Origin of the sequence: Paenibacillus gyeongsangnamensis (assembly GCF_027533625.1) — a bacterium.
GTDB lineage: Bacteria > Bacillota > Bacilli > Paenibacillales > NBRC-103111 > Paenibacillus_G > Paenibacillus_G gyeongsangnamensis.
This window is the reverse complement of sequence record NZ_JAQAGZ010000005.1, coordinates 288,358-345,698: the sequence shown is the minus strand read 5'-3', so window position 1 is coordinate 345,698 and position 57,341 is coordinate 288,358. Positions and strand designations below refer to the sequence as shown.

General features: G+C 53.6%; 57 protein-coding genes and 1 pseudogene (2 of these 58 only partly in view). 23 read left to right on the top strand and 35 right to left on the bottom strand.

Annotation, left to right across the window (positions count from 1 at the left end; translation table 11 throughout):
- On the top strand, positions 1–509 hold the final stretch of the coding sequence (locus O9H85_RS10270) for an ABC transporter permease (RefSeq protein WP_269881243.1). It extends 700 nt beyond the left edge of the window; the window shows 509 of its 1,209 coding nt (coding positions 701–1,209); its start codon lies beyond the left edge, outside the window; the stop codon is at positions 507–509.
- A gap of 92 nt (positions 510–601) precedes the next feature.
- The gene (locus tag O9H85_RS10265; protein WP_269881241.1) at positions 602–1,558 is read left to right on the top strand and encodes an alpha/beta hydrolase; all 957 of its coding nucleotides are present in this window, start codon (positions 602–604) and stop codon (positions 1,556–1,558) included.
- 267 nt (positions 1,559–1,825) lie between these two features.
- On the opposite strand, the gene O9H85_RS10260 is transcribed toward O9H85_RS10265, so the two are convergent.
- The 6 genes from O9H85_RS10260 to O9H85_RS10235 form a co-directional block, all read right to left on the bottom strand.
- Positions 1,826–2,917 carry a GerAB/ArcD/ProY family transporter gene (locus O9H85_RS10260; RefSeq protein ID WP_269881240.1) on the bottom strand — a complete coding sequence of 364 codons (1,092 nt, stop codon included), beginning with the start codon at positions 2,915–2,917 and terminating at the stop codon, positions 1,826–1,828.
- Between the two features lie 29 nt (positions 2,918–2,946).
- Complete coding sequence (locus O9H85_RS10255) at positions 2,947–4,116, bottom strand: Ger(x)C family spore germination protein (protein ID WP_269881239.1); 1,170 nt, start codon at positions 4,114–4,116, stop codon at positions 2,947–2,949.
- Entirely contained in the window at positions 4,113–5,525 is a 1,413-nt protein-coding gene (locus tag O9H85_RS10250) for a spore germination protein (RefSeq protein ID WP_269881238.1), read from the bottom strand. The genes O9H85_RS10255 and O9H85_RS10250 overlap by 4 nt, the downstream gene beginning before the upstream one ends.
- A 437-nt stretch (positions 5,526–5,962) precedes the next feature.
- Positions 5,963–7,669, bottom strand: a complete 1,707-nt coding sequence (locus O9H85_RS10245; protein WP_269881237.1) for a GMC family oxidoreductase N-terminal domain-containing protein — start codon at positions 7,667–7,669, stop codon at positions 5,963–5,965.
- Positions 7,662–8,321, bottom strand: coding sequence for a hypothetical protein (locus tag O9H85_RS10240; RefSeq protein WP_269881235.1), 660 nt, complete (start codon positions 8,319–8,321; stop codon positions 7,662–7,664). The genes O9H85_RS10245 and O9H85_RS10240 overlap by 8 nt, the downstream gene beginning before the upstream one ends.
- 125 nt (positions 8,322–8,446) lie before the next feature.
- Positions 8,447–9,481: a Gfo/Idh/MocA family protein gene (locus O9H85_RS10235; protein WP_269881234.1), complete on the bottom strand. Its 1,035-nt coding sequence runs from the start codon at positions 9,479–9,481 to the stop codon at positions 8,447–8,449.
- Between the two features lie 134 nt (positions 9,482–9,615).
- Between O9H85_RS10235 and O9H85_RS10230 the strand changes: the two genes are divergently transcribed.
- Positions 9,616–10,440, top strand: a complete 825-nt coding sequence (locus O9H85_RS10230; RefSeq protein WP_269881233.1) for an AraC family transcriptional regulator — start codon at positions 9,616–9,618, stop codon at positions 10,438–10,440.
- 100 nt (positions 10,441–10,540) lie between these two features.
- Positions 10,541–11,026, top strand: coding sequence for an HPP family protein (locus O9H85_RS10225; protein ID WP_269881232.1), 486 nt, complete (start codon positions 10,541–10,543; stop codon positions 11,024–11,026).
- Here the strand turns inward: O9H85_RS10225 and O9H85_RS10220 are convergent.
- From O9H85_RS10220 to O9H85_RS10205, 4 genes are all read right to left on the bottom strand, one after another.
- Positions 11,023–11,466 (bottom strand): thiol-disulfide oxidoreductase DCC family protein, encoded by a 444-nt coding sequence (locus O9H85_RS10220; RefSeq protein ID WP_269881231.1) that lies wholly within the window; start codon positions 11,464–11,466, stop codon positions 11,023–11,025. The genes O9H85_RS10225 and O9H85_RS10220 overlap by 4 nt on opposite strands.
- A gap of 64 nt (positions 11,467–11,530) precedes the next feature.
- Positions 11,531–12,751 carry an FAD-dependent monooxygenase gene (locus O9H85_RS10215; RefSeq protein WP_269881230.1) on the bottom strand — a complete coding sequence of 407 codons (1,221 nt, stop codon included), beginning with the start codon at positions 12,749–12,751 and terminating at the stop codon, positions 11,531–11,533.
- 155 nt (positions 12,752–12,906) lie between these two features.
- Positions 12,907–13,299, bottom strand: a complete 393-nt coding sequence (locus tag O9H85_RS10210; RefSeq protein ID WP_269881229.1) for an alpha/beta fold hydrolase — start codon at positions 13,297–13,299, stop codon at positions 12,907–12,909.
- Positions 13,300–13,377: 78 nt separating this feature from the next.
- Positions 13,378–14,298, bottom strand: coding sequence for a protease complex subunit PrcB family protein (locus tag O9H85_RS10205; protein WP_269881228.1), 921 nt, complete (start codon positions 14,296–14,298; stop codon positions 13,378–13,380).
- Between the two features lie 171 nt (positions 14,299–14,469).
- Between O9H85_RS10205 and O9H85_RS10200 the strand changes: the two genes are divergently transcribed.
- From O9H85_RS10200 to O9H85_RS10185, 4 genes are all read left to right on the top strand, one after another.
- Entirely contained in the window at positions 14,470–14,625 is a 156-nt protein-coding gene (locus O9H85_RS10200; protein ID WP_269881227.1) for a hypothetical protein, read from the top strand.
- Positions 14,626–15,004: 379 nt separating this feature from the next.
- Positions 15,005–16,108, top strand: a complete 1,104-nt coding sequence (locus O9H85_RS10195) for a sugar ABC transporter substrate-binding protein (RefSeq protein WP_269881226.1) — start codon at positions 15,005–15,007, stop codon at positions 16,106–16,108.
- Between the two features lie 77 nt (positions 16,109–16,185).
- Positions 16,186–17,691 (top strand): sugar ABC transporter ATP-binding protein, encoded by a 1,506-nt coding sequence (locus tag O9H85_RS10190; protein WP_269881225.1) that lies wholly within the window; start codon positions 16,186–16,188, stop codon positions 17,689–17,691.
- 6 nt (positions 17,692–17,697) lie between these two features.
- Positions 17,698–18,684, top strand: a complete 987-nt coding sequence (locus O9H85_RS10185; RefSeq protein WP_269881224.1) for an ABC transporter permease — start codon at positions 17,698–17,700, stop codon at positions 18,682–18,684.
- Positions 18,685–18,821: 137 nt separating this feature from the next.
- Here the strand turns inward: O9H85_RS10185 and O9H85_RS10180 are convergent, their stop codons facing one another.
- The 3 genes from O9H85_RS10180 to O9H85_RS10170 are packed head-to-tail and all read right to left on the bottom strand — an operon-like array spanning position 18,822 to position 20,003.
- Positions 18,822–19,118: an aminotransferase-like domain-containing protein gene (locus tag O9H85_RS10180; protein WP_269881223.1), complete on the bottom strand. Its 297-nt coding sequence runs from the start codon at positions 19,116–19,118 to the stop codon at positions 18,822–18,824.
- 1 nt (position 19,119) lies between these two features.
- The gene (locus O9H85_RS10175; protein ID WP_269881222.1) at positions 19,120–19,782 is read right to left on the bottom strand and encodes an aminotransferase class I/II-fold pyridoxal phosphate-dependent enzyme; all 663 of its coding nucleotides are present in this window, start codon (positions 19,780–19,782) and stop codon (positions 19,120–19,122) included.
- Positions 19,783–19,823: 41 nt separating this feature from the next.
- Positions 19,824–20,003, bottom strand: a complete 180-nt coding sequence (locus O9H85_RS10170) for a hypothetical protein (protein WP_269881221.1) — start codon at positions 20,001–20,003, stop codon at positions 19,824–19,826.
- Between the two features lie 96 nt (positions 20,004–20,099).
- On the opposite strand from O9H85_RS10170, the gene O9H85_RS10165 reads away from it, so the two are divergent.
- Positions 20,100–21,014: a DMT family transporter gene (locus O9H85_RS10165; RefSeq protein WP_269881220.1), complete on the top strand. Its 915-nt coding sequence runs from the start codon at positions 20,100–20,102 to the stop codon at positions 21,012–21,014.
- 124 nt (positions 21,015–21,138) lie between these two features.
- Positions 21,139–21,282: a hypothetical protein gene (locus tag O9H85_RS10160; protein ID WP_269881219.1), complete on the top strand. Its 144-nt coding sequence runs from the start codon at positions 21,139–21,141 to the stop codon at positions 21,280–21,282.
- Between the two features lie 87 nt (positions 21,283–21,369).
- On the opposite strand, the gene O9H85_RS10155 is transcribed toward O9H85_RS10160, so the two are convergent.
- The 4 genes from O9H85_RS10155 to O9H85_RS10140 form a co-directional block, all read right to left on the bottom strand.
- Complete coding sequence (locus O9H85_RS10155) at positions 21,370–22,026, bottom strand: amino acid ABC transporter permease (protein ID WP_269881218.1); 657 nt, start codon at positions 22,024–22,026, stop codon at positions 21,370–21,372.
- Between the two features lie 21 nt (positions 22,027–22,047).
- The gene (locus O9H85_RS10150) at positions 22,048–22,701 is read right to left on the bottom strand and encodes an amino acid ABC transporter permease (RefSeq protein WP_269881217.1); all 654 of its coding nucleotides are present in this window, start codon (positions 22,699–22,701) and stop codon (positions 22,048–22,050) included.
- A 96-nt stretch (positions 22,702–22,797) separates the two neighbouring features.
- Positions 22,798–23,652, bottom strand: a complete 855-nt coding sequence (locus tag O9H85_RS10145; RefSeq protein ID WP_269881216.1) for a glutamate ABC transporter substrate-binding protein — start codon at positions 23,650–23,652, stop codon at positions 22,798–22,800.
- Between the two features lie 30 nt (positions 23,653–23,682).
- Positions 23,683–24,411: an amino acid ABC transporter ATP-binding protein gene (locus O9H85_RS10140; protein WP_269881215.1), complete on the bottom strand. Its 729-nt coding sequence runs from the start codon at positions 24,409–24,411 to the stop codon at positions 23,683–23,685.
- Between the two features lie 336 nt (positions 24,412–24,747).
- On the opposite strand from O9H85_RS10140, the gene O9H85_RS10135 reads away from it, so the two are divergent.
- Complete coding sequence (locus tag O9H85_RS10135) at positions 24,748–26,301, top strand: CAP-associated domain-containing protein (protein WP_269881214.1); 1,554 nt, start codon at positions 24,748–24,750, stop codon at positions 26,299–26,301.
- A gap of 141 nt (positions 26,302–26,442) precedes the next feature.
- On the opposite strand, the gene O9H85_RS10130 is transcribed toward O9H85_RS10135, so the two are convergent.
- The gene (locus O9H85_RS10130; RefSeq protein WP_269881213.1) at positions 26,443–28,326 is read right to left on the bottom strand and encodes an MHYT domain-containing protein; all 1,884 of its coding nucleotides are present in this window, start codon (positions 28,324–28,326) and stop codon (positions 26,443–26,445) included.
- A gap of 518 nt (positions 28,327–28,844) precedes the next feature.
- Entirely contained in the window at positions 28,845–28,976 is a 132-nt protein-coding gene (locus tag O9H85_RS10125; protein WP_269881212.1) for a hypothetical protein, read from the bottom strand.
- A gap of 385 nt (positions 28,977–29,361) precedes the next feature.
- Here O9H85_RS10125 and O9H85_RS10120 point away from each other — a divergent pair, with 385 nt between their 5' ends.
- Positions 29,362–30,378, top strand: a complete 1,017-nt coding sequence (locus tag O9H85_RS10120; protein WP_269881211.1) for an acyltransferase family protein — start codon at positions 29,362–29,364, stop codon at positions 30,376–30,378.
- A 103-nt stretch (positions 30,379–30,481) separates the two neighbouring features.
- Positions 30,482–30,955: a ribonuclease H-like YkuK family protein gene (locus O9H85_RS10115; protein WP_269881210.1), complete on the top strand. Its 474-nt coding sequence runs from the start codon at positions 30,482–30,484 to the stop codon at positions 30,953–30,955.
- A gap of 166 nt (positions 30,956–31,121) precedes the next feature.
- On the opposite strand, the gene O9H85_RS10110 is transcribed toward O9H85_RS10115, so the two are convergent.
- Positions 31,122–31,919 carry a phosphotransferase family protein gene (locus tag O9H85_RS10110; protein ID WP_269881209.1) on the bottom strand — a complete coding sequence of 266 codons (798 nt, stop codon included), beginning with the start codon at positions 31,917–31,919 and terminating at the stop codon, positions 31,122–31,124.
- Positions 31,920–32,128: 209 nt separating this feature from the next.
- Between O9H85_RS10110 and O9H85_RS10105 the strand changes: the two genes are divergently transcribed.
- Together O9H85_RS10105 and O9H85_RS10100 are read left to right on the top strand one after the other, a co-directional pair.
- Complete coding sequence (locus tag O9H85_RS10105) at positions 32,129–32,506, top strand: potassium transporter TrkG (protein ID WP_269881208.1); 378 nt, start codon at positions 32,129–32,131, stop codon at positions 32,504–32,506.
- Entirely contained in the window at positions 32,458–33,477 is a 1,020-nt protein-coding gene (locus O9H85_RS10100) for a TrkH family potassium uptake protein (RefSeq protein ID WP_269881207.1), read from the top strand. The genes O9H85_RS10105 and O9H85_RS10100 overlap by 49 nt, the downstream gene beginning before the upstream one ends.
- Positions 33,478–33,614: 137 nt before the next feature.
- Here O9H85_RS10100 and queF read toward each other — a convergent pair whose 3' ends face one another.
- Complete coding sequence (gene queF / locus O9H85_RS10095; protein ID WP_269881206.1) at positions 33,615–34,109, bottom strand: preQ(1) synthase; 495 nt, start codon at positions 34,107–34,109, stop codon at positions 33,615–33,617.
- Between the two features lie 224 nt (positions 34,110–34,333).
- Between queF and nfsA the strand changes: the two genes are divergently transcribed.
- The 3 genes from nfsA to O9H85_RS10080 all read left to right on the top strand — a co-directional run bounded on the left by nfsA (position 34,334) and on the right by O9H85_RS10080 (position 36,939).
- The gene (gene nfsA, locus O9H85_RS10090; RefSeq protein ID WP_269881205.1) at positions 34,334–35,068 is read left to right on the top strand and encodes an oxygen-insensitive NADPH nitroreductase; all 735 of its coding nucleotides are present in this window, start codon (positions 34,334–34,336) and stop codon (positions 35,066–35,068) included.
- Between the two features lie 164 nt (positions 35,069–35,232).
- The gene (locus O9H85_RS10085; RefSeq protein WP_269881204.1) at positions 35,233–36,405 is read left to right on the top strand and encodes an NAD(P)/FAD-dependent oxidoreductase; all 1,173 of its coding nucleotides are present in this window, start codon (positions 35,233–35,235) and stop codon (positions 36,403–36,405) included.
- Between the two features lie 174 nt (positions 36,406–36,579).
- Positions 36,580–36,939: a gamma-glutamylcyclotransferase family protein gene (locus O9H85_RS10080; RefSeq protein WP_269881203.1), complete on the top strand. Its 360-nt coding sequence runs from the start codon at positions 36,580–36,582 to the stop codon at positions 36,937–36,939.
- Between the two features lie 187 nt (positions 36,940–37,126).
- Here the strand turns inward: O9H85_RS10080 and O9H85_RS10075 are convergent, their stop codons facing one another.
- The 8 genes from O9H85_RS10075 to O9H85_RS37445 all read right to left on the bottom strand — a co-directional run bounded on the left by O9H85_RS10075 (position 37,127) and on the right by O9H85_RS37445 (position 43,057).
- Positions 37,127–37,360, bottom strand: coding sequence for a cold-shock protein (locus tag O9H85_RS10075; protein ID WP_269881202.1), 234 nt, complete (start codon positions 37,358–37,360; stop codon positions 37,127–37,129).
- 142 nt (positions 37,361–37,502) lie between these two features.
- Entirely contained in the window at positions 37,503–37,703 is a 201-nt protein-coding gene (gene cspD, locus O9H85_RS10070; protein WP_269881201.1) for a cold-shock protein CspD, read from the bottom strand.
- Positions 37,704–38,002: 299 nt separating this feature from the next.
- A complete protein-coding gene (gene mglC, locus O9H85_RS10065; protein WP_269881200.1) occupies positions 38,003–39,019 on the bottom strand; it encodes a galactose/methyl galactoside ABC transporter permease MglC in 1,017 nt (338 codons plus the stop codon).
- Positions 39,020–39,087: 68 nt separating this feature from the next.
- The gene (locus tag O9H85_RS10060) at positions 39,088–40,596 is read right to left on the bottom strand and encodes a sugar ABC transporter ATP-binding protein (protein WP_269881199.1); all 1,509 of its coding nucleotides are present in this window, start codon (positions 40,594–40,596) and stop codon (positions 39,088–39,090) included.
- A gap of 92 nt (positions 40,597–40,688) precedes the next feature.
- On the bottom strand, positions 40,689–41,750 hold the full coding sequence (locus tag O9H85_RS10055; protein ID WP_269881198.1) for a galactose ABC transporter substrate-binding protein: 1,062 nt from the start codon (positions 41,748–41,750) through the stop codon (positions 40,689–40,691).
- Positions 41,751–42,353: 603 nt separating this feature from the next.
- The gene (locus O9H85_RS37455; protein WP_333474186.1) at positions 42,354–42,656 is read right to left on the bottom strand and encodes a LysR family transcriptional regulator substrate-binding protein; all 303 of its coding nucleotides are present in this window, start codon (positions 42,654–42,656) and stop codon (positions 42,354–42,356) included.
- 18 nt (positions 42,657–42,674) lie between these two features.
- The gene (locus O9H85_RS37450; RefSeq protein ID WP_333474185.1) at positions 42,675–42,863 is read right to left on the bottom strand and encodes a LysR substrate-binding domain-containing protein; all 189 of its coding nucleotides are present in this window, start codon (positions 42,861–42,863) and stop codon (positions 42,675–42,677) included.
- A gap of 17 nt (positions 42,864–42,880) precedes the next feature.
- The gene (locus O9H85_RS37445; RefSeq protein ID WP_333474184.1) at positions 42,881–43,057 is read right to left on the bottom strand and encodes a helix-turn-helix domain-containing protein; all 177 of its coding nucleotides are present in this window, start codon (positions 43,055–43,057) and stop codon (positions 42,881–42,883) included.
- Between the two features lie 302 nt (positions 43,058–43,359).
- Here O9H85_RS37445 and O9H85_RS10045 point away from each other — a divergent pair, with 302 nt between their 5' ends.
- From O9H85_RS10045 to O9H85_RS10025, 5 genes and pseudogenes are all read left to right on the top strand, one after another.
- Positions 43,360–43,626: an SDR family NAD(P)-dependent oxidoreductase gene (locus tag O9H85_RS10045; RefSeq protein ID WP_269881197.1), complete on the top strand. Its 267-nt coding sequence runs from the start codon at positions 43,360–43,362 to the stop codon at positions 43,624–43,626.
- Between the two features lie 132 nt (positions 43,627–43,758).
- Positions 43,759–43,914: pseudogene (locus O9H85_RS10040) on the top strand (pyruvate kinase); the annotation flags it as partial.
- Positions 43,915–44,454: 540 nt separating this feature from the next.
- Positions 44,455–45,927, top strand: coding sequence for a spore germination protein (locus O9H85_RS10035; protein WP_409348123.1), 1,473 nt, complete (start codon positions 44,455–44,457; stop codon positions 45,925–45,927).
- Positions 45,928–45,954: 27 nt separating this feature from the next.
- Positions 45,955–47,028 (top strand): Ger(x)C family spore germination protein, encoded by a 1,074-nt coding sequence (locus O9H85_RS10030; RefSeq protein ID WP_269881195.1) that lies wholly within the window; start codon positions 45,955–45,957, stop codon positions 47,026–47,028.
- Positions 47,012–48,115: a GerAB/ArcD/ProY family transporter gene (locus O9H85_RS10025; protein ID WP_269881194.1), complete on the top strand. Its 1,104-nt coding sequence runs from the start codon at positions 47,012–47,014 to the stop codon at positions 48,113–48,115. Before O9H85_RS10030 ends, O9H85_RS10025 begins: the two co-directional genes overlap by 17 nt.
- A gap of 1,562 nt (positions 48,116–49,677) precedes the next feature.
- On the opposite strand, the gene O9H85_RS10020 is transcribed toward O9H85_RS10025, so the two are convergent.
- The 6 genes from O9H85_RS10020 to O9H85_RS09995 form a co-directional block, all read right to left on the bottom strand.
- Positions 49,678–50,775, bottom strand: a complete 1,098-nt coding sequence (locus tag O9H85_RS10020; protein ID WP_269881193.1) for a tartrate dehydrogenase — start codon at positions 50,773–50,775, stop codon at positions 49,678–49,680.
- Positions 50,776–51,043: 268 nt separating this feature from the next.
- Positions 51,044–52,087: a type I glyceraldehyde-3-phosphate dehydrogenase gene (gene gap / locus O9H85_RS10015; RefSeq protein ID WP_269881192.1), complete on the bottom strand. Its 1,044-nt coding sequence runs from the start codon at positions 52,085–52,087 to the stop codon at positions 51,044–51,046.
- A gap of 572 nt (positions 52,088–52,659) precedes the next feature.
- Positions 52,660–53,646 carry a substrate-binding domain-containing protein gene (locus tag O9H85_RS10010; RefSeq protein WP_269881191.1) on the bottom strand — a complete coding sequence of 329 codons (987 nt, stop codon included), beginning with the start codon at positions 53,644–53,646 and terminating at the stop codon, positions 52,660–52,662.
- Entirely contained in the window at positions 53,643–55,418 is a 1,776-nt protein-coding gene (locus tag O9H85_RS10005; protein ID WP_269881189.1) for a cache domain-containing sensor histidine kinase, read from the bottom strand. Before O9H85_RS10005 ends, O9H85_RS10010 begins: the two co-directional genes overlap by 4 nt.
- 15 nt (positions 55,419–55,433) lie before the next feature.
- Positions 55,434–57,074 carry a response regulator gene (locus O9H85_RS10000; protein WP_269881188.1) on the bottom strand — a complete coding sequence of 547 codons (1,641 nt, stop codon included), beginning with the start codon at positions 57,072–57,074 and terminating at the stop codon, positions 55,434–55,436.
- 200 nt (positions 57,075–57,274) lie between these two features.
- A protein-coding gene (locus O9H85_RS09995) for a hypothetical protein (protein ID WP_269881187.1) crosses the window boundary here: on the bottom strand, positions 57,275–57,341 show its 3' end. Its footprint extends 977 nt past the window's final position; the window shows 67 of its 1,044 coding nt (coding positions 978–1,044); its start codon lies off the right edge, out of view; the stop codon is at positions 57,275–57,277.

Here is a 57,341-nt window from a genome sequence, read left to right as displayed (position 1 = left end):
ATATTTTCCGGCTGCTGAACTTTTTCGTCGATGTGCCCGACAGTCAAGGAAGAGCCCGCTCCATCCATGCGCCCGAGCCGATTCTTCGCTGGATCAGCGGATACCGGTTCCGTTCATCCGATACGTATCGGTTCTTGTACACCAGAGTGTGGCTGCGCTCCGAATGGTTCGGCATGACGGTCCGGTTAACCGCAGCGGGTTTCGTGGTTCTGTCCGTTGTTCCAGGCAGATGGCCGGCAGCCGGCTTGTTCGTTCTCTTCTCGTTCTTGATTCTGATCCAATTGAAGGAGCTTCAGAAAGCGTACCGCCATTCGGATTGGTCGTACGTTTATCCGCTTCCCGAAAGTCTCAGATCCCGATCGGCAGCCAATGTCAGGTACCGCCTGCATGCGGCGGCCAGCCTGGTTCTTCTCGTACCAGCAGCCGCCCGGCTGCATTCGATTGTGTGGACGGGAGCGCTGCTGGCGTTAACCGCAATCATCTCCTACGGGCTGCATAGACCGAAATAAAACGCTGTTGCGGCATCCGGAGGATATCGTATAATGGGGATTGCCATTAGAAAAAGGCGCATTTCGTAAACAGAAAGGAACGTTGCGTACTTATGAGAGCAACCCCTGCGATTACAAGAGCTCCGCGGCGCCGCAGTTCATGGGCCAGGTGGATTTGGCCGCTCGGCAGTCTCATCGTATTCCTGCTGGCATCTTCCATCGGGATCTCGATCTATGTCGGGTGGAAGCTGACTCACCCCGTACCGAAGCCGTTGGACGATTCGCCGGACCATTACGGCATGTCGTTTGAATCCATACAGTTCCAAAGCCGCCAAGGAGGCATTCTCCTGAAAGGCTGGTACATTCCGGGCAAGCCGCCTGCGGAAGGAACCGAAGCGCCGGCGAAGCCAAACCTGATCCTCGCTCACGGCTATGACAACAACCGCCTCCAAAAATCATCCGAGCTCCTTCGTCTCGCCAAAGACATGACGGACCTCGGCTACAATGTGATGATGTTCGATTTTCGCAACGCAGGAGAATCCGGAGGAAATCTCACTTCCGTCGGTTACTACGAGAAATTCGACCTGCTCGCCGCCGTCGATTGGATGATGGCTCAGCATCCCGGCAAGCTTGCGCTTGTCGGCTATTCCATGGGCGCGTCCACTGCGTTGCTGACCGCAGCAGAGGACCCTGCGGTCACCGGGGTTATAGCGGACAGTCCGTTCAATCATTTGACGCATTACCTCCAGGATAATTTGCCGGTTTGGTCGCATTTGCCGAACATTCCGTTTACCCCGTTGATTCTGGAAATCCTGCCCAGGCTGACCGGATTCGATCCCGACCAGGTGGATGCGTTATCCGCGGTAGACCGCATTTATCCGCGGCCGGTGCTGTTCATTCACAGCACGGACGACACATCAATGCCGTACATGAACAGCGAGTCGATGTGGGAGAAGCACAAGGACCGTTTTGAGTTCTGGAAAACATCCGGCGCCGGCCACGCCAAGAGCTATCCGAAGATGCCGAAGGAATATGTAGAGCATCTGAATGATTTTTTACAGAAATTATAATCCCCCGCCGTACCGGAAGTCCCTGCTGCTGAACGCAGTCGGGGCCTTTCTTGTCTGCCTGTAAATCTGGCCTGGCATCAATTCCGTACTGGGGAAATTGGGGTGATTCGGAGAGTCCGGGTAATGCTGGGTCTCTATTTATGCAGTCTCGGTCAATCATCCGTTTTGGGCCACGTTCGCTTATTTGCTTCCTTTGCTGGTCGTTACTGCGGCTGCTGCAATAAGGAAATAAACATCTGAAATGAAGCCGCCTTAGTCCTTTATTTTTCAGTATCCGCTGTTCTTCTGCCGAATTTTCCCGACGATCAGCAGCAACAGGGGCAGCCCGATCATATTGACAGGAAGTACGAATGGAACCCAGTAATTATTTAAATAATTGCCGGTCGCCTCGGAAACATTTTGGGGGAAAAACGCAAATGCCGTAACCACCGGGGCAATGAACCAGATCATATTCTTCCAGTTTTGGACTTGCAAAAATTGAGCCGTACCGTAACTGGCAATAAATAAATAAATAGACAATTTAACGAATACGCTGGCAATCCAAATGACAACGGCTAGTGCATCCAAATTTTCAATAAACCCGAAAATAGAGATCTTTTTTGTCATTTCAAAAAATGGATACCACATTTTGGAGGAGAGATTGACGCCTACCGTTAAAATGACCATGATTATCGATAAAAGTACAAAAAAACTGGCAATTGCCACAGCCCAAATCACATAGGGGGATCCCTTCCGGGGCGTAAAAAGAAACGGTGAAATCATGAAGAATTCAACCGCATGTCCAAGATAAGATGCGGAAGGAAGCGAACCCTTGACAATAGCCGCCATTCCGCTATCCGCATAAAAGGGCATCAGACGCTTCCATTGTATGTTAGGGACGCTTGAGATCAGAACCAGCAATACCATCAAAAAAATCAGGGGGCCTAATATTTCGCTGACCCGTCCGATTCCATCAATCCCTCCGGAATAGGTCACATATATAACGATTAGGACCATAACCAATATGATATATATGCTCGGAGTTTTAGGAAGGAGCAGAACCTGAAGCAGATCAGTGAGTTGGCGCAGAACAATAGGAATGATGGTATACCACTGGACGAAATAGACAACGACGACGATCTTGCCGAGCCATTTTCCCATAATCGTTTGACTGAATTGGATGAAGGTCTGCTCCGGATGAAGAAGCACGAGCTTTGTTGTTATCACAGCGATCAGCAATGCGATGCCTCCCGCAACAAGAAGGGAGACCCAAGCATCCTGCTTCGCAGCCTGCAAACCGGGAGTGAACGTCATCAGCAACGTCATGCCAATATCCATGATGGTGATCATCCAGAACGCTTGAATTCCGCTCACTTTCATTTTTATCATCCTTTTTGGGTTGATTGGCTCTACTTTTTCGGGTATACAGGCGATTGGATTCGGCCGGTACGTTGAATTTTGACATCAATCTGGACAGTTACCGGAACCCCGGGGTAGATGTCTTTCCATTGATCCTTATTTTGCTTCCAATAAGAGGCGTGCTGGATATGAAGCTCTTCCCCAATACCGAAAATGTCTGCCTTTAACTGCTTTTGAGCGTGTTTTAGCGTACTTTTTATCAGTCCTTCTATCTCACCCGCAAATTTGCTTTGAACGAGTTTTAAATTTTTACCTTTGCTCAAATCCAGCCTCGTATCGTTTTCCAATACTTTTGCCTTGGCTTTGAAGACAATCGTCACTTCGGGCATTCCATTATTTATCTTTGTGCGCAAGTCCGCTTTAGCTTTCATGATTTCAATGCCGACAGTTCCCTTAAAGCCTTTCACTTTTGGTTCAACCTGCGCGGTCATTTTGCTTCTTTCGAGTTTCCCTCTCCGCCAGATTAATATCTTCTTTTCATTAGGCGTTAGAAATCCGACCAGCTTATTTTCTTGGTACACGGCCACTTCATCAATATTGAGTACCCCGTCTTCACTCTTGCTGTTGTACGCTTTTAAGGCTCCAGTTACCGGTGACCTCCCGGAAGAGGACAGCTCATCCAAAAATTCATCCATTTTGACGGACAAACCGAGACCGGTTAATTGCATTTTTTTTAGAGCAATGGCCGGTATGGCTTCCAGCATGTACTGCGTTTGCAGCGCTTGTTTGGCGGTTGTTCCATTTGCAGTTAGAAAATAACTGTTATATCGGCTGCCGGGCGCACGCAGCAATGTATCTAAAAACTGATCAATACCATGTCTGGCATATTTTTCACCGATGATGACCACAGCCCTATGGCCAAAAAAGATTTGCCGGGACAGACGCTTCTGCAATTTGTGCAAGATATCCGCACCGTCCCTTCCTTTTTCCGAGACGACCAAAACCGTTCTTTTCCCCCCCCTACCACCCTGCATAGTACTGGGCATTTCTGTAGGAAGAGCGATTTGCAGCGTAACCTCTGCCTGTCCATTCTCGGCAAGATCGATACCTGCGGCGAGTACAAACGCAATATCGTTAAGCTCTGACCGGTCCCAACAGCCTGTAATTAAACTGAGACAGAGGACAGAAGCTATTAATTTACACCATTTCATCCGGATCATTGCTTCTCCAGCTCCCGATTCGGGCGAACACGATTTTGACGCTTATGGATAACCCACCACGGAGCTCTTACGAATACGTCCAATATTCCGGATGGTTGAAACGGAGCGAGCGGCGACATATAATACACGCCGAAGGAACGCAGGTTTACGAGATGAATCAGCAGAGCAATCATAGCGACGCCAATACCGTATAAGCCGAAAACGCCTGCAGACAGCATGAGCGGAAATCGCAAAATACGAATCGCTTGACTCATATTGTTACTGGGAACCAGGAAGGATGCGATTCCCGTCAAAGATACGACAATGACGATGGGCGCCGATACGATGCCGGCCTGAACGGCAGCTTGTCCGATCACAAGCACCCCTACGATGCTGATGGTCTGTCCGATTTGTTTGGGAAGGCGTATTCCCGCCTCGCGTATCGCCTCGAAAGCAATCTCCATCATTACGATTTCAACCAATGCCGGAAAAGGAACCGGTTCCCTTGCCGCCGCAAGAGACAAAACCAAACTGGTGGGAATCAATTCCGGATGATACGTATTCACAGCAATAAATAGGGATGGCAGGGTTAAGGCTATGACTGTAAAAAGATACCGAAGCCACCGCAAAAATGTAGAAACAATAAAGTTCGCATAATAATCCTCCACCGTTTGAAATGCATGCCAAAAAGTAATGGGAGCGACGAGCACCATCGGAGTTCCGTCCACCAGAATGGCAACTTTCCCTTCAAGCAGCGAAGCCGACACGGAGTCAGGACGTTCGGTCATTTGGATGACGGGAAAAGGCGAGTAAGGCGCGTCACGGATCATTTCTTCAATGTAACCCGATTCCAGGACGGTATCCATATCGATTCGCGATAAACGATTTCTTACCTCCATGATCACCTCGGGCGCAGCCACATTCTCTAAATATGCGACAACGACCACGGTTTGGGAAATCTCCCCGATCAGCAACTGCTCCATCTTCAACCGAGGCGTTCTGATTTGCTGGCGGATTAATGCCATATTGATGTCGATATCCTCAATAAACCCGACTTTCGGACCGCGAATGACCGACTCCATATTGGGTTCCTGCAGCTCACGATGCAATTGTTCTTTCATGCTTATGGAAAGAGCATGGTTCGAAGATTCAACAAACAGAACCACTTCTCCCCTAATGATTTGTTTAACCGTTTCTTTCTTATTACTAACGATTTTTGTCCGCGCGATTGGAAGCAGTTCACTTTTCATCTGTTCAATAATCCGGGTGGTGACATTTGATTCTATCGTCTTATTTATCAATAATGTTTTCAATAATTCCTCATCCAATTGTTTGCTGTCGACCAATTCCCGGAAGAATACCAGCATGCAAGGAATCGACCCGAACAGATGTACCCTTCTTACAATCAGATCGGAACAATTGGAAAACATCTGTTTTATCCAGGCTTCATTTTGATCAAGATCCTCGGATAGTTCCCCTTCATTTGTATCTTCCGTTATAACCTCGGTAAAAACTTTAAGCTTATCCCGTTTTTGTTCTATTCGTTGTATAGGGAATATTTTTTTAAAAATCATAATTTTCACCCCCTTTCCTTCTTTGTCAATTAAATTTTCCAATTTCTGATCAATTCATACTGAAATGGTGCATATTTCTATGGTATATAATCCCAGTGGCTGTGGGATTATAACAGCTATGAATATCAATATAAGAGTAGGACGTTCGGAAAGATGAGCAGCAGGATGGCGTGGAAAATCATCGGTTTTTTATTCATTGTCGGCTTATCGGGTTTAGTGCTTTACTATTCCGTTTCAAAAGGCTAACAAAAAAAGGCAGGAAGGGTATTCACTCCCAACCTGCCTTACCTTTTTTAACTAAAATAAGTATTGGCCAACTTCTCCGCCGTGCGTGTTGCCAATGCCTGGGTCGTAAGAGTCGGATTGGGGCCTCCGATTCCGTTAAAGTGCACGCTGTTGTCGGCGATATATAAACGCTTGACTTGAAATGCCTCGCAATTCGTATCTACAACGTATCCCATACGCATCGTGCTTTCGATATGGAGCAGCCAGCCGGCAGGAGTATCCGATCGGATGATTGTTTTGGCACCGGCATGCTTCAGAATGTCAGCTGAATGTTTGGCTAATTGGTCGCGCCGCTGCAACGTTTTCTTACTTGGGGAGTAATGAATGACCGGAACCGGTCCGTGTTCGTCTTTCAGCAGCGGATCGACCGTCACCCTGTTGTGATAAAGCGTTTCATCATCCGCAAGTATCAGCATGCTCATCGTTCGGCGATAGTTCATCATCAGTTCTTTTAGCTCGGGACCGACGACCCGCCCGCGAATATCCCAGGGCGCCCCCGGCTCCGGCGGGTTCAGGGCGTTGTAGCCCGCATCGCTGAAACCGTAAGTAATAAAAGCATGCAAGCCCGGGCTCAGACCGGAAACCTGAGTGGAGCCAAGCCCCGGGATATCGACTCTCCCCCCGGACGTGGGGCCTACGAACGGATCTACTGTCGGAATGCCCAGTATGTCGATCAGGTCCTTTTCTTCGAATACGCCCGATACCCAGTCGAAATAATGAATCGTCAGCCCTCTCCCCACCCATTCGTTGTAGGGCAGCCCGGAATTCATCCAAAGACGCGGCGATTCGACGCAGCCGGCCGACATGACTACAGCCTTGGCGTTCAGTTCTCCGATCTCCCCCGTCCACGTATCCCGGAACTGCACTCCGGTTGCGCGGAGTCCTTCTTTCGGATCGTGCCCCGTCAAAATTTTGATCGCAAAGGAATTGGGACGGATCGCGACGTTTCCGGTTTTGAGCGCGAGGGGGACGTAACTGACAAGCGTACTCCGTTTGGCGATTTTGTCTACGGAGGGACCCGTTGTACAACCGTTGACGCAATGTCCCCTCATCGTGCATCCTTCCATCTCATGCAATTGATCCATCGTATAATTCGGATCCATTAGATGCTCGTTAGGCGGCAGAATCGCATTGGGATGCGGGCGATATCCTGGAGTTACGACATCAAGCGTCGGGATGAGCGACCACCCGGCTTTCTTGGCCCCGTAGAAAAACAGCTCTTCTTTCGGAGCCATTGGCGCAAACTGAACGGGTAACGTAGCCTCGGCCTTCTCATAGTAGGGGATCAGCTCCCGATAACTGATTGGCCAAACGTTGTCAACGGCTATGGGAAAAGCGCGCGGCGACTGCGACCAGTAATGCTGTGTCGTTCCTCCGACTCCGGCGAGCTGCCAAATATCGCCCCTCTGCCGCATAACCCGATGCCAAGGCGGGCGCCGACGGTCGGCCGGTCCGAAGCGGAAGGCGCCCGATCCCACATCGTTTATATTATTTTCATAGGAGTTGTAGATTTTTTTGTAGATTCCCACATCCAGATCGGCGTGGGAGGAGCTCCACTCCGCGCCGCGATCGGCGTTAGGGTTCGGCCATTTGCTGTTCCCATACCACGGGCCTGCCTCCAGAACCAAAACTTTAAGACCCAGCTCTCCGAGTTCCTTGGCCGCAACAGCTCCGCCGCCGCCGGACCCGATTACGATCACATCCGCATCATCCATTGGAAGCCCCCCCATCTTTGCGATCAATCTTCAACAAAAAACCCCGGAGGGCGCGGTAACCCTTGGACACTCCCGGATAGCCCGCCTGCTTCCAGCTTATTGGAAAATATTCCAATCTTCGTTCCGTGGGCGTTTTCAGTCGTGTCGACCCGTATGCGGACCATTCCGAATAAAAACCGAACATGGGCCCCCGGTTCAGAAAATCGACTATAAATGTAATGAGTCCGCCGTCGTTCCGGTACGGAGGAGGAAGGGTACCAAGATCAACATCAAGCTGCTCCAACATCGCCAATACCCGAATTCGGTCGCGGGGCGAGAGACTCGCGAACGAGCTTCCCCTCCAGACTGCAAAAAATTGAGGATCCTGCGCTTTGCCTGATGCGATATACTGAGCTGCGCCGTCATTGAGCAGCATTGCGGTTGAAGCGGCCAAAGGAATTTCGGCCAGATAGTATCCCACAAAAAGCGAAAGACTGTGATTCAATTCCCAGATCATATACTCGTGAACGCCCAGTTCCAAAGCTCCTGCGGATTGCTCTGGCCCATATGAGGCGGATATCGGCGTATTCGGGATTATCGCTTCGACTAATGCCCTAAAAGTTGTGATGGTTTGCGAATCTGAGCTTGCATGGTATCCATCCGTCAGATTCATTTGAGGTTCCCCCGCTCCAAGATTTTATCCAATCCATATATCTTTATATTTAATTTAGATAACAGTTATTCGTATTTAGTTACGAAAAAGAAAAAAGCACCCGAAGGTGCTTCCATAGATTAGCCTTATTTCGCAGGCACCGCCTCTTGGTATACGATGCGCTCGCCCTTCCGGGACGATTCGTAAATATCCATGACGAGCCGGAACGCTTTGTAGCCTTCGGGACCGTTCAGCCAGAACGGCTTTCCGGCTTGAATATGATCGTAGAAATCTGCGATCTGAGCACCGTGGCTGACGCCCCAGTACGATTTCTCCCCGAGGTCGTTCACTACCGGTTCACTCAGCACCGTCTGCGCCCCGTTCTGTTCCAGCACGAGAATGTCCCCGCGGAGGTACAGCTTGCCCTTCTCGAATATCATCTCCACCTCAACCGGCGAATTCGTCCGGTAAGCGTTCGTTGCGTAGAAGATGGCCGTTGTCCCGTTCTCAAACACGAGGTGCGCATGCGCCGTATCCTCCACTTCAATTACGCCTTCCAGCGAGTCCGTCGAGATGGTGCCCTTCACGCTAGCCACCTCGCCGCCAAGCCAGCTCAGCAGATCCAGCGTATGTATCGCCTGGTTGATCAGCACGCCGCCGCCTTCCGTGGCCCACTTGCCTTTCCACTCGGTAGCGTAATAGCCGGCACCGCGGAACCAGGTAACAAGGCCCTTCATACAGATCAGCTTGCCGAGTTCCTCCGACTCCGCATACTTCTTCATGATGACGGAGGCCGGATTGTACCGGTTCTGGAAAATGACGCCGAGCTGCACGTCCGGATGCGCCTCAGCCGCATCCAGTATCGTCTGCGCGGCCGCTTTATTCTCCGCCATCGGCTTCTCCGTGAGCACATGCTTGCCTGCCCGGAGCGCATCTACGGCCATCGGAGCATGCAGATAGTGCCCGGTGCAAATATGAACGACATCGATGTCGTCCCGTTTCAGCATTTCGTGATGATCCGTATAATACGAAGAGCCGTACTGCTGTGCCGTCTTCTCCGCCAAAGCGGCGTCAATGTCGACGACGGCAAGCAGCTGCGCCGAAGGATTAGCCGAGATGGCCTTCAAATGAACGCCCGAAATCGCACCGCAGCCAATAACCGCAACGCCTAATGGTTTCATAAAGCTCACCTAGTTTCCTATAGAGATTACCTTCATCATGCCTTATAATAAAAACGCATTCATTGCGTTATTTGATTAATTTATTGCTTTTTTTGACTTTGTATTCAAAGGGGGCGGACAGGGTGCACATCTCCGTGAAAAACCGCTATTTTCATTACTCCCATCGCCGGATGGAGAAGCCCAGAAAAATGGAGTTTCATCTGCACGATCAATACGAGATTTATTTTTTCATCTCCGGGGACGTGCATTATTTGATAGAGAAAAAGGTATACCCGCTCGAGTATGGAGATCTGCTCATTATGAACAACCGGGAGCTCCATAAAGCGACGTTCCGGTCCGACGCCCCATACGAGAATATCGTCATCCATTTCGATCCCGCCGTTGCGGCAGCGCTCGCCGCCGTCTCCCCTTACCCGCTGCTGGACTGCTTTGTACGCCGGCCTCTCGGCGAGCACAACAAAATCGCCTTCAACCACCAGCAGCTGGATGAGGCGACGACGTTATTCCACCGGATCGAGCAGCTTGCGAAAAATGAGGAGGACGGCTCGGAGCTGCTGCTCACGGCCTATATGACGGAGCTGCTCGTCCTGATCAACCGAGTGCACCGCCAAAGCCTGTCTCCCACCGCTTCCTGCCAGCCGGAGCTCGACCATAAGCTCGCGCCGGTGCTCGATTATATCGATCACCATCTGGATCAGGATTTATCGCTCGAAACGCTCGAACGGCTGTTCTATGTAAACCGTTATTACTTGAGCCGTCTGTTCAAAAGAACGACCGGCAGCACCATTCACGAGTATATCGTACTGAAACGCATTGCCGAAGCCAAGCGGCTCCTGAAGGAAGATTATAACGTTACCGACGCATGCCAGCTGTCGGGCTTCAACGATTATTCCAACTTCATCCGCATGTTCAAAAGGTACGTCGGCATTTCTCCGGGCCAATACCGCAAACGGGATTAACGCAGTATTGACGCTGCGCAGTCCGCATAGTAGAATAATGCAGGCTGTTAACGATTCAGTTCCCGACTAAATAGATAAAAAAAGAGGGGTAACCAGGACAATGATGGATATCCGAACGGCAGCGATTGTATTATACCTGTTGCTGATTTATTGGCTGTCGTTAAGCGTACCTGCCTTAAAGACGCTGTTTTTCCCCACACTGGGTGCTTTCTCCTATTTGTTCTTAAGCCGTACCTTCAAGCTGAAGGAGCTTCTGAAGCTGGTGACCGGCGCGGGAGCCGCCTCGCTGATCGGATCGTTGTTCTTCCTGTCGCACACCGGAGTCCTTGCGTTCCTCCTGACGGCAGCCTGTACGATTACGATGATTCGCCGGTATCATTTGAACGCTCCGCCGATCCTCGCCGTAGCGCTCATCCCTTACTTCTCGCATCCGGCCGGATGGTGGAATTTGACCTTGGCCGTGCTCAGCTCCCTGATCGGACTGGTCGTTATTCTCGGATTATTCGAAATGCTTGCTTCGGCTATGCAGCGCCGGAAAGCCAAATACGATCCCGTACAGACTACGGATTCCGCAGCCGCCGGCTAATCTTCGATAAAACGCTGCCGGACGCTCCGGTCCGGCAGCATGCAGGCGTCGCTCCGGCCGAACCAGCGGTACCGGCTGCGCGCAATCAAGTTATACATACCGTCGCGGAAAGGTCTTGGTACGAGAATCAAGGCGTAAGTCAGCGGCCACGCGCCGCCGAGACGGCGGAGAACATGAAGCCCGGCGGTCGAGCGCGTATACAGACGATCCCCCTCCAGCAGAACGAACGTATCCGGCGCTTCCGGATCCATCCCCCGCTCCCGCAGCATCTTCTTTCCGATCTCCGACTGCAGCGCAGCGAAGCGGAACCGGCCTCTCGGATCCCGGGGAATAATGAACTGTACAACCCGGTTGCACAAGCCGCACGTCCCGTCATAAAATACGATCGCAGCCTCTTCTGCAGTTGCATCCCGAAGTATATTCTTATCGTCCGACGTCATCCGCCCGCACCCGCCTTCCACTCCCGTTATCCATCCTTAGGTTAATTGTACCTCTTCAGCCGATCTACTTAAAGGTGAACCGTTCATGGATCGGCAGCGGATGAGCCATCAGCAGCGTTCTGCGCTGAATGGCGGGGAGCAGCTTCGTCTTGGCGGCGAGTGAGAGAAGGATCGGAGCGATCGTACGGATAAACGGCGTCGAAGTAAACACCATCTTCGCTCCGCGGACCTGGATTTTGTGAATGGCCCGAATCTCTTCCTCTCTCTGCTCCTGAACCCGGTCCAATCTTTCCGCCGAAACGTCGCCTGCCTCCAGCGCATCGTAAATGACGTCCGCTGCCATAACCGCCGTGGTGACGGACAGCGAAACTCCAACCGCGCCTACGGGAGATGCGCAGTGAGCCGCGTCCCCGATCAGCAGACATCCGTCCTTCGCCCAGCGCTTCACCAGAAAATCCTTCACCTGGAGCAGCACGAACGGCTTGAAATCCTTGAGCTCTTCGGCGAACGCGCGAAACGCCGGATTGGCCGCCAGCAGCTCCTCGCGGAATGGCTGAATGCCGTGCTCGCGGATCTCTTTCCATTCCTCTACGGGAACGGCCACTCCCACTTGGAGGTGATTCGGGTATTTCGGCAAAATAATGTAGCCATGACCGTCGGAAATCTGTATCCGCAGCTCGTCGCCCCAATGCTCCGGCTTCGGTACGGTAAACCAAATCAAGTCCCCGGCATGATGCTCGTATTCGAACTCGAAGCCCCCCAGCCGGCGCACCGCCGAGAACCGGCCGTCGGCCCCCACCGTGACCTTGGCCTTGACGTGAACGGGTCCCTGCGCGCCTTCGGCCGTTACGCCCGCGATCCGATCGCCGTCGTGAAGCAGCTCTTTGACCTGGGCATGAAACCGCATGGAGAACCCGGGAAGCTCCGCAGCTTTGTCGTACAGCGCCTGAAGCAGGATCGGCTGGGGCATCCACAGGGCATAAGGAATATCTTTCGAGAATCCGCTGAAGCTGAACTCGCCTTTTCGCTTGTCGTTATAATAGAGCGCGCCGCATGTCAACTTCGAGCTAGGGAACGATTCAAGGTACGCCCTCAGACCGATTTGTTCCATCAATTGAAGAAAACGGGGCTGAAGCACCTCTCCCCGGTACTCCCGGTCGAAATTATCGTGGCTCTCCAGTACGATGACCTCTTTCCCCGCCTTCGCGAGCAGCATGCCGAGAATCATGCCGGCCGGCCCGCCTCCGACGATGCAGACGTCTTTCTCAATCGTTTCAATGGACATGGGAATCCCTCCTTCGAGGAATAAGCTCGAGTCGGTAGTGAGTGATTACTCACTTTTGAATTCAGTATACGCCTCCCTTCATCCCCCGTCAATGGGCCGCAGAAGAAAAAAACGAGCGCAGACCCGCTAGTCTGCGCACGTGGAAATGGGCCGGATTACACTCCTTGCACGAAGTCCCGGATCACCGCCGACAGCTGCTCGGGAGCCTCCATCATGCTCATGTGACCGCTGTCCTTCAGCGTATGCCGCTTCACGTCCGGCCCTTGAGCCGTGAACGTCTTGTCCGCGGGGATGATCTGATCGTGCTCCCCAGCCGCCAGCAGCAGCGGAATGCGGGCTTCCTCCAGCACCCTCCTCCGGTCGGGCCGCGCACGCATCGCCTCCAGCGTTCGCATTGCGCCTTCCGGACTGGTGCCGTAGCCGATTTCTTTGGCCCGCTTGACCTGCTCCGGCATGCTCTCCAGGTGAGCCGGAGCGAACAGCTTCGGAATCAGGCCGTCGATAAAGACCGGAAGCCCTTGTCCGCGGATCGTTTCGATGGAATTCAAGCGGCCCTGCTTCCCTTTCTCGTCAGCACCCTGACCGGACTCCTTCTTTTCAAGGAAACCCGGTTCAGTCAGTTTCCTTCATTTGTCCTTGGCCTGCTCCAGCACCGGCTTGTATTTGGAGCTGACATAAGTTTCCGCCTTCGGCTCCGTAATCATCTGGCCGTTTATGCTGCCGGGAGCCGGGTCGGACGTGCGGTACGAGATCACGGCCGTGCCGTCGGTCTCGAAGCGGATGCTTTGCACATCAATGCCGTAACCCGTCGTCGGCTTCTGACCGCGCGAGAGAATGATTTTATTCACATCGTCGTTCACCCGCTCTACGGTCATCGTCACGTTCTCCTGCGAATCGGGGTTCGCCAGGGCGTTATGCGATTCCAGAAACCGGATCGTGTTGTACACCCAAACCGCCGCTTCTCCCCGCGTCAGCTCTCGCTTCGGATAAATCTTGCGATCCTCCCCGAGCTTCTCGATTTGATGAAGGATCAGCGCCTGCACGCTTCCGTTCAGATTCGGATCGATCTCATCCTTATCCGCAAGAAGCACGAGCATCTTGACGATCGGGAACGTGCCTTTCGTATTCAAGGCGTGAATGAGCAAATCCGCGAACTGCTCCCGCGTAATCGTCCCGTTCGGATCGACATCCTTCGGTATCGGGAGGCCGTTCAGTTGGGCGATCACGAACGCTTGGGCGTACCAGGCGTCATTAGATATCCGCGTGAAATAATCGGAAGCCTCGGGTTTCTTGAAAAACTGCAGGCTGTCGATATTAAGCTGCAGCCCCTTCACAAGCATGACCATGCTCTGGGCGTAGGTTATTTTTTCTCTGGGCATAAAATGCAGGCTGTCCATTCCGCTGACGACGCCGCGGTCCTGCAGCGCCTGAATCGGCTGCTTCTGGTCGGCCTGATCCACATCCTCGAACGCAAATGCCGAGCCTGCGGTCAAACTGCTTACAATCGCCGCTGTCGCCATCAGCGTTACGATTCGTTGCTTTTTCATTATCTAACCACCTTTCAACTCATCATGTGCTGCTCCTTCCTGAGTTACCCTCTAGACGCAGTATTCCCCGTAAGGTTGCACCTGCCTCCGCCCATTTGCGATTTTAATGCATGATTCACTAAACCGCTCATATGCTGATAGAGCACGTATTTCATCTATGGAGGGATTGTCATGCCGGTTGCCATAGTGCAGATCGCCCTGATTCTCATTATCGTCCGCTCGGTCTATATGACCTTTCTCGTTTCCCAACGCCCCAAGAAGCCTTGGCTCGATTTGCTTCATTATGTATCGGTTGCGGTTGTCGCGATGTCGTTCCTCCTCCATTAACCCCTGTTCCTCCGGACAGGACAAGTACGCCCCCGGTCGGTACGGCTTGCCGATGCGGGGCTCTTTTGCGCGTTGCGATTCTATAAGAAAAAACAATAGGCAGCCCCCTGTTAATCTGGTAACGATGAGGTATTGCGAAAGATTCGTAAGCCGGCGGATTTCGCGAGGATGGCGGAACCGGGAGCAGCGAAATCCCTGGCATTACACGCCGGCGCGGTCGTACAATGGCGGCTTAGTCATAAATTGTCGAAACTTATCGTTTTCCTTCCATAAAATTGCCCTCTCCCTATTGACCAAACGTTCTAGTCGGTGCTAAACTATGGATCACCGAGTAATTCCATTGGAATTATACACAATCATATTGGGGGAGGATTACTTTATGCGTCATTGGAAAAAAAGCTTGATGGCCGTGCTCGTCTTCGTCTTGTCGATCTCCTTGATCGCTTGCGGAAGTACGAAGCCCGCCTCGCAAACGCCTGACAACGGCAAACCTGCCGATAACGCCGCAGCCGGTGCGAACTCGCTGGCCGGCAAGAAAATCGCACTCATCATGCAGATCAACCTGGGCACCTTTTCCGCTCAATACATAGACGGCGTAAAAGAGCAGGTCGAGAAGCTCGGCGGTAAAGTGACCGTATTCCCGACAGACGGAGACCTCGCCAAGATGTCCTCCAACCTCGATGCGGCGATCAACCAGAAGTTCGACGGCATTCTGATCGACCACGGCAACGCGGAAGCGCTCGAAGCCGGCGTGAAGAAGGCGCTTGAGAAGAAAATCCCGGTCGTCGCGTTCGACGCCGACATCAAAGTGCCTGGCGTGCCGGTATTGCAGCAAGGCGACCAGAAGATGGCCGAAATGACGCTGGACAAGCTCGCGAAGGACAGCGGGGGCAAAGGCAACATCGTCAAAATCTGGGTAGCGGGCTTCGCTCCGATGGAGCGCCGCCAAATCGCCTACAAGGCGTTCCAGGACAAGAATAAGGACATTAAAGAAATCGCCGCATTCGGCGCTGCGTCGCAGAACACGGCGCTCGATACGCAATCGCAAATGGAAGCCATCCTGAAGAAGTACCCGAACAAGGGCGACATCACCGCGGTCTGGGCCGCATGGGACGAATTCGCCAAAGGCGCCGCCCGCGCGATTCAGCAAGCGGGACGTACGGAAATCAAAGTATACGGCATCGATATGAGCGACGAGGACCTGCAGATGATTCAGGATCCGAAGAATCCATGGGTTGCCTCCGCAGCCGTCGATCCGAAGGACATCGGACGCATCCAAGTGCGTTACCTGTACCAGAAGCTGCACGGCGACCAAACGCCTGACACGGTCGTACTCGATCCGGTCTTCGTGGACCGCGACCAGCTGCCTAAGGAACAAGTCTCCACGGCACAGCTTTCTCAGCATGTCAAAGGCTGGGGCGGAAGCCAGCAAGGCTACACCGACTGGCTCAAGCAGGCTGAGCAAGCTGCAGCCAAGAAGTAAGGACGATTATCCCGGATCCCACCTAACGCTTATGCGGCCGGTGGGATTTTCCCTTTAAGGAGCGTGAGACCGCGATCATGACGACCGCTGCTTCCCTTTTGCAAATGAAAGAGATATCCAAATCGTTTCCAGGCGTTCGTGCGCTGCAGCAGGTGGATCTGCAGGTACGCGGGGGCGAAATCCATGCGCTGCTCGGAGCGAACGGCGCCGGGAAAAGCACGCTGATGAAGATTCTCTCCGGCGCCTACCTCGCCGACGAAGGGTCGATCGCCATCGATGGGCAGGCCTTATCGATCGCGCGACCGCTTGATGCGATCAGCCAAGGCATCCAGTGCGTGTACCAGGAGGTCGACACGGCCCTCGTTCCTACCCTCACGGTTGCGGAGAACATCATGCTGGACAAGCTTACGGCCGGCAAGAGCTGGATCAGCCTCGGCCGGATGAAGAAGGAAGCCTCAGCCGTGCTGCAGAGCCTCGGGATGACGGGCATCGACGTCCGGCGTCCGGCGGGGGAGCTGTCCATCGCACAGAAGCAGCTCGTGCTGATTGCGAGAGCGCTGGCCCAGAAGGCGAAGTTCATTATCTTCGACGAGCCGACCGCCCCGCTCAGCAATGAGGAAGCGGAGCAGCTGTTCGGCATCATGGAGCGGCTGCGCAGCGACGGCGTCGGCTGCATCTTCATCTCGCATCGGCTCGGCGAGGTGTTTCGCATCAGCGACACGGTGACCGTCATGCGCGACGGGCGCCGTGTCTCTACGAAGCATGCGCGGGAAACAAGCGCGCAGGCCGTCGTCGAGGAGATGCTCGGGCGCACCTTCGAGGAAGAATTCCCGAAGGCGCCCGCCTCCATCGGTGAGACGCTGCTGGAAGCCCGCGGATTGACCGCGGGCACGAAGGTGCGCGGCGTGGACCTGACGGTCCGCCGCGGCGAGATCGTCGGCGTCGTCGGCCTCGTCGGCGCCGGCAAGACCGAGCTGTCGCGCCTCTTGTTCGGCGCCGACCCGCTCGATTCGGGCGAACTGCGCCTCGGGGGGCGGAAGCTCGCGCTGGCCAGCCCCGCGGACGCCGTCCGCGCGGGACTCGCGCTGGTGCCCGAGGAGCGGCGCAAGCAGGGCATCCTCGTCGAGCAATCAGTCAAGGCGAACCTGGCCCTCCCGCTGCTGCAGCGGCTCAGCCGGTTCGGATTCGTCAGCCGCCGAAGCGAAGCGGCCAACGCCAGGGCGCGCATCGACGAGCTCGGCATCCAGCCGGCGCTTCCCGAGCGGCTCGTCAAGTTCTTGAGCGGCGGCAACCAACAAAAGGTCGCTGTCGGCAAGTGGCTGCCAACGGATGCGCAGGTCTACCTGTTCGACGAGCCGACGAAGGGCGTCGATATCGGTGCGAAGAGCGATATTTTCCGGCTGATCGGCCGTCTCGCTCAGGAAGGCAAGGGAATTGTGTATTTATCCTGCGAAATCGCGGAAATTCTGGGCATCGCGGACCGCATCCTCGTGATGAGCTACGGCCGGATCGTCAAGGAATTGACGCGGGAGGAAGCGACGCAGGAGAAGATTTTGTACTACGCCAGCAGCGGGGAGGCTTAAGAAGCAGTGAAAGACAAGCTATTGGACTATTCTTATAAATACGGAGCACTGATCATTATCGCGGCCGTCATCGTCGTCTTCTCGATCGTGAACGAGAATTTCCTGTCCTATGACAATATGGCGGACATTCTCCGCTCCATCTCGATCGTCACGTTCGTCGCCATCGGTGTTACGTTCTCGCAAATCGTAGACGGCTTCGACTTATCCGTCGGCTCGACGGTTTCGCTTACGACCGTCGTCACCGCCACCTTGATGGTCTGGTTTCAGCAGCCGCTGATCGTGGTGCTCCTCGTACCGCTTGCGATCGGCGCGGTGATCGGACTCTTGAACGCGTTCCTGATCGTCCGTGTCCGGATACCGGACCTGCTCGCCACGCTGGCGGTCATGTACATTATCGGCGGCGTGCACAAGACGTACACCAAAGGCTTCTCGATCTACAACAACATGCAGATGACGGACGGGACGAAGGCGCCGGGCAAATTCACGCCGGAGTTTCTCTGGATCGGCCAAGGCAAGCTGCTCGGCGTACCAGTGCCGGTCGTTCTGATGATCATCGCCGTCGTGCTGGTTCACGTCTTCCTGACGTACACCCGCTGGGGCCGCCAGCTTTACGTGACCGGAGGCAACCAGGAAGCGGCCCGCCTCTCCGGCATCTCGGTCAACCGCGTGCGGCTGTTCGCGTATCTTCTGTCCGGCATCTTCGCCGCCATCGGCGGCATCCTGTTCGCCGCCCGCGTAGGCTCGGGCCAAATCGACGCCGGCTCGCCGCTGCTGATGGAAGCCGTGGCCGCCGTCTTCGTCGGCTTCTCGGTGCTTGGCGCAGGAAAGCCGAACGTCATCGGAACCTTCTTCGGCGCCGTGCTCATCGGCGTGCTGCTGAACGGACTGACGATGCTGAATTTGCCTTACTATGCATTTGACATCATCAAAGGGATTGTGCTGGTGTGCGCGCTGGCCATCACGTTCATCCATTTGAACCGCAGGCGGGCATAACCCCGAAGCTCATAGCGAGACCCCGTTCGATACCCGAACGGGGTCTCGCCAGGCTGTAGAGAAACCTATGAAATAGAGAAATCTGCTTTGGTACTCCGGTAGGGTATCCTCTTTCGGCCTCTGTTGTTATCGGAAAATTATACGTCTTCCATCTTCTCTTTGCGAAGCTGAAGGGCGATTCTCAGCTTGGCGATATGCTCTTGTATCCGTTTGGAGAAAAAATAATGCATGAATATTTTCTGGTTCAAGAGAGGCGTTCCATTGTCCGACAGCGCCTTGATCGGCGTAATGCCGCTCATCAGCGACGGCCGTGCCGCCAGAACCGAGATCCGCAGCCCTGGAGCCACGTATTTGCTAAAGCTGCGGATATAGATGACAAACCCTTCGGTATCGTAGAAAAATAGAGGCGGCGGCGGCGGATTCCAAAAGTACATATCATGGATACACGTCATCTTCAACGAGGATGCATTGATACCGCTCCGCCAGTTCAACGAGCAGCTTGCGCTGAGAAGCCGGTACCGTGAAGCCGGTAGGGTTATGGAATGTGGGATTCATGTAAAACAGACGCGGCTTCTCCTGCTTCATGAATTGCTCCACTTGCGCAAGGTCATAGCCCTCCGAGGTAATCTCTATGGGAATCAGACGAATATTTTGATTCAAAAAGACGTCGATCGCCGGACTGTATGTCGGCCGTTCGATCAGTACCGTATCGCCGGGCTTGAGGAGAGACCGGGATACCAGATCAATGGCTTGCTGGGAGCCGGTTGTAATCATCAATTCCTCCGCGCTGACGGCAATTCCCTGCTGCCGCGTAAAAAACCGGGCCATCGCTTCCCTTAGCTCGGGGTCCCCCATGACGGTCGAATAGGTGCTGAGCACCCGGGGGTACAGGTCAAATATTTGTTTAACATGGTTTGACAAATACATATTAGGCAGCAGGTCGGGGTCGATCAATGCTTCCGACATTCGATACCGGACAGGCAGACGCTGAATTTCCGATAATCGGCTGCGGTTGGCATAAACCTTCTTGGCCGCGGTAATCCCAAGGCTGGTCCCCGAACGTACCGGCTTCTCCCCTGCCGGTCGCGCCGCTGACATAATAACCGGCTTTGTATTTTACTTCGACGATCCCTTCGTCCCTAAGCATTTGGTAGGCCTTCAATACCGTGCACCTTTAAACGCTCAGCCATCGAACGCACGGACGGCAGCTTGTCTTGTCCCGTCCATTCCCCCCTGTTAATCCCTTCCAACACGAACCGGTACACTAGCTGCGCCCGCTGCCCCGATCTTGCCGCATCCGTCTTGCTGGTTTCGTTCATGATTTTCTCCTTTGGCAGGCTACCGGATTTATTCTGTTCTATTCTCAAAAATCTGTTCTATTGTCTATGTATTATAGTATACAAGGAGGATAATCTATGGTTCTATTCAATTATTTGCTCATGTGCGCCATCTTCGGCACAACGTTTCTGTCCATCAAAATCGGCGTGGATGCAGGTCTGCCGCCGTTTTTTTCAGCAGGCACGAGGTTCTTTTCGGCCGGAATGCTGCTATTCCTATGGATGCTGTGGAGTAAGAAAATCCGATTCTCCTTGCATTGGCAAAAAGAGTTTCTGCTGATTGGACTCGGAAGCACCTTTTCCAATTTTGCAACGCTTTATTGGGCGGAGCAGCACATCGATTCCGGGATCGCCGCCATTCTGTCCGCAACCGGCCCCATGATGATTTTGACGATGCAGATGGCAGGCAAAGGGATGAAAGCGAGATGCAGCGACGTTATCGGATGCCTGATCGGTTTCTCCGGCGTATTTCTGCTTATTCTTCCAAAGCTTGTGGTCGGGAGCAGCCCGATTTGGCTCCTGAGCTGTCTTCTGGTTTTAGTCGGAGAATGCGGCTATGCGGCAGGCAGTTTATATACCCGGAAGGTGATGCTCCGGACTCACGACATCTCGCCGATTGTCATTAATTCGATGCAGATGATGTACGGCGGGGCGGCGCTCTTCCTTTTATCCCTATTCACCGAGGATATCCATGCCGTCCCGATAACCTCTCTCCCTGCTCTCGGATCGCTATTGTATCTAATGATCGTCGGCTCCATGCTTGGTCACAGCCTGTATGCCTGGCTGCTAAAGGCGACGAATGCGGTATTTCCCTCGACCTGGCTTTATATTTCACCCGTGATCGCCATGGGACTGGGCGTGCTGTTGTATAAGGAAACGGTATCGCTCCTCTCCATTCTCGGCAGCGCCTTGGTCTTGTCCGGCATTATCGTAACGAACCTGCCTGAGCTGCGCGCGTTAAAGACCCGCAGGCGTTCTCAAGCAGCCGTATGAAGATCACGTAAATGCTTCCATGAATCGGTTATCAGTCTCCGCTTCCGGGCCGAGGCATTTTCTTCCGGCTGCCCACGGATACATTCCGCTTGTTCAAGCCATGCTAACCGGGGAGGTGATTCGCATGACGGGAAGAAACAACAAACCGGACAATGACGGACCGGCAAGCAGCCCGGGCCGTTTGGATCAGTTCGGCGACAAGCTGGCGGAGGAAACGGTATCGAATGATGTCTCCGAGGCCTGCGACAGCGACAGAGAGCCGGAATAAAAGGCAGCGGCGATAGCAAAGGCACCGGGCGATTAACGCTGCGGTGCCTTTTTGCACGTTTTCCCTGCTAAGTTCCCTTTGCTCTCCTCATACATGCCGCGCTTCCATTCGTTTCGCGACAAGCGAGAGGACGAAATTCACCGCAAAATAGACCAGGGCCGCCATCCCCAAAATCGGGATCGCCCAGTTGCTGTTCTTGCCGGCGATGATCTGGGCGTTGTGCATCATTTCGGCCAGTACGATAACCGTGGCCAGCGAGGTATCCTTCAACAGCGAGATGAACTGGCTGACCATCGGCGGAACCATCCGGCGCAGCGCCTGCGGCAGGATGACGTAACGCAGCGCCTGTGTGTAGGTCAGGCCGGACGAGCGCGCCGCTTCCATTTGGCCTTTATCGATCGACTGCAGCCCACTGCGGACAATTTCGGAAATCATCGCCGCCTCGAACACCGTCAGCGCCACGATCGCTGCATATTCCGGATTTTGGAACACCTTCAGCCCCACCTCCGGCAGCGCGAAGCGGGTGAAGAAAATAATCAAGAGCAGCGGCAGGTTGCGGATGATTTCCACAACGATGACCAGCACTCCAGCAAGCACGGGAATCCGGGCGAACCGCAGAATGCCGACGAAAGCGCCGAATATAAAACTGAAAATAATGGAAATAAAGGCGACCTTCAGCGTTACCGCAAGCCCCTGCATCAAGAACCGGAGATTCTCCGGCGAATAAGCTCCCGCGAAATCCACGATCTTTCTCCTCCCTTCGCCTCACCGGCCGTGTGCCAGACGCTTCTCCAAATAACGGACCCCGAAGCTGATCGGAATCGTCAGAACCAAATAAAACAGCGCCACGAAAATATACACATCGAAGGTGACGAACGTCTTCGTCGATACCAGGTCGGCGTAATACATCAGATCGAGTCCCGCGATCACGCCGAGCACCGACGAATTTTTAACCAGATTGAGGAACTGATTGCCGAGCGGCGGGATCACGATCTTCATCGCCTGGGGCAAAACGACGTAGCGCATGGTCTGCATGTACGTAAGCCCCGACGAACGAGCCGCCTCCGTCTGTCCTCGCGGTACCGCCTGAATGCCCGCCCGGATCGCTTCGGCGATAAACGACGCCGTATAAATGGACAGACCGATCGTCCCCGCCTCGAACCCATCCAGCGGAAGCCCCATTGCCGGCGAACCAAGGAAAAAAAGCAGCGCGATAAGCAGCAGCGGAATGTTACGGATAAACTCGACATAGACCGCTCCGATCCAGTTCAGCGGCCGCCACGGCGCGATCCGGAAGACGGCGACGATCGTGCCGAGGATGAAGCTGGCGACGAGGGCGATCAGACTTACCTTGACGGTGTTCCCGAAGCCCAGCATGTACATATCCCAATGCTTGAACAATATATCGAAACGAAGCATGCGAAGCGAGCCCCCTCCCTATCCGACTGTAAAAGCGAAAAGGATGAGCGGCGGCGTACCGCGGCCCATCCTGCCCGTGCAGGTCCGGCTAAAGCCTTAAGGCGCAGGCTTCTCCCCGATCCATTTCTCATAGGTTTTGTCGTACTCGCCGCTCGACTTCATATCCTTCAGGAAGGTATTCACGTAGTTCACGAATTCCGTGTCCCCCTTCTTGATGGCGATGCCGTAAGGCTCATCGGTGAACGTGCCGCCGACCACCTGGAAGTTCGGATCCTGCTTCACCATGCCGTACAGAATGGCGTTATCCGTCGTCAGCGCGTCGCCTTGGCCGGCCTTCAGCGCCGTGAACGCATCCTGGTAATTCTCGAACTCAAGCACCGTCGCATCCTTGGCCTTGGCGCGGATATTGTCCGCCGAGGTGGAGCCCTTGGCCACCAGTACCTTAGTGCCCTTCTTCAGGTCGGCGATCGACTTGATGGCGCTGCCCTTCTTAACCAGCAGCGATTGCCCCGCCTTGAAATAAACGTCGGTGAAGTCGACTTCCTTCTTCCGATCCTCGGTAATCGTCATCGTGGCGATAATGAGATCGATCTCGCCGTTCTGCAGCATCGGAATGCGCGTCTTGGACGTCACTTCCTTCAGTTCGACCTTGTTCTCGTCGCCGAGAATTTTCTTGGCCAGCGCTTTGGCGATGTCGATATCGAAGCCTTCCACCTTGCCCGAAGCCGGATCCTTCAAGCCGAACAGCTTCGTATCGTACTTCACGCCGGCCACCAGCTTGCCGCGCTGCTTAATGGCCGCAAGCGTCCCTGCCGCCGCCTTCGAGTCCGCCGGCTTGGCTCCGTCCCCCCCTTGCTTGCCGGGCTCGGCCGATTTGGTTCCGCATGCCGCCAGCATCGCCAGCACCAATACCGAAATCGCGCCTGTCGTCATCCATCGTTTCATCTTCATGAAATCTTCCCCTTTCTCTAGGTCCGTTAATTAATGTTGAAGCAAGCGGCTGAGAAACAGCTGCGCCCGCTCTTCCCTGGGCTTCGCGAAAAACTCGGCCGGCTGCGACTCCTCCAGGATCCGGCCTTGATCCATGAATACGACCCGATCGGCCACTTCCCGGGCAAAGCCCATCTCATGTGTGACGACCACCATGGTCATTCCCTGATGAGCCAAATCCCGCATCACGTCCAGCACCTCGCCGATCATCTCCGGATCGAGCGCGGAGGTCGGCTCGTCGAACAGCATGATCCTCGGCTTCATCGCCAGCCCGCGGGCAATGGCGACGCGCTGCTGCTGCCCGCCAGACAATTGGGACGGGTAAGATTTGGCTTTGTCCGGGATGCCGACTTTGTCCAAATAGGACATCGCGGTTTCTTCCGCTTCCCGCTTAGGAACGCCCAGCGCCTTGATCGGGGCCAGCGTGATGTTATCCAGCACCGTCATATGCGGATACAGGTTGAAGTGCTGGAATACCATCCCGATGTTCCTGCGCAGCTTGTTGATGTCGGTGGATTTGTCATGAATCTTGACATTATCCACCGTAAGCTCCCCGTCCGAGATCGTCTCGAGGCGGTTGATGCAGCGCAGCAGCGTGCTCTTGCCTGAGCCGGAAGGGCCGATGACGACGACGACTTCTTTCTCTTCGATGGACAGATCGATGTTTTTGAGCACGTGGAACAGCCCGTAATGCTTGTTCACCCGATGGAATCGAATCACGCTGCATCCCCCTTTTTTGGCTGGATCCATTTCCGTTGGTAGATTCGTGTAAATAACATGTTATTAATATGAACATGTATATTACATAAAAGAATACATGGTGCTTCGTTCCTTGGCAAGGCCCGTATGGGGGTAAATCTAGTTTTGGTCATATTGATCTCTCTCACAGGGGACTTTTGGCATACTTTATATGTATCGCGGCAGCCAGACAAATATTCCATTCGATTCCCGAGCGGAACGGACTTTGTCTTTATCACAATCTACTGGACAAGCCCGACTGCTGACACATATAGTAGAATAGTGTCGAACGTTTTAGGGAGAAGGGGGAATGATGTTTTGAAGTCATCTTGGTTGTTAACCCGCTGTCTATCCGCCGCCTTAGTCCTTTCTTGCACGTTGTCCGTTCACGCTGCCGGCACAGACGCCGCAGCCCCCCGTTTCAGCGATACCGCAAACCACTGGGCCCAAGACTCGATCAACTGGGCCGTCCAGAATAAAGTGATCGACGGCTATGAGGACCATACGTTCCGGCCGGACCAAACGGTCGCGGAGACCGAATTCCTTGCCATGCTGCTCCGCGCCTATCCGGGCGGCGCACTGACTCCGGCGTCGTCAGCCGAGCCTTGGTACGCTCCCTACTACCGGTATGCCGATTCCAAGCATTGGCCGACGCTTCACAGCGCCGATCCGAATCAATATAACCGCGGGCTCGTCGCCCGTTTGATCGCCGCCTCCGCAGGGCAACAAGCTTCCATCAGCGTAATCGACGCCGTCAAGTACCTGCTCGAGCAGAAGCTGTCCCAAGGGAAAACCTCAGCCACCGTCGACGGTTACCAAGCTTCGGACCGCCTGTCCCGGGCGGAAGCGGTCACGTTCATACGCAACCTGAAGAGCAAGCCGCATCAACCCGTTGCAGCCTCCGGGGAACCCGATGTAAACCGTAATGCCGTGCCGACCCCTCCGGCTAACCCTCAACCTCCGGTTCAGGCGGCCTTGACGGCATTCGCCCCTTTACCGGCCGCAGGACTATCGTCCGCGAATACGGACGCCAGCGTCAGCGGCATCGCGATCGGCGACCCGGTCACTTCCGTCATCGCGAAGCTGGGGGATCCGGCACGCAAAGATCCGAGCGAGTACGGCTTCCAGTGGTACATCTACAATCAAAGCTATGCCGATTATGTGCAAATCGGCGTCCGTGACGATCAAGTCGTCGGCTTGTACGCTTCCGGACTTTCCGGATTCGCCGGCAAAGGACTTACCGACCGTTCGACCCGGGAGGAAGTCTTGAAGCTGTACGGCAATCCGCTCGCGGGCCTCGTCAAAGGCAATACCCGCTTCGTGCAAAATTACGGCAAGAACGAATACGGCACCTATGATCTCGGCAAGGCGTACGTCACTTTCTTCTATGATCTGTACAGCAATAACGCCATTAGCGGCATTCAGGTGATCGAGAAATCTACCGAGCAGGCGCTCGCCGCCTTCTACCCCGCCGCCAGCGACGAGCTTGCCCGCGCTTATGAACGTGAGTCGTTCGATCTGGCCAATGCGGGACGAGCCCGGATGGGACTGCCGGCTTTTGCATGGGACGATGCCGCTGCAGGTACGGCCCGCGGACATAGCCAGGATATGGCGGACAATGCCTACTTCGATCATACGGACCGGAGCGGACAAACGCCGTTCGATCGAATGAAGAACGACGGAATCCGGTACCATGCGGCCGCCGAGAATATCGCCGCCGGCCAGACGAGCGCGATCTTCGCCCATCACGGCTGGATGAACTCGGAAGGACACCGCAAGAACCTGCTGAGTCCCTATGCCCGTCTCGGTGTCGGCGTCGCCTTCGGCGGACCGATGCATTTGTATTACACGCAAAATTTCTATACACCTTAATGGGACATTAACCTTCCCATCTGCGATTGAAACAGCAAAAAAAACCTCTCATCTCCTTAGCCGGGAACTGGCGGGATGAAGAGGTTTTTATTTTTGTCGGCAAAAGCCGTTTTCTCCAGCGAACACGCCGCCACGTATTCATTATCTTACGGCGGCCCGAACGTCATGCAATATGCCCATTCGGACAGTGAACGTAAAGGCGGTGCCCTGTCCGGGCACGGATGCCACTCGGATGTCGCCGCCCATCAGCTCCACCAGCTTCTTGCAAATAGCCAGACCGAGTCCCGTTCCTCCTTCCCAGCGCGCGCCTGAGCCGCTAAGCTGATAGAACGGTTGAAACAAGCGGGGAATCGCGTCCTCCGGTATACCGATTCCCGTATCTTCCACCGTGCATTCCATAATTAGCCCCCCTTCGTCTTGAGTTCGTTTCCTGACGGTAACGTCGATCCCCCCGATCTCCGTAAATTTAACCGCATTGCTGACCAGGTTCAGAAGCACCTGCCGCAGCCGGTTCACGTCGCCTTCAACGATCTCGGGCATGCCGGGATCGATGCTCCAATTCATTCGCAGGCCCCGCTGCTGAGCTTGCAGCCCGAACAGGTGAAGCACCTCGCTGACGCATTCCTTCACATCGAAGGGCTCGCTGACCAGCGGCATTTTGCCGGATTCCATCTTGGAGAGATCCAGGACGTCATTGATGACGGATAAGAGCGCCTTACCGCTCTTGTTCATGATGCTCACGTAGTTGCGCTGCTCGTCGCTCAGCTCCGTCTCCAGAAGCAGCTGCCCCATACCGATCACACCGTTCAGCGGGGTGCGGATTTCATGACTCATAATGGCAAGAAACTCACTCTTGACCTTGGCCGCCTCTTCGGCCGCCCGCTTCGCCTGCAGCAGCTCCCGTTCCGCCCGCTTCTGCGTGGTAATGTCTTTGGAAATCGTATAAATGTCCACCACACTCCCCCCGGCGGACAGAGGGACGATCGTTGTACTGAGATGAACGGGCTGTCCGTCCTTGTGGCGGATCGTGCATTCGACCGTCTGGGGCGTCCCTTGCAGCGCCTTTGAGAAGCCGTAGCGAATTCGCAGCGTGTCGCGCCGATTCAGGAAACGGGTGAACGGCTTATTCAGGAACGCTTCGGCTTGGTATCCCGTTATCCGTTCCGTCGCCGGATTAATCCGGATCAACCGTCCCCGGATATCGAACAAACACACCATATCGGGATTATGCTCGAAGATCGAATCATAACGCCGCTTGTTCAATTCGGCCAGACGAAGGGCATATTTCCGTTCCAGCGCCTGGTTAACGACAATCAAAAGCAGCAGCAAAAGTGTTCCCGCCCCGATCCAGGAAGCCATCAGCATCCGATCCGGCCCGATCTCCCCGGGACCCGCCGCTGCCTCACGCCCGTAGAGGCGAAACTCGGCGGCCAGCATTCCCGTATAATGCATCCCGGCCATTGCAGCGCCAAGCAGCACGGAGGCGCAGACCTTGGCCCATAAAGAAGCTCTGATCTGGTGACTTACCGGGTACGAGGAAGCAAGACTGAGTGCCGCAAACGATACGACGAAGGCAATGATCACGGATAGTGTAACCAGCAGCGGATTGTAATGAATCGTGCCGTGAAACCGCAAGGAGGCCATAACTATATAATGCATTCCGGCGATCGCCGTGCCCATGAACAGTCCGACGGGAACAAGACGCAGGGTACTCAGGAGCTTCCCCTTTACCAGACGGAATACCGTCCAGGCCGCCAGCATCGGAAGCATAAGCGATACGATGAGCAGCAGTGGGTCATAGCCTACCTCCGACGGTAAATGAAAGGCCAATAAGCCGATGAAATGCATCGACCAAATGCCGATGCCCATCGCCATGGAGCCGAAGATGCTCCAAGCCGCCCGCGAGCGTCCGGATAGGCCGGGCATCCGATCGTACAGCTCGAGTGCGCAGTAACAAGAAAAGATCGAGATGAGGACTGACAACAATACCAACGGCATGTAATACGTTCCTTGAAGCTGCTCCATTCCATCCTCCCCCTCCCCATCGCCAGTGCCAGAAGGTTCATTGCTATGTAACCTTTTCTATTAAGAACGCGTCAATTCCTGCCTTTCACCCAATTTTTTCCTTTATTTCACCAGTATAAACGGCTACACCGTCCAGGCTGTAGAGAAACCCATGAAGTAGAGAAATCTGCTTTGGTACACCGGTGGGGTATCCCCTTCCGGCCGCTGTTGTTATCGGAAAATATTCAATTTATTCGCTTTTGCAGCGGTAATTTTCCGATAACAAAGGCGGACGCTATCGCTCCTACAGGGGATACCCCACCTATACCTTAGCATTTTTCCAGCATATCCGGGTTTCTCGTCAGTCTGAACGGCTACGCCGTCCTTGTCTTACAAGGACCAGCGCGTTTATCAAGGTTGATGCGAAGCTATAAGCTGCAAAATTTATAAAGTCTTATCAACCAATAAAACCGTACGCTCCTTAGGAAAGTACGGCTGCCTATTCCTTATCTTCTTCTTTCTCGAATCCGCCGTCCTCATCAGGCGAATTGCAGTTGAGCCAGGAAGCCTACGGCAGCGTACACCAGCCGGATCCAACCGATCGCGGATATCCACAATGGAATACTAAGTAATACTCCAAACATCAAACCGACCGGAAAACTACCTTCCATAGCGTCATCCCTTCTTGGTTCGGCAATCGGCAATAAATCGCTTACCATTATCCCTATTATATGATGAAAGCGCTGTATTTGAACAGAATTATCTGAATTTTTTAAATATTTAAGACATTAACCGGTCGGCCCGTAGGTGAAGCCAGGCAAGCCGCCGCCCTCTTGAAAGATGTTCGCCCTTCCACCCTGGTAATGAGGATATCGAAAGCACGGATGACCTTGAAGGAAATCTTCACGGAAGCGCAGCGTTCTTTGGAACGCTCCCCTAAAGAACAGGCGGCGCTCCTCATAAATATACGATTGTGAAAATAATCACTTACCTCCGCACTCCGCGGGATTATAATGATCTCAGCTTCAGATCGACCAAGAAAGCTGGGGAATCCTTATGAACGAGCATCATCCGAACGACATCTTCCTCCTGAATACCCGATTCTGTTTGATTGTCCTCGTCGTGCTGGCGAACGCCCTCTTCCCTGCGTACGGGGCCTCCGCCGGAACAAAAGCCGTAATGTTGACCATCTTCAGCTTTCATATGCCGGTGTTCGTCCTAATCACCGGATATTTCTCCAGAAGCTTTGCCGAGCATCCCCAGCCATGGACGGTCATCGGACGAATCGCGCTGCAATATGCGCTGTTCCAAACGATTTATTCCGCTTCGGATTATTTCTTCTTCCATACGGAGGGCAATGTGTATTCGTTCTGGGCGCCCTATTGGATGCTCTGGTTTCTGTTCAGCCACGCCTGCTGGAAAGGGCTGCTGCTCCTCTTCCGGACCTGGAAGCATCCGATTCTCGCAGCCGTTCTGCTCGGCCTGCTCGCGGGGTATGTACCGGCGGACGGATACTGGCTCAGCTTCAGCCGGACGTTCGTTTATTTCCCCTTCTTTCTCATCGGTTATTACATGCAAGCCGACCGGATTCGGGCCGCCGCCGCGAGGCCCGCGCTTCGCCAGATCGCCGTCGCCGTTCTATTCATGCTGCTGCTCTCGGCCTGGAAAGGCTGGCTGCCGATCCGGATCGACTGGCTCCTCGGCAGCCGCACCTACAGCGAGCTTCACCACAGCGAATGGTACGCCGGCCTGTACCGGCTCGGTGTGTACGGCTTGGAGCTGGCAGCCTCGGGAGCGTTCCTTCTGCTCATGACGGAGCGCCGGAGCCGCATGACCGATTGGGGCACCCGTACGGTGTACGTGTTCCTGCTGCACGGCCTCCTGCTGCGAGTCTTTGCTGAGGCGGGATTGTACCGGCTCACGCCGACGCTTCCGTGGACGGTCGGCGTCGCATGCGGAGCCGCAGCTCTCACGATGCTGCTGTCCCGGGAAGCCGTGATGCGGCATACCCGCTTCTGGATCGAGCCCGATCCGGGAGCGCTCTGGAAATGGGTCCGCATGCGCAAGGCTTGATCTTATGTAAAGCATTTGCTGCCAAACTTAAAACTAAAAGGATGCATTTTGGCGTATAATAGTAAAAAGACACCACAAACGCATTCCGAAGGAGTTGGTACAAATGCTGTTCGTCAGTCCGACTTGGGGCACGATTCCCATCGATACCATGATTGATCACTTGCATGCCATCGTCCGCCAGAATTCCAACGACAAGTACAAGCTAGTCATCGGCACCGACTCCCATACGACCCGGCAGAGCACGACCTTCGTGACCGCCGTCATCATGCATCAAATCGGCAAGGGAGCCCGTTTTTTCTATCGCAAACAGCGAAGCAAGCCGCTGTTTGATTTGCGCACGCGCATCTACCGCGAAACGGAGATGAGCCTCGAGCTTGTGGAGGTTCTAAATAAAAAAGGCATGAACGACCTGCTGTCGACGCTGCCGTTCGAGATCCACATCGACATCGGCCAGCAGGGCGATACGAAGGTATTGATTCAGGAAATCTGCGGCTGGGTCACGTCCGTCGGCTACGAAGCCCGGATCAAGCCGCAGTCGTTCGGCGCAAGCTCCGTAGCCGACCGCTTTGCGGAGTAGCACGGCGCAGGAGCCGGCCGGAACGGCCGATTTGCAGGCACCAGAGACCTTGTATCCCATTTTGCGGGAGAAAAGGCGAGGACAGAGGGGGCGTTCACACCCTTTGGCTCGTCTTTTTTGGCGTGCGTCCCGATTCCTATCAGATCGGCGGCGGGCTGCCCAAGCTTTACCCTAACCGCTCGTCAATCAACTCCAGAAGCCTGACGCACTCGCGTTCCGGTACGCTCTCCCCCAATCGGGCGGCCATCAGCGGAGCCTCCCAGCTCGCAAGCTCCTCCTTCGATACGCCGCTCAAGCGGAGATATTCCGCTTCGTAAGCTCCCAGCAGCCGGGCTCGAAGCGCCTTCACGGCCTGCTGCACGGGCTCCGGCATCTCCTCCGGAAGCTCGGCATGGCGAAGCAGCATCAAGGTCCGCGCGGCGTCCGCCGCAGGCATCCCCCGGGTAGCCGTCATCCAGTCGATGACGACCGGTCCCTGCTGACCGTACATGACGTTGTCGGGGTGAAAATCCCCATGGCACAAGGTCATCCCCTCCGGCAGACTCTCCAGCAAGCGGAGCACGGCACGTTCCCGATGCTCCGTTAGCAGCGCCCGCGAACGCCGGATCCCATGCGCCAGCACCTCTTTATGCGAAGGAAGCCGTCCCGCCCCCGCCTTGTGCAACTCCGCATGAAGCCGGGCGAGCAGTCGGCCGAACGCTTCGACCTCCTCCGGCCGTGCGGCGAGCTGCGCCATCATGGTAGGCCCCTGAATCCGCTCATACACAATCCCCTGCATCCCATCCTGTTCCTGCCTGCCGTATACTCTAGGCCGCGGAACCGAGCTGTCGTCGAGACATTCCGCCACAGTCCATTCAAACTCCAGCAGCTGGGGTTGACGAAATACCTTTACGATGCGGTCCTCCCCCAGCGCGTAGACATCCGCCGTTCGTCCTTGTCCGATCTTCTCACCCCATGCTTCCAACCTTGTCACCTGCTCCACCATATAGAATCAGCTGCCGTTTATCGATCTCATCCATATTTTAGTATATAATAGACAGCAATGCGCTACAATCGCCTGAGGGAGCTTGAATGAACCGGAGTTCGGACAAGCAGTCGCTCGTCGCTTCGGCAAGCCGGCTCCCGTAAGTGCTTTTCGAGAAATACAAGACGTTGGAAACGGAAGGTGCCCCCATGCGTAAAGCTCCGCATAAAATATCCGGCGCAAGGTGGATGATGCTGGCGTACTTGATCGCCATCGTGCTCCTTGGCTGGCTTTTAATGCTGCCGGTCAGCCTGCGCCCCGGCGTCCGGCTGTCGTTCATCGACGCCCTGTTTACCGCCGCAAGCGCCATCAGCGTTACCGGATTGACGACGGTCGGGGCAGCGGACACATTCAACGGTTTCGGCACCGCTCTTCTCATGATCGGCTTCCAGCTCGGCGGAATCGGCATCATGTCGCGGGAAGCTTGTACTGGCTGCTCCTCGGACAGCCGATCGGCTTATCCCAGAGAAAGCTCATCATGTTCGATCAGAACCGCAACAACCTGGCCGGGCTGGTTCATCTTATGAAGCTGATCCTGGGTATGACCCTGCTCTTCGAGGGGGCGGGCACGCTGCTGTTCGGCGTTTATTTCTATGCGGCGGGGTATGCGGACTCATTCTCCCAAGCGTTCCGATACGGACTCTTCCATTCCGTATCGTCCTATACGAACGCCGGCTTCGATCTGTTCGGCAATTCGCTTCAGAATTATGCGGACGATTACTTCGTACAAGGCTTATCCATGGTGCTGATGGTCCTGGGGGCGATCGGGTTTCCTGTGCTGGCGGAGCTGCGGGAATATGTAGGGCGGGGACGGGGAAAATTCCGTTTTTCCCTCTACACCAAGGTGACGACCGCCACTTACGGACTGCTCCTTATCGCGGGGGCCGCCGGCATCTGGCTAACGGAAAACCGCAGCTTCTTCGCCACGCTCGATTGGCAGCACAAGCTGTCCTATGCCCTCTTCGCCTCCGTCACGGCAAGGAGCGCCGGACTCACGACCTTCGATCCTGCCGCCTTATCGGATGCCGGCAAGCTCGTTCTCTCCACCCTCATGTTCATCGGCGCAAGCCCCTCTAGCATGGGAGGCGGGGTCCGCACGACGACGATCGCCGTCATCGTCATGATGCTCGTCACGTTCGTACGCGGAGGCAGCGAGGTGCGCCTGTTCGGCAGATCCCTTCATCAAGAGGATGTGATCAAAAGCTTCGCCTTTTTCAGCACCGCACTCGCACTGCTGCTGGCAGGCGTATGGTTCATCTGTATGGCGGAGCCGCTCGGGACGAGCTTTGCCGCGATTCTTTTCGAGGCCAGCTCCGCCTTCGGCACTTGCGGACTGTCTACCGGGATCACCGGTACGCTTACCCCCGCCAGCAAAATCGCCCTCATCCTCCTGATGTATATCGGAAGGATCGGCATGATGCTCTTTCTTTCGTCTTTCCGCTCGAGCAAGCCGCAACCGGATTTGCGTTACCCGGCGGAGAAGCTCATCATCGGCTGATCCGCTCCAATTCGGCGCATTTTAAAAAAAGACGCCGGGCACCCGCCGTTTTCCCCGGCGGGCGCCCGGCTAAACCAAGCGTCCTCGCAAATCTTCCTTATATAGCCCCGACATGGCAGCCCCAACCCTGCGAAAACCTACCGGTTGTCCACTTTTTCCGGATACAGATCGTGATTCATCAGCCGGTGCTCGGCCATTTGCTCGTACTTCGTCCCCGGCTTGCCGTAATTGCAATACGGGTCGATCGAGATGCCGCCGCGCGGCGTAAATTTGCCCCACACCTCAATATAGCGGGGATCCATCAGCTTGATGAGGTCGTTCATAATAATGTTGACGCAGTCTTCATGGAAATCGCCGTGATTGCGGAAGCTGAACAAATACAGCTTGAGCGATTTGCTCTCCACCATCTTCACTTCAGGAATATAGCTGATATAAATCGTCGCGAAGTCCGGCTGACCCGTGATCGGGCACAGGCTCGTAAATTCGGGGCAATTGAATTTGACAAAATAATCGCGGTACGGATGCTTGTTATCGAACGATTCCAGCATTTCCGGCGCGTAGGTCATCGGATATTTCGTCTTCTCGTTTCCGAGCAGCGTTAAATCGAGCTCGCCTTCTTTTCTTCCTGCCATCAAAACCGCTCCTTTCGGCCAACTAATCCAATATTATAGCCGATTTGAGCCCAAAATAACAGCCTCCGACCGATTTGACTCGCTTCTTAGCGTCGGCTAGAATGAATTTTAGAGCAGGGACGAGGGATATACGCCCGCTTCTCTTAAGATCCGTTGTCGACCATCCGAATAGAGACCCCTGACGCCAGGGGTTTTTATTGTTCATACCAAAGGAGAGCGTATCCATGAATGAAGTCATCGAGCTGCTGTTAAACCATCGGTCCGTCCGCCGGTTCAAGGACATCACCCTCTCCGAGGAACAGACGGAGGCCATTATCTCCGCGGCGCAAGCCGCCTCCACCTCCAGCAATGTTCAAGCTTACACGATCATAGGCGTAACCGATCCCGGCAAGCGGCAGGTGCTGGCCGGCCTCGCAGGCAATCAATCTTACGTCGAGCATACCGGACTGTTCCTTGTTTTCTGTGCGGATCTGAGCCGATTGAAGGAGGCAACCGAGCAGCAAGGCGAGACGTTTCACCAGAATACGGAGAGCTTCGTCGTAGCTACGGTCGATGCCGCCCTTGCCGCGCAAAATGCCGCAATCGCCGCGGAATCCCTCGGACTCGGCATTTGCTACATTGGCGGTATCCGGAACAAGCCGCAGGAGGTCAGCGAGCTGCTGGAGCTTCCCGAGCTCGTCTACCCGGTATTCGGCCTCACCATCGGCGTACCCGATCAAGAGAATGCTCTCCGCCCGCGTCTGCCGCAGCATACGGTCTACCACGAGAACAGCTACAAGCGGGAGCAGTCCCGGCAGGGCGTCGCCGAGTACGACGAGGCTATGGAGCGTTATTACAAAGAGCGGACGCAGGGCCGTACCATTACCAACTGGTCCAAAGGAATCGCGGACAAGTACCGTCAGCCGGGTCGCGCGCATTTGCGGCCCTTTCTCGAAAATCGCGGTTTTCGATTGGAATAGAGCGGCACCATCGCAGCCTGACTAGCCCGTATCACGGGCTGGTCTTTATTTTGCAACACATCTGGTTAACCCCCCGACTGCGGCTGCTCCTGATAATAACCTTTGTCACAATCGTCCCTTCCCCATCGTCGTATTCGTATCACAGCTAATGGAAGATGATCGATATGAAAGCATGGACGGTTGTCGTGGTCGGAGGCGGCTATGCCGGATTGCACGCGGTTGCGAATCTTCGGAAGGAGCTGTGCGGAACGGGCGGGGCGCGGATCGTTTGGATGGATAAGGACGCGCAGCATGTCAAAAAAGTTCGCCTCGTTCAGGCCCGCCGCGATGCGATGCCGCTCGCCGTACCGCTGGGCGACTTCGGCTGGGCCGATGTCGGCATCGTACGCGGGACGCTCACCGGCCTTGATGCCGCGCAGCAGCTGCTCGCGTACACGGACGTATCCGGCACTCCGCAGCGGCTCGCGTACGACCGGCTCGTGCTGGCGCTCGGCAGCGTTCCGCGGGAGCCGGCCCCGGGCAGCGGCGGCCTGACGCTTCGCGGGACGGAGGACGCCGCAGCGTTCCGCGAGGCGGTGGCGCGCTGCGCCGAGCGGGCGAGGATGGACGGCGCTCCGGCGCTGCACGCCGCCGTGGCCGGTGCCGGCATCACCGGCATCGAGCTCGCCGCGGAGCTGGCCGGGCGTCTGCGCCGCGAGGCCGCCGCGCTGGGGCTGACCCCCGCGGAGCCGCTGGTCAGCCTCGTCAGCGCAGGCCCCCGGCTGCTGCCGGACGTGCCGGCGCACGTGGCGCAGCGACTGGAACGGCAGCTGGCGCGGCTCGGCGTTCGCGTGCTGCACGGCGACAAGGCCGTCCGCTATGCGGATGATCGCGGTTGCCTCGAGCTCCGGAGCGGAATCGAGGTTCGCGCAGGCGTATGCGTCTGGGCGCTCGGCACGGTGCCGAATCCGCTCGTGCGGGAGCTCGGTCTCACAGTCCATGAAGACGGCAGACTGGTAGTCGATCCAGGCTACCGCGTCAGCGGAGCGGAAGGCGTCTACGCGCTTGGCGACTGCGCGCGGGTCACGGATTCGCGCACCGGGCGGCCGGACGGAATGACCTGCAAGGAGGCCATCCCGCAGGCGCAGCGCCTTGCCCGGGGATTGGCGGTCGAGCTGGAGGGCCGGACTGGAGGGAAGCACGGACACGAGAGCTATCCACCTCTCTACTGCATCGGACTGGGCGACACCGACGGGTTCTTCTGGATGCGCAGATTTGGATTGGACTTCGTCCTTACCGGCAAACTCGGCCGCAAGGTCCGGGAATATACTTGGAATGCAGCTAGCTTAAACAAATAAAGCTTCTTAGCTGCCGGATGATAGGACGGCATTCCGCCGTCCTTTTCCGTTTTTAATCGTGAAAGCGCTAGCTTCATGCCAAAATTTCTAATACTTTCCTAACATTTATAGCCTATGATGTGGATGAGATTAATACGGCTTCGTCACCTTCCCCCTGTCAAAGGAGAACTTCCCTTGTACTATTTTGCCTACGGCGTGGTCGCTTTGAATTATTCCAAAAATCCGCTCTACCGAAACATGAAGCTGATCAGCAGCGAGGCTTGGGTGTACGGACGATTATATGACACAGGCTTGGGCTTTCCCGCCATGACGGAAGGGGAATCGAAGGTGCACGGCAAACTGCTTCAGATCGACGAGGAGCAACTCTCGGCCCTCGCTTCTCTGGCGGCGAACTTCGACGAATTGAACGAGCCGTTCCGGTTTACTCTGCATTCCCTGCCGGTTTACACGCCGTTGTCTGCGTATGAGGCCCTTGTCTTTGTTTATGAAGATGCGGAAGGTCTGCCGCCCATCGAGGATGGGATTTGGCGTTGAAGGCGGATATCCGCCGATCACACCTTGATAAACGCGCTGGTCCTTGTCTTACAAGGACCAGCGCGTTTATCAAGGTTGATGCGAAGCTATAAGCCCACGAAAACTTATAAATTCTTATCAACATAAAAAACCGCTGACCCGTCGGATGGCCGATGCGGTTCAGCGGTTTTTAGGCTCAGACCGGGCGTTAGTCCGTAAGTGGCACAAAGCTCTTGTTCAGCTTCGAATCACCTTTCGTATTGACGACCTGCGGCAGCAATTTCGTTTCACGGAGCATGGCAGATGAGCACAGGGGGCACGTCGGCTGGTACTCAAAGGCGAAATTATCCCTCATCCACCCGTTGCATTCTTCCTTCGTGCAGGACCAGATTGTCGTATTCTCAAGCGGGGTTTCCTCAATTGATTTCTTACGATAATTCATGGTTTCCCTCCTCAATATAGTATGCCTGAATCCGTACAGGATAAACGGCTGCGCCCTCCTTGTCTTACAAGGACCAGCGCGTTTATCAACCAACGAAAAAACTGCCCTTAACTAGCGTTAAGAGCAGTCTGTTCAGCTGAAATTACAGCTTAACTACGTTCTCAGCTTGCGGTCCGCGGTTGCCTTGAACGACGTTGAATTCAACGCGTTGGCCTTCGTCAAGAGATTTATAGCCGTCGCCTACGATCGCGCTGAAATGCACGAATACGTCGCTTCCGCCTTCAACTTCGATGAATCCGAAACCTTTCTCTGCGTTGAACCATTTAACTGTTCCTGTTTGCATGGGGAGACCTCCAAAAATGTTATTTAACATGATCCTTTTCTAAAAATAAAAAATTCACATATTGAAAAAAGTTCTTCTTTAATAAAATGAACCCTTTTCAATAAGTGAATTACGGTTGCTTTTATCAAGTAACTTCATTGTACCACGGTCTGTACAAAAAAGCAAAGCATGGGAGAAACTCCCGCCCGAAATCACCGTTCCTCCCTCGCGGCAGCAAAAAAGAGGCCCGCCGGGAGCGATCCCTTGCAATCGCACTCCGGCCGCGGCCCCTGCCCTTTTCTTTTTTGCACTCGCCCGGCTTATTTCTTTGCCAAATATTTGCGGATGTCGAAAGCGACCGCGGTCACGATGATCAGCCCTTTGATAATCAATTGCCAGTAAGGGCTCACGCCAATGAAGGTCAAGCCGTAGTTGATTACGCCGAAGATCAGGACCCCGGCCATAATCCCCGGCACCGTTCCGATCCCGCCGGCTGTCGACACCCCACCGACCACGCAGGCCGCAATCGCGTCAAGCTCGTACATATTGCCGTAGTTGTTCGTCGCTCCGCCCGTACGGGAAGCCTCGAGCACCCCTGCCAGTCCGTACAACGCGCCTGCGATGGAGTAGATGTAGATCAGGTTCTTCTTTACGTTGATCCCGGAGACGACGGCAGCCTGCACGTTACCGCCGATCGCGTACATGTTTTTGCCTAGACGGGTTTTATTAAACACGACCCATACGATGAGGGCGACAATGACGGCGATGATGACGATATAAGGTATGGAATAGGAAATATTGGAGCCGAAGCTCAGGAATCCCGAACCGATATTCGTGAAATCCGGCCGCAGACCCGCGATGGGCTGGGATTCGTTCGGCTTCATGTCAAAGTAGATCGAGTTCGCGCCGTAGACGATAACCATGGTGCCCAAAGTCGCGATAAAAGGCGGAACGCTGAATTTGGCCACGATAATGCCGTTGATCAAGCCGACGACAAGCCCCGCCGCAATCGCGATCAGGATCGGCACCCACACCGGAAGGTGCGGCATATCGGGGAAGAAGCGCCGCGGGTAATCCAGAATCTGCAGCATGGAGGCGGAAATGACCGCCGTAAGACCGACGACGCGACCCGCAGACAAGTCCGTTCCTCCCGTGATCAGAACGAAGGCGGCTCCCAATGCGATAATGGCGCGCGTGGACGATTGGAGCAGAATGTCCCGCAGGATGTCGATGGACAGGAAGCGCGGATCCTTCACCGCGATCCCGATGACGAGTACGACGAGCACGATGTAAATCGCGTTCTTCGTCAGAAACCCGCCTATATTTTTATTTGTCATGGTGTTTTGATCCTCCTCCAAGTTTTGCCACTTCGTAAACATAAGCTTTTGTTTTGCGCAGCAAAACCTTAATTGGCGGCAAGCCGCATGATTTCTTCCTCTGTCGCCGTGCTGCCGTCTACGATGCCGGTCAGGCGCCCTTCGGACATGACCATGATCCGGTCGGACATGCCGAGCAGCTCGGGCATTTCCGAGGAGATCATGATGATGCTCTTGCCCTGCTTCGCGAGATCGGCGATGATCGAGTAAATCTCGAACTTCGCGCCAACGTCGATGCCTCGGGTCGGTTCGTCGAGCAGCAAAATTTCCGGCTCGGTCAGCAGCCATCTGGCGAGCAGCACCTTCTGCTGGTTGCCGCCGGAGAGGTTCTTGATCTGCGTGTGTACGTTCGGCGCTTTGACCCGAAGCTTCTCTACGCTGCGGGCGACCTCGGCACGGCCCTTCTTCTCATTGAGCAAGCCGTAAGGCGTCACGTACCGGTCCAGGTTGGCGATCAGCGCATTCTCCTGAATGGACAGTACAGGGAAAATGCCGGTGACGCGGCGTTCTTCCGTTAGCAGCGCCATGCGCTGTTTCTTGGCATCGATCGGTGATTTGATCTTAACGGTCTTGCCGTGAATGGTAATCGTTCCGGCGGATACGGCCCGGAGGCCGAACAACGCTTCAATGAGCTCCGTTCGTTGTGCGCCCACGAGTCCGCCGACGCCGAGCACTTCGCCCTTGCGAAGCTCGAAGGAGACATTCTGGAACGACTTCGGATGCGGCGAGCTGAGGCCTTCGACCTTCATCAGCGTCTCTCCAGGCACGTTGAAGCGGTCCGGGAAGCGCGAGCTGAGGTCCCGGCCGACCATTTTGGCGATGATCATATCGGTTGTCATTTCGGTCGCCGGCCAGGTGCCGATCAGCTTGCCGTCGCGCATGATGGTTACGTCATCGGAAATGCGGAGGATTTCCTCCATTTTGTGAGAAATATAAATGATGGCGACGCCCTGCTTTTTCAAATCATTTATGATTTTAAACAACTGCTCCACTTCGTTGCCGGTCAGTGAAGACGTTGGCTCATCCATAACGATAACTTTCGAATGGAACGAAACCGCCTTGGCGATCTCCAGGGATTGCACCTTCGATACGGACAGCGTACCTACGGTCGTATGCGGATTGATGTCGATTTCGAGCTGCTGGAACAGCTGTTTCGTGTCGTTGTACATCTTGCTATGATCGATAAATTGAAACGGCCCGAAGCCCTTCAGAGGAAACCGGCCAAGCCAGAGGTTCTCCATCACGCTGCGGTGAGGAACCGGATGAAGCTCTTGATGAATCATGGATACGCCGTAGTTCAGCGCGTCTTTGGAGCTGTTGATTTCGACTTTACTGCCGTTCAGGATAATCTCGCCTTCGTCTGGCTTGTAGATGCCGAACAGGCATTTCATCAGCGTCGATTTACCCGCGCCGTTCTCGCCCATCAGGGCATGGACGGTGCCGGGCCGTACTTTGATCGTGACCTTGTCCAGCGCCTTCACGCCGGGAAATTCCTTCGAGATGCCGTTCATTTCGAGCAAAAATGGATTGTCAGTCATGGGTCCACCCCTTTTCCTGCCTTAGAACAAGCCGGGGGAGAGCGTCGATCGCGCCCGCCCCCGAGACTTGCCGTTTGTCTGATAGCCGTGCCTTATTGAGCGTCTTTTGCGTTGTCTTTCGTAATTTTTTTGTAAGGCACCCAAACGTATTTGCCGTCCGTAATATCGAAGCCGACAGTATCTTTGCTAGGCGTTTGGCCTGCAGCCAGCGCGCTCGCGATATTCAGCGTCGCTTTGCCTTGGTTCTTGGCGTCGTTCAGTACCGTTCCGAGCATGGTTCCTTCTTCGAGCGCTTTCACGGCAGGAGCCGTTGCGTCCACACCAACAACCGGAATATATTTACCGTCCTTGAAGTAGCCTTTCGCTTTCAGAGCTTCAATCGCGCCGAGCGCCATGTCGTCGTTATTGGCCAGAACGACGTCGATCTTGTCTCCAAACGATGCCAGGAAGGCAGCCATTTTTTCTTGTCCTTTGACGCGGTCCCACATCGCTGTGTCTTCCGCCAGCTTATCTACTTTAATCCCCGCGTCTTCAATCGCTTTAATGGAGAACTTCGTGCGCAGCTCGGCGTCTTGGTGACCCGGCTCCCCTTTCAGCATGACGTAGTGAAGAACGCCGTCTTTGCTTTTGAACGCTTCCGGATGCTTCTTGAAGTAGTCGGCGACGAGTTCGCCCTCCATTGTGCCGGATTGCTCGGCTTTGGCGCCGACGTAGTATACTTTATCCCACTTCTTCATGTCGTCGGCCAGCGGCTCGCGGTTGAAGAAGACGACCGGGATGTTCGCTTTCTTCGCTTTATCGATGATGACGCCTGCAGCCGTACGGTCAACCGGGTTGATCGCCAGCGCGTTCACTTTCTTGGTGATGAACAGATCGACCTTATCATTCTGGGTCGGCTGGGAGTTTTGGCTGTCAACGATATCTGTCGTCGCTTTGCCGTCCGCCGCCGCGGAGATCGCGTTGCGCACGCCGGTCATGAACGTGTCGTCGAATTTGTAAATCGCTACGCCGATCGTCGGCTTCGCCGCTCCTCCAGCAGGCTGGGTTGTGCCGCCGCCTGGTTTTGTATTCGTTGTCGTTCCGCCGGAGCTGGAGCAGCCTACTACGGTGACCATCGCCGCAGCGACTAGAATGGAAACGATCTTTTTCTTCATGGTTGAAGACCTCCATTTGACATGTTATTTATCTGGCTTATGGCTTACATGCCTTATTATGCACCCAGTCGGAATGAATGCGAATTCAATATTCTGCTCATTTCTATCAAAATTCTCATATGATTTTTTTCAAGGAATCGGGTTGGAGCCGAAAAGCTGTCGGGACCGTACCTGCGGGGATGCGTCTGTGCGGCTCTGTGCGGCAATGCGTGCAGTGAACTGCAGGTAGTGAGGAGGTGTGTGGAGCCGCGGGGAGTAGGGTGGTGAATAGGGCGGAATAGTGACCGGCCTCGGAGAAGCTCGCATCCTATCCGCCATCGTATTCGTTGCGATTCTTGCTACATTGTTGATACAAGCCAGCACCACGCCATGGGTCGCGAAGAAATTGGGACTGTTGGAATCCCGGCAGTGCAACGAACGAACAGCAAACGCTAGTCATTCTATCGGGTTCCTAGTCCACCACTGGTTTTTAACGGAAATTAGATTTACGTGTGATTGTACCGCTTCAGCTTAGAGTAAGAAAAATAACTAAACCGAACGAGATTCAGGGCTTAACGTATATTTTCATTAAAATTGGCGGGACCCCAAATCGGGAGACGCCAATCAGCCCGATGAAGGAGGCAATAACGTTAGGAACGCTTCGGCTGCAAGCGACGGGGACGCCTGCTTCCGAACCGCGATTCCGATCTGCCGATCGGGGAAAGGAACCTCGGTACGAAGCTCGATCAACGAGCCTCCCTCCAACCGGGATTCTACAAATGCCCGCGGCAAAAAGGCCGCTCCGTACCCCCGCTCGGCAAACTCGGCAATCATGTCATGGCTGTTCAGTTCGAAATCGAACTCCGTATCCAACCCCTGATCTTGGAACCACTCTTCGATGAACGAACCTTTCTTCAACTTCTTCAAAATTAAGCTTGTCTTATCCTAAGACAACTGAATCCGGATGCCAGGATACTGGGCATGGAACTGATCGAGCAATGAGAGAAGGCAATCTTTGATGATCGCTCCGTTCGCGCCGATTCGTAGCCGACCTTCCTTGAATTGCTTGAGATCCCTCATGCTGCGCTCGCCCGAATCAAGCTCCTCGAACGCCTGCCTGATATGCCGATACAAGTTCTGCCCTCCCGGCGTCAGCTGAACCCCCTTAGCAACCGGTCAAACAGCCGAACGCCGAGCGTATCTTCGAGCTGCTTGATCGCATTGCTCACGGACGGTTGCGTCATATGGAGGTTTTGGGCGGCCTTCGTCAAATTAGAGGAATCGGCTGCTTGGAGGAATATGCGGTACCACTCGGTGTTGGCAATCACTTACCATCAATCCTCTCTATGACAAACTTCGAATTTTTCGATTTCATTAATTTCAAGTATACCCCTAAAATAAAAGCAACGAAATCCTAATCCATTAGGTTTTCGTTCGCCTACCGTTGCCGGAGTTATGCTCCTTGTTCAGGGCATACTAAAGATTGGATAAGGGAATCGTTACAGACGTGTCGCCATGTTGCTCATTCTGATCAACAATGCCGGTTCGTATACGGGCGCTTCTTTGCTTGACGGTAATCTCGACGATATTAAATTGGAGTTTGACAACGAATGTCTTCGGAACCTTGTCCATGATTCGTGCTTTCGCGCCTTTGATCGCGAAGAATGGGGGAGGAACGATTCTGAATATCTTTTCCGTATTATCGTGGTTTAGCAATGGCACTTTTGGCGCCTATACGGCCGCAAAAGCTGGTGCGTGGGGCATGACGAACGAACTGCGCTTGAACCTGCATCCTCAAAATATCAAAGTCGCAGCCTTGCATGTGGGCCTTCTCGACACCGACATGTCGGCTGGCATAAATACTCCTAAGATCGACCCTGTGGATGTCGCCTCATAGAGCACCTGATCGGATGGAAATCCGGTCAGGTGCTCTTTTTTTTGGGCCGATCGAGAGGATGATCATGCCGAAAAGGGAACGTTATACGAAGCGTAAGCTGGCATCCAAACCAAGGAAAGGAGCGAAAGTCCGATGCGAAAGACGAAAATCGTATGCACGCTTGGACCGGCGTGCGATTCCGCGGCGACGCTAAAACGATTGATCGAAGCTGGCATGGACGTCGCCCGAATCAATATGGCGCACGGCGATTTGGACGAACACCAGGGGCGGATCGCGAATCTTCGGCAAGGCTTCTTTAAAGTCAAGAACATCGCGGACAAGCTCGAGTTGACCGAGAAAAACTTCTACAAGGGGTAATACCAGCGTCGTTGTCACCAAGTGCAACAGAAAATGTCGCAGCTTGTGCGGAGACAGGTTTTGAATAAGACCGGCTTCCTCCGAATATTTGGACAAAATCTTTCGAATTCCTCGATCGATATATTTTTTTGATGATTCGAACAGGAGCTTCTGCCTTTGTTGATCCATGAGGCATTTGCGAATCATGATGTTCAACTTCGAAAGAGGATCGTAAAACTAGAAAAACTCGGGAGTAACACACCTTTTCATGAATCAGGGCACCCTAGCTAATGGGTACCCTATCCGGTATGCAACGCATTTCTTAACGTACGATTATTTCCGTTTCGTGAGGTGACCCCTACGAAACATAAATTGCTGAGAAAACATCGCTTCATGAGCCGTAATCGCTGGTGAAACAATTCATGCATAAAAAGACACGAATGGAAAAAAATAATGCAGTGAATTACGCTATCAAGCAAGGATGGGATCTTCATTTTGAAAAATGTTCACGATGCCTTAAAAGAAGCTTCAAAGTCGGATGATTTTATACAATCTCAAATCACAATAAATAAGACCTCTCTTCATTTGTCTTATTACAATTCTGTAATCAATCATGAACAATTGCACCATGATTTACTTGAATTTATACAACGCTCAACAACTGATTTTCATAATTTACTCGACTTACAATGTCTTATACCAATCGAAGGTGTAAAGTCATCCTCCAATTTGGGAGAAATCTCACTCGGTTTGACAAAAGGCTCCGTCTACATTCAATTGGATTCCAATCTTAACGAGGGATTATTAGTTAACATTGCGGATACGAAAAAGGGCTATCGGAAAAATAATGAGTCCGAAAACGAATACAGTGTCATTGGTCCGAAGGTTGCTTTTGTTGAAGATCTCGATACCAATTTAAATTTATTGCGTAAAGAAATAATTACTGAGAAGCTGTTATTTGAAGAACAAACAAAAGGTTCTCTTTCCAAAACAAGAGTCGTGATCGCCTATATCGACGGGATCGCGAATCCGGAGCACGTAAATACCGTTAGACAAAGGCTCATGGATTTAGATTTTGATGTGATCTTCGACACGGCTACGCTCGACCAGATCATATCCGACAACTCCAATACGCCATTCCCACTATTTATGTCAACTGAGCGTGTCGATCGGATGAAACATTGCCTTCTTTCCGGACAAGTGGCCATTATAAGCAGCGGATCGCCTTATGTCATATCGGGTCCTACAAGAGTTTTTGATTTTTTCTTCTCGCCCGAAGATTACTATTTGCCTTGGGTCTTGGGTTCATTTTTTCGCTTTATTCGTTTCGCAGGCGTCGCCTTTTCCATTTTGGCAACACCCATTTATGTTTCGATAATGACCTTTCATTACTCCGTCGTTCCTAAAAACCTATTAGGTCCGATTATTGAATCCAGAACGAATGTACCCTTCCCGCCTTTCTTGGAGGTACTCTTGATGGAGATGTCCGTTCAGCTGTTAGGCGAAGCTGGAGCCAGGCTGCCGACAAAAGTCGGTCAAACACTCGGGATTGTGGGCGGCGTAGTAATAGGGGAAGCAGCGGTTCAAGCCGGTTTAACGAGCAATATACTCATTATTATTGTTTCTCTTTCCGCACTGGGAGCCTTTGCAACGCCAAGTTTTAAAATGTCCAACACCATTCGCTTCCTGAAATTTCCCATGATCGCCTTGGCAGGTGCTTATGGCGGCTTAGGCATTATGATCGGCGCGGTAATCCTTTTGACGCATCTACTGCGTTTGAAATCTTTAGGCACCCCGTACATTGTTCCGTTATTCCCTTTTCGTTACAAAGATTTTACAGATAGTTTGATACGATTTTCCTTTAGCCATACTTGGAGCCGACCAAGCTTTTTACGTCCGCTATTCAAGAGAAAATACCAAGTTCGAAAGCATAAAGACATCGATGACGATTACAATATCGAATAAAATCTGTTGCAAAGGAATAAGCCGTCAATGAAAATGTATGTTCCGACTCTTTTCTTTTGTTTCCTTATTTCCGGATGCGCAAAAGAACAAATCATCGATCGTATCAAAATTATGGATAGCATCGGCTACGATATGGATGGAGATACATTTAGGAGCAGCTCCTCTTACGCCGCATATGAAAAGAAAACGCGGTTACGGTTATTTACTGCCGAATCAAAAACATTTAAAGGGGTATGGATTCCCTTTGCGGCACAATCGGATGCCCAAGTCGTGGTTGGACAATTGCGGACGTTCGTCATTAGCGAAAAATTTGCAAGAAGAAGCATTCAAGAGCTTGCCAGTAGCCTTCTTCGCGATCCGCTCGTAAGCAATAACGCAACTGTATTAATCACCAAACAAAAGGCAAGTGAGATTGTGTCCGATATCGCACGAAATCCTCCATTCTTTTTATCCGATATGGTCAAACAGAACATGGAGGATGGAAATACTCCCTTTACAAATACGCATCAATTGCTGGATCAATATTATGGAGAAGGTCAAGACGTATTCTTACCCGTGTTGAATAAAAACAAAAACGGCTTATTGCAGATGGATGGCGTCGGTGTCTTCAAGGGAGATAAATTACGTCTCATGTTAACCGATAAAGAAGCATTTTTTCTTAAACTTCTTAAGGACAAACCGGGAACGATGACGGGCTATTATGATTTCATAACAGAACAAAAAGAGAAGATTGCTTTCAAAATATTGCAGGGTAAACGTAACTTATCCCCTAAGCAGCATGACAAAGTAGTCATTTCTCTTATGTTACATATAGAACCAAGGGAAATCCCCAAAACAAAAAGCATCATTGATAAAAGCGATTTTCTCGATCTGAAGAAACAAATTGAACAACATGTTTCCAACGAAATTAACGTACTTTTGAAAACATTCCAAATGAACAACGTTGATCCGGTTGGCTTTGGAGAGCTGTTTAGGAGCAGGGAAAGAACTTGGAACGAGCAGGAGTTCAGCAAAAAGACGTACGCGAACCTCAAATTTGAAGTGAAAACGGAGATTACAATTACGCAATCGGGAGTTGGTATCGGTGCAGAGCAGCATTAAGGAGAATTACTTGATTTCCGGATTTTTCGCGTTTTTTTTAATTCATTCTACTCCAATTGGCGTTGGGCCTATCGGTTCTCAGATTTTCGTATTTAAAGACGCAGGTCATGATGCTTGGATTTCGGTTCTTTTCATGGGGATATCCCTGCATGTGATTCTCTGGATGATGTATAAGATGCTGGATAACCCTGCAAAAGATGTAATAGTTTTGCATCGAATGATTTTCGGTAAATTGTTTGGAAATGCCGTATCGCTTCTCATGATCGGATATTTTTTCATGTTGGCATTGTCCTCCTTGCGGACGTACATAGATGTTCTGCAGGTGTGGGTATTTCCAACTGTAAGAACGTGGGAGTTGTCCTTCATATTCCTTAGCATCATGTATTATATCGTATCCGGAGGGTTCAGGGTTTTAACAGGGGTTGCTTTTTTTGCAGTACTCATCTCATCTTTAATTTTTACTCTCAACTATTTCCCGATTAAATATGGAAATCCGACCTATTTATTACCTGTATGGAACCATTCCCTTCCTGACTTGCTTAAAACGTCTAAAGCTGCTTCCGATTTGTTTATTGGATTTGAATCGCTGCTCGTTTTCTTTCCGTTTATAAGACCTGCTGATAAACATGCAAAATGGGCCCATTTAGGCTTGCTTTTTACTACTCTACAAGTCGCTTTTATAACCGTTTCAGCCTTGTTGTATTATAGTCAGGGGCTATTACAACAAACGCTCTACCCCATTTTAGTGGAAACGAAGATTATTCAGTTTCCCTTTGCCGAAAGGTTCGAATTTCTATTTATTTTTTGTTGGTTTATCATTATTATCCCGTCCATGTGCATTTCCATTTGGAGCTGTACGCGCATTATGAAAAGAGTAATGAATCTCAAACCCAGCACGTCGCTGCCTTGGATACTCATAACCTTCTTTATTGCAGTCCTTCAATTCAACGATCGTATAAAGGTAGATGAGTTAAGCAGGTTCGTTGCAGGGCTTGGTTTTTATTTCCTGTATGGCTACATCCCCTTAATGTTTATACTTTTTTTGATCCGTAGTAAAATGCTCCGTTCCTTCGGTTCGGCTAAATAAGATACCCACTCACTCAATCACCCGGTCCGCTACAATTATGAATAGTTCACTAACTCACTTCGAATGCTGTGGGTAACGTCTATAATTGAGACTGTTTACGGCTTTGAATGAGATATTTGATGTGACATGTTTGAGACAAAATTTCAAGTCTTGAATGCCAATTTTGTTGGTATATCAAGGCTTTTTTTGTTTTTGTTCATAAACTCTTCATGTTTATTTCATCCCACCAATAATTCCTGCATGCGTCATAACTGACTGGTTATAAGGTTTGAAGTACTTACTCGAAAGTCTTCAGGGCTTAGCGTATATTTTCGTTAAAATATGGCGGGACCCCTATAATAAGAAAGTACATGAGTTGGCTACCCGGGGAATTTATATAGATAATCCGGAATTGACCGTAGAGAAATGTCCGATCTGCAAAAAGGATTTAGTTGATAAAGAGTAGTTTTACTGCTGCTCAGGTTATAACGGCAAAGAGGAGGGATGTAAGTTTACACTTCCTAAGTTGTATAGAGGAGTAAAAATTACCTCAAAGGCGGTCCCGGCTCTTTTGAATAAACAGGAACTTGTAGTCAAGATGAAGGGTCAATACGGTATTTATCAAATGATGTTGTATATGAAAGATGATTGGAAACTGGATCTTAAAAAGCCTGAATCACTGGAGAAGATATCCATTGGGCCGTGCATTAAATGTCAATATCCCGTAGTCGAAAAAGATAACTTTTATGGCTGTTCCAATTGTAGGGGCGATGCATATTACCTCAAGACATGAGGCAATGCGTAGAACCGCAGGTAAGGCAAACCGCGGATAGTGGTAGTGCATATAACTGCGGGTAGTAAGGTAGTCCGTAGAACCTTAAGTAGTAAGGTAGTGCGTAGTGAAGCTGTAGGTAATGAACCAATATTCCTTTGTAATGAACCCTGGTCCGCTATTGTCGGCCTTTTCTGCGATTCTGTGCGCGTAGTGAACCACAGTTCGCTACTAGCGAACATGAGTTTGCAAGTCGGGACCGGAGGTTCACTATTCGACTCTTCAGCTGCGTTGAACCGCAGTTAGTGAACCGACGTTCCTTTGTAGTGAGTCTTGGTTCGTTACTATCGGCCTTTTCCGCGATTCTGGTCGCGTAGTGAACCAAAGATCGCTACTAGCGAACCTGCGTTCGCAAGGTGGGACCGGAGGCTCACTATTCGGCTCTTTAGCTGCGTTGAACCGCAGTTAGTGAACCGACGTTCCTTTGTAGTGAGCCTTGGTTCGCTACCGTCGGCCTTTTCCGCGATTCTGTGCGAGTAGTGAACCAAAGATCGCTACTAGCGAACCTGCGTTCGCAAGGTGGGACCGGAGGTTCTCTAATCGACTCTTCAGCTGCGTTGAACCGCAGTTAGTGAACCGGCGTTCCTTTGTAGTGAGCCCTGGTTCGCTACCGCCGGCCTCCTCCCGCGATTGCTGCATATAGCGAAACTGCTCTTACGATTGTAGCGTTTAGCGAACCTGCTCACGCGACCCGATGCGCTCAGTGAATCCCCTGCTCACCATCGTCGGCCCCTCCCCGGGCGGATGCGACTCACTGAACCGGTTTCAACTCATGCCGGCGGACAAGGCCTGTTAAGGCGGCGACGACCCGATCCCCCACTTCCGCGGTAGCGGCCGTTCCGCCGAGATCCGGTGTCAGCGTATCCCGATCGGTCAGCACCTGCTCGATCGCCCTCAGCACGGCCTCGGCCCAATCGGGATACCCGAAGAAATCGAGCATCTGGCTCACCGACCAAATGGCCGCCAGCGGATTCGCGATCCCCCGGCCTGCAATATCGGGGGCGGAGCCGTGGATCGGCTCGAACATGGACGGGTACCGCCGGTCCGGATTCAGATTCGCTCCCGCCGCGAGCCCCAGTCCGCCACTAATGGCCGCGCCCAAATCGGTCAGAATGTCGCCGAACAGATTGGATGTGACGACCACCTCGAACCGCTGAGGCTGCTTGATCATGAACATGCTGGCCGCATCGACCAGGTAGGAGTACGTTTTTACATCCGGATATTCCTTGCCGACCTCTTCAAACACCTGGTCCCAGAACACCATCGAATAGTTTAGCGCATTACCCTTGCTGACGCTGGTAAGCAATTTATTCAAGCTGCGGGCCGTTTCATAAGCGTAACGAATGATCCGCTCCGTCCCCTTCCGGGAGAAGACGCCGGTCTGCAGGACCACTTCTTCCGGCTTCCCGCGGAACAGCCAATCTCCCGCGCCCGCATATTCGCCCTCGCTGTTCTCCCGGATGAAGAGCATGTCGATGTCCTCCTTGGCCGCGTCGCGCAGCGGGCATGGAGCGCCGGACAACAGGCGGATCGGACGAATATTGACATATTGATCGAACTCCTTGCGAATCTTGAGCAGCAGCCCCCATAGCGAAATATGATCGGGCACGCCCGGGTAACCGACGGCGCCGAGATAGATCGCGTCATGGGCGCGCAGCTGCTCCATCCCGTGATCGTCCATCATTTTGCCGTGCTTTGCATAATATTCGCAGCCCCAAGGGAAATACGCGCAGTCAAAAGCAAACGCCGGGTTCAGCTCCGATACGGCCTGAAGTACCTTAATCCCTTCGCTCACCACTTCCGGTCCTATCCCGTCTCCGGGAATGACAGCAATGTTCCATTTCTTCATCTGTCGCCAGCTCCTTTATTCGGTTCTCGTTGTCCATTGCGGACAAGGCAGCTTGGCCGCCTTCGCAATGATGTTTCATGCAAGAAGCGTGCCAATTCGAACGGAGCTCAGCCGTCCCCGGATTCCCCCAGAGCTGTTGCAGCCAAAAAGAAATAACCGTTCGGAAAACCCGAACGGTTAATCAGCTTGCTTAACCTGAGATGGAATACGGCCGACGCCGCTTCTCCATCGCGGAAGAGGACTCTCTTGAGCTATGCCATCCAGCCTGTTACATGGCAAGCGTCGCTTGCCGTTCAGGAGCGTCCGCCCCCACAGCAGCCATTCGTCCCGCCAGCTCCACGACCCGGTTCGCATAGGCCCACTCATTGTCGTACCATGCGAGCGCCTTGATCTGGTCGCCCATGACCATGAGGGAAAGACCGTCAATAACGGCCGATAGCGAGGAGCCGATGTAATCCGATGATACGAGCGGCTCCTCGGCATAACCGACATAAGGAGAGAGCTCGCCTTCGGAGGCTTGGCGGAAGACGCTCCTCACTTCATCCAGCGATGCCGTGCGGGAGACGCGTACCGTCAGGTCGATCAGCGAGACGTCTTGGGTCGGGACTCGGAGGGATAGGCCTTGAATGCGCGGGGCCAAATGCGGCAGCACGTCCCTAAGCGCCTTGCCGACGCCCGTCGAGGTAGGAACAATGGATTCCGTGCAAGCTCTCGCACGGCGCAAATCGCTGTGCGGGTTATCGAGATGATTCTGATCCGCCGTGTACGAATGAACGGTCGTCATCCAGCCCGACTCCACGCCGAACGCCTTGTCCAGAATATGAAGCACCGGCGCCAAGCAATTTGTCGTGCAGGAGGCGGCGGAGACGAGCCGGTGCTCCCCGGGACGGTACATCTCATGGTTCACGCCCATCACTACAGTCAAATCCATATCCTTGCCCGGGGCCGTGATCAGCACGCGGGACGCGCCGGCGGCCAGATGCTTCATCGCCCCCTCGCGATGGTTGAATTTTCCCGTCGCATCGATCACAAGGTCAACGCCATATTCGCCCCACGGCAGGCATTCCGGGTTTCGTTCGGACACGATCCGGATGAGGTGCCCGTTAATTACAAGCGCATCGTCCTGTACGGCTATATCCGCCGGCCATCTACCGTGGACTGTATCATATTTCAATAGATGTGCGATGGTTTGAACCGGATAGGTGCAGTTGATCGCCTTAAGCTGAACCTTAGGTTCGGCCTCCGAAAATATGCTGCGCACAAGCAGGCGTCCGATTCTCCCCATTCCGCTGATGCCAACCGTATTAGACATGCTGCTTCCTCCTTTTTGTCGGTGCAGGGATCGGCCGTCCCTGCTCTTATGTGTTCTCAAGCTGTCCGGAAAAACGCTTTCAGCTCCGCACGGGAAATCATGAATGAGCATGTCCTGGCGAGCGCTGTTCGTTCCAACCTTGCATTTCCGATTAATTATGGAATACTGCTGCTCATTTCGCTTTTATAGTATCACATTATTTTCTTTTTAGCTATATATGTTACATACTATTTAAAAATATGATACAATTTATATTCCCCCGATAACCGTTATCCTGAGATCATCATCCATACGGTCTTGAACAAATAAAAAACCGTCCGGTTGCCCGAACGGTCCTTTAGCGTGCTTATTCAAACGTTTGCGTTACCTCACGAACAACCAGACGATCAACCCCCATAGAGGCGCGGAGAGCAGCAATCCGAACATCATTCCTCTCACGGCAGAGCGGCCTGATTCCATCACGTTGTCCTCCTTTTTCCGGGGGGATGATTCTAATTATATCCGCCTTTGACAACGTTTCAAGGTAGGTAAATTGATTGATTTTGTCTAGTTTTGACGCGCGGTGCGTGGGTTTATTTCACAAAAGGGAACAGCAGCTTCTGGTTGTCCGACCAGAACATGTTCTCCGCGTCGATCACTTTCGTATCCGTCTCTACCCTCGGCGGCACCTTCCTGCCGGCCATGGCGTCGACGGCATGCTTCACGCCGAGATAGCCCATGCTGAACGGATTCTGCATGATCGTCGCCTGGATGACGCCATCCTGCAGCCACTCCAGCTCCTCCGGCGTCGTATCGAAGGTGACGAGCTTCGTCCTGCCGCCGGCTCCCAGCTCCTCGACCTTCTTGGCTACGCCGATCGAGGTGACGGCGTTCAGGGCGACGATGCCGTCGATCTTGTTCTTCAAGAGCGGCATGGTCAGCTCCTCGCACAGCTGAGGACCCTCGCTGCAATCCTCCTTAGTGATCAGCTGCACGCGGGGATTATTGGCGACCGCGGAGAGCAACCCCTGTTCCCGCTCAGCCATGTTCTTGGCGCCTTTTCCCGAGACGAATACGGCGATCCGGGCCTGCGGTCCCGTGAGCGCGATCAGCTTCTCTCCCGCCTGCCGGCCCGCCTCGAAGTTGTTAATGCCGATGAAGCTCTTCACTTTGCCTGAATGGACTTCGGAGTCGATCGTAATTACGGGGATGCGCTGCGATACCGCCCGCTCCACCGGCTCGACCAGCGCTTCATAGTCGTTCGCGGCCAGGACGATGGCGTTCGTTCCTTCCTGTAGCACTTTGTTCAGAAGGGCGAGCTGCCCTGGGACATCCTCCTCCTGCTCCGTGGCCTGGACGTTCAAACTGACATTGAATTCTTTGGCCGCGGCCTCGGCCCCCATCTGTACGGTTTTCCAATACTCGTTATTCTTCATCTTCATGACCAGCATTACGCTCTTCTTCGGCGCTTCCATCGGCAACCCCGGCGGGGAAGCGGGCGAGCAGGCGGCAAGCAGCCCTACCGCCAGCAGCACCGCCGATAAGGCTTTCTTCCGGCTGCATAACCTTACGGCGCTCATTCGTTCGCCTCCTCCCGCACGATCGGCATCCAGATCATGACCGTCGTGCCTTCCTCCCGCTCGCTCTCCACCTGCAGTCCATACTCCTCTCCGTAATAGAGGCGGATTCGATCGTGTACGTTGCGCAGGCCCACTCCGGAGCCTTCGCCCGGCTGGGACGGTCCCGTCAAGAGATGCTCCAGCTTCCCGGGCGGGATGCCCAGCCCGTTATCCTGCACCTGCAGGCGCAGCCTGCCGCCGATGGCCGCCGCCGTAATGCGGATCAGCCCGGTATCCTGCATCATTTCGATGCCGTGATAAATGGCGTTCTCCACGAGCGGCTGCAGGATCAGCTTCAGCGTCCGGCAGACAAGCACTTCCGGCTCCGCTTCGATCTCATACTCGAACTGGTTCTTATACCGGATCTTCTGAATGACCAGGTAATTGCGGACGTGCTCCAGCTCCTCCTGCACGCTGATGATATGCTTGCCGCGGCTGAGGCTGATGCGAAAAAACTTCGACAGCGACGTAATCATCGTCACAACCTCCTCCGTCTTTCCCGTCCCCGCCATCCGCACGACGGAATTCAGCGTATTGTACAGGAAGTGCGGATGGATCTGCGATTGCAGCACTTCCAGCTCGTTCTTCCGTTTGGCCTCCTGCTCCTCGATGATCTGATCCATCAGCTGGCCGATCCGCCCGACCATCAGGTTGAACCGGCGGGACAGCCGGCCGACCTCGTCCTCGCCGCTCACGGGCAGATGAATATCGAACTCGCCCTGCTCCACCTTGCGCATCGACTTCTCGAGGCGCTTGATCGGCAGCGAGATCCGGGCCGACATGTAGGCCGAGATGAACAGCACGAATACGACCACGAACAGCAGGAGCCAGGAGATGAAGCCGCTGATTTCCTTCTGCGTCGTCATAATCTCATCCATATAAGAGACGCCGATGACCTTCCAGCCGACGCTGCTGACCGTCTTGATCGTAATAAGCCGCTTCTCGCCGGTCGACAAATCCTCGTAGCTGCCGTACGTATATTTGAGCGCCTGTTCCACATTTTCGTATTTGAGCCCGATATAAATGAGCTGCTGCTGGGGATGGTAAATGATATTGCCGGCTGATTCGTCGATGATGTAGACGTAGCCCTTCTTCCCCAGGCTGACGCGATGCAGCAGCTCGTCGATCGTCTTGAAGTTGATGTCGACGAGAAGAACGACCGGGAAGGGCGTGCCGCCGCGGTCGATCGTAATCATTTTGCTCATGGAAACGACCCATTTGTACTCGCCTTTATACAGGTTCTGAATATGCGGAACCGAGAAGGCGAGATGATTCGGATTGTCCATGGCCGCACGGAACCAGCTCTGCTCCGTCACCCGGCTCGTCGTCCGCAGCGGTTCATTGGGAAGGCCGGTCAGCGGTGTGCCGTTCGTCGTGAACAAGGCCAGCGACACCAGATCTTCGCGCGTATGCATGATCGTATCGAGCTGCTCCAGCAGGCGGTCGTTCGGTACCGAAGGACTGCGGCGAATATGCTGGTCGAGCTGCTCGAAAATATCTGCCATTCCTTTCAGATAAATCTCCAGGTTGTAATTGACCTGCTCGACGATCTGCTGGTTGCTGAGGTAGGCGTTCTGCTCCGCCGTCCGGGCGAATTTGTTGTACAGCACGAAGGCGACGAACAGCATGACAAGCACGGTCGCCAGCGTGAAGGACACGGTAATGACGAACTGTATGCTCTTCACCCGCTGCCGGTCGTTTGGAACGATCCATCGCTTGAACCAACGATACATGCTTTCACCTGCCTCTTAGCCGTCTCCCGTGCCGCTGCGGTATTCCTTGGGGGAAACCCCGACATGCTTGCGGAAGCTGAAGCTGAAATAGTTCGGATCGGCGTAGCCGACCTTCTCCGCGATCTCGAACGCCTTCATGTCCGTCGTGCGCAGCAGCTCCTTGGCCGCTTCCATCCGAATGTGCAGCAAATAACCGACGAACGTCGTTTTGGCTTCCTTTTTAAATATGCTGCTGAAATAACCGGGGCTGATATGCAAATGGCTGCACACCTTGTTGATCGAAATATCCGTCTCGTGGTAGTGGTTCTTCGTAAATTCCTTGGCCTGATCCACCAGCGTCTTGTAGCTGGACTGCCGTCCGCTCGCGATACTCGTCATCACGGCGGAGCACAGCTTATAAATCCATTCCTTCGCTTCCTGCGAGTTCGTGAACCGGTATATTTCCGTGAACGGGTTGAAATCGCCCCCGAACACCTCTTCCAGCCCGATTCCCGCTTTGGCCGCTTTAAGTATGGCGGTAATGATTTCGAGCAGATAGATTTGGTAATCCTTAAAAGAAACCGGCGTCTCCGAGACGCCGTGGAACAGCTCGTCCACGACGTCCTTCAGCTCCTGGGCGCTGCCTACCTTGATGCATCGGATCAGCGTATGCTCCTTCAGCTCGTCGAAGCGCAGCTTCTCTACGAGCCGGGTCTCCACGTCGTTGATGCAGATAATCCGGTTGTTGTCCAGAATCAAGCGGTAATCGAGCGCCAGAACGGCATCCTTGTACGAGTAACTGACGTGCGTCACTTCAGGGGTAACCGTTCCCACGCCGATCGTAACGGTGAATTTCAAGTACTTGTCGATGCTTTGGCGGATTTCCTCCAGCAGCTGAACGGTTTGGTGCATCACCTCGTCCCGGTCGCCGTTATCCGATACCATGAGCAGAACGACTTGTCCGTTCAGGAGAAAAACAAGACGCTGGCCGGCCTGCTCCGCGATTTCCTGGGCAATATTCAATACCGCAAACAGCTTCAGATCTTTATCTTTGGAATGCTTCAAGGAAACGGATACGGACTTCGCTTCCTCCTCCGCTCCCGACGGATTGTCCAGGCTCAGCACCGCACAGACGTACCCCGCTCCCGTCAGGTCGACGTTGTAATTCTCCGCCTGCTCCATCAGCTGCGCCCGCGGCAGCTTCCGCGTGACGAGCGAGCCGAGAAATACCTCGCGCAGCACCGGCAGACTCTTGCGGTAATGCTCCTCCAGCAAATGAACGTTCTCCATCTGCTCGATCTCCTGATCCAGCTTCGCTTTCACCTTAGCAAGCGCTTCCATCAGCTCCTCTTTGGAAAAAGGCTTCAGCACATACTCGTCGATGTGCAGCTTGATTGCCTTTTGCGCATATTCGAATTCGTCGAAGCCGGTCAGGATCACAATCTTCGTCGCCCGGTACCGTTCCTTGACCGCTTCCGAAAGCTGCAATCCGTCCATGAACGGCATCTTGATGTCCGTCAGGACGACGTCCGGCACCGTCCGCTCCATCAGCTCCAGCGCCTCCCTGCCGTTGTCGGCGTCCCCTACCACCTCGAAGCCGTAGGCGGTCCAATCGATTTCCTGGATGACGCTTTCACGAACGTCCGCTTCATCCTCCACTAAGAGCAGCTTATACATGCTTGTTCTCCCTCTCTATCATTCAAACCGCCTGTAAACGTTTCCAATCGGCAAATCTACTGCCTACACCAAGGTTAACACAAGTGACTTCCTTTGTGTAAGCAGGGAGTTGCTGCCTGCCATGCTTGGGGATTATAAATAAGGCTCCATAGAAAAAGAGCTGCCCGCTTTCGCTTTGGACAGCTCTTTTGGTCGTTCGCTTAGGATTGGGCGGCTGGAGAAGCCGTAGCCGCAGGAGCGGCTGGCGTCGCTGCAGAGTCCGCAGCG

Bases quoted from the DNA above. Each gene is read 5' to 3' on its own strand.
- O9H85_RS10265 (WP_269881241.1), top strand. From the start codon at position 602: ATGAGAGCAACCCCTGCGATTACAAGAGCTCCGCGGCGCCGCAGTTCA.
- O9H85_RS10260 (WP_269881240.1), bottom strand. From the start codon at position 2,917: ATGAAAGTGAGCGGAATTCAAGCGTTCTGGATGATCACCATCATGGAT.
- O9H85_RS10255 (WP_269881239.1), bottom strand. From the start codon at position 4,116: ATGATCCGGATGAAATGGTGTAAATTAATAGCTTCTGTCCTCTGTCTC.
- O9H85_RS10250 (WP_269881238.1), bottom strand. From the start codon at position 5,525: ATGTTTTCCAATTGTTCCGATCTGATTGTAAGAAGGGTACATCTGTTC.
- O9H85_RS10245 (WP_269881237.1), bottom strand. From the start codon at position 7,669: ATGGATGATGCGGATGTGATCGTAATCGGGTCCGGCGGCGGCGGAGCT.
- O9H85_RS10240 (WP_269881235.1), bottom strand. From the start codon at position 8,321: ATGAATCTGACGGATGGATACCATGCAAGCTCAGATTCGCAAACCATC.
- O9H85_RS10235 (WP_269881234.1), bottom strand. From the start codon at position 9,481: ATGAAACCATTAGGCGTTGCGGTTATTGGCTGCGGTGCGATTTCGGGC.
- O9H85_RS10225 (WP_269881232.1), top strand. From the start codon at position 10,541: ATGATGGATATCCGAACGGCAGCGATTGTATTATACCTGTTGCTGATT.
- O9H85_RS10220 (WP_269881231.1), bottom strand. From the start codon at position 11,466: ATGACGTCGGACGATAAGAATATACTTCGGGATGCAACTGCAGAAGAG.
- O9H85_RS10215 (WP_269881230.1), bottom strand. From the start codon at position 12,751: ATGTCCATTGAAACGATTGAGAAAGACGTCTGCATCGTCGGAGGCGGG.
- O9H85_RS10205 (WP_269881228.1), bottom strand. From the start codon at position 14,298: ATGAAAAAGCAACGAATCGTAACGCTGATGGCGACAGCGGCGATTGTA.
- O9H85_RS10200 (WP_269881227.1), top strand. From the start codon at position 14,470: ATGCCGGTTGCCATAGTGCAGATCGCCCTGATTCTCATTATCGTCCGC.
- O9H85_RS10195 (WP_269881226.1), top strand. From the start codon at position 15,005: ATGCGTCATTGGAAAAAAAGCTTGATGGCCGTGCTCGTCTTCGTCTTG.
- O9H85_RS10190 (WP_269881225.1), top strand. From the start codon at position 16,186: ATGACGACCGCTGCTTCCCTTTTGCAAATGAAAGAGATATCCAAATCG.
- O9H85_RS10180 (WP_269881223.1), bottom strand. From the start codon at position 19,118: ATGTACTTTTGGAATCCGCCGCCGCCGCCTCTATTTTTCTACGATACC.
- O9H85_RS10175 (WP_269881222.1), bottom strand. From the start codon at position 19,782: ATGTCAGCGGCGCGACCGGCAGGGGAGAAGCCGGTACGTTCGGGGACC.
- O9H85_RS10170 (WP_269881221.1), bottom strand. From the start codon at position 20,003: ATGAACGAAACCAGCAAGACGGATGCGGCAAGATCGGGGCAGCGGGCG.
- O9H85_RS10165 (WP_269881220.1), top strand. From the start codon at position 20,100: ATGGTTCTATTCAATTATTTGCTCATGTGCGCCATCTTCGGCACAACG.
- O9H85_RS10160 (WP_269881219.1), top strand. From the start codon at position 21,139: ATGACGGGAAGAAACAACAAACCGGACAATGACGGACCGGCAAGCAGC.
- O9H85_RS10150 (WP_269881217.1), bottom strand. From the start codon at position 22,701: ATGCTTCGTTTCGATATATTGTTCAAGCATTGGGATATGTACATGCTG.
- O9H85_RS10145 (WP_269881216.1), bottom strand. From the start codon at position 23,652: ATGAAGATGAAACGATGGATGACGACAGGCGCGATTTCGGTATTGGTG.
- O9H85_RS10130 (WP_269881213.1), bottom strand. From the start codon at position 28,326: ATGGAGCAGCTTCAAGGAACGTATTACATGCCGTTGGTATTGTTGTCA.
- O9H85_RS10125 (WP_269881212.1), bottom strand. From the start codon at position 28,976: ATGGAAGGTAGTTTTCCGGTCGGTTTGATGTTTGGAGTATTACTTAGT.
- O9H85_RS10120 (WP_269881211.1), top strand. From the start codon at position 29,362: ATGAACGAGCATCATCCGAACGACATCTTCCTCCTGAATACCCGATTC.
- O9H85_RS10115 (WP_269881210.1), top strand. From the start codon at position 30,482: ATGCTGTTCGTCAGTCCGACTTGGGGCACGATTCCCATCGATACCATG.
- O9H85_RS10105 (WP_269881208.1), top strand. From the start codon at position 32,129: ATGCGTAAAGCTCCGCATAAAATATCCGGCGCAAGGTGGATGATGCTG.
- O9H85_RS10100 (WP_269881207.1), top strand. From the start codon at position 32,458: ATGTTCGATCAGAACCGCAACAACCTGGCCGGGCTGGTTCATCTTATG.
- queF (WP_269881206.1), bottom strand. From the start codon at position 34,109: ATGGCAGGAAGAAAAGAAGGCGAGCTCGATTTAACGCTGCTCGGAAAC.
- nfsA (WP_269881205.1), top strand. From the start codon at position 34,334: ATGAATGAAGTCATCGAGCTGCTGTTAAACCATCGGTCCGTCCGCCGG.
- O9H85_RS10085 (WP_269881204.1), top strand. From the start codon at position 35,233: ATGAAAGCATGGACGGTTGTCGTGGTCGGAGGCGGCTATGCCGGATTG.
- O9H85_RS10075 (WP_269881202.1), bottom strand. From the start codon at position 37,360: ATGAATTATCGTAAGAAATCAATTGAGGAAACCCCGCTTGAGAATACG.
- cspD (WP_269881201.1), bottom strand. From the start codon at position 37,703: ATGCAAACAGGAACAGTTAAATGGTTCAACGCAGAGAAAGGTTTCGGA.
- mglC (WP_269881200.1), bottom strand. From the start codon at position 39,019: ATGACAAATAAAAATATAGGCGGGTTTCTGACGAAGAACGCGATTTAC.
- O9H85_RS10060 (WP_269881199.1), bottom strand. From the start codon at position 40,596: ATGACTGACAATCCATTTTTGCTCGAAATGAACGGCATCTCGAAGGAA.
- O9H85_RS10055 (WP_269881198.1), bottom strand. From the start codon at position 41,750: ATGAAGAAAAAGATCGTTTCCATTCTAGTCGCTGCGGCGATGGTCACC.
- O9H85_RS10045 (WP_269881197.1), top strand. From the start codon at position 43,360: ATGATTCGTGCTTTCGCGCCTTTGATCGCGAAGAATGGGGGAGGAACG.
- O9H85_RS10030 (WP_269881195.1), top strand. From the start codon at position 45,955: ATGAAAATGTATGTTCCGACTCTTTTCTTTTGTTTCCTTATTTCCGGA.
- O9H85_RS10020 (WP_269881193.1), bottom strand. From the start codon at position 50,775: ATGAAGAAATGGAACATTGCTGTCATTCCCGGAGACGGGATAGGACCG.
- gap (WP_269881192.1), bottom strand. From the start codon at position 52,087: ATGTCTAATACGGTTGGCATCAGCGGAATGGGGAGAATCGGACGCCTG.
- O9H85_RS10010 (WP_269881191.1), bottom strand. From the start codon at position 53,646: ATGAGCGCCGTAAGGTTATGCAGCCGGAAGAAAGCCTTATCGGCGGTG.
- O9H85_RS10005 (WP_269881189.1), bottom strand. From the start codon at position 55,418: ATGTATCGTTGGTTCAAGCGATGGATCGTTCCAAACGACCGGCAGCGG.
- O9H85_RS10000 (WP_269881188.1), bottom strand. From the start codon at position 57,074: ATGTATAAGCTGCTCTTAGTGGAGGATGAAGCGGACGTTCGTGAAAGC.